The organism is Martinezella sp. CNPSo 3957 (genome assembly GCF_057784395.1).
On record NZ_JBXSOU010000005.1, the window covers coordinates 279,106 to 333,448 of the forward strand.

At 60.9% G+C, this 54,343-nt stretch carries 59 protein-coding genes (2 of these 59 running past the window's edge); 37 read left to right on the forward strand and 22 right to left on the reverse strand.

Annotation, left to right across the window (positions count from 1 at the left end; genetic code table 11):
* Positions 1 to 226 carry the 3' portion of an alpha,alpha-trehalose-phosphate synthase (UDP-forming) gene (gene otsA, locus AC13QE_RS15140; protein WP_488484263.1) on the forward strand. The gene continues 1,151 nt to the left of window position 1, outside the view, so 226 of the gene's 1,377 nt are visible here — the last part of the coding sequence; its start codon lies off the left edge, out of view; its stop codon occupies positions 224 to 226.
* Between the two features lie 10 nt (positions 227 to 236).
* On the opposite strand, the gene AC13QE_RS15145 is transcribed toward otsA, so the two are convergent.
* Positions 237 to 1,139 (reverse strand): choline sulfate utilization transcriptional regulator, encoded by a 903-nt coding sequence (locus AC13QE_RS15145; protein ID WP_488484264.1) that lies wholly within the window; start codon positions 1,137 to 1,139, stop codon positions 237 to 239.
* 99 nt (positions 1,140 to 1,238) lie between these two features.
* Between AC13QE_RS15145 and AC13QE_RS15150 the strand changes: the two genes are divergently transcribed.
* The gene (locus tag AC13QE_RS15150; protein ID WP_488484265.1) at positions 1,239 to 2,186 is read left to right on the forward strand and encodes a choline ABC transporter substrate-binding protein; all 948 of its coding nucleotides are present in this window, start codon (positions 1,239 to 1,241) and stop codon (positions 2,184 to 2,186) included.
* Positions 2,187 to 2,206: 20 nt separating this feature from the next.
* Positions 2,207 to 3,721 carry a choline-sulfatase gene (gene betC, locus AC13QE_RS15155; protein ID WP_488484266.1) on the forward strand — a complete coding sequence of 505 codons (1,515 nt, stop codon included), beginning with the start codon at positions 2,207 to 2,209 and terminating at the stop codon, positions 3,719 to 3,721.
* Between the two features lie 52 nt (positions 3,722 to 3,773).
* Here betC and tsaA read toward each other — a convergent pair whose 3' ends face one another.
* Together tsaA and AC13QE_RS15165 are read right to left on the reverse strand one after the other, a co-directional pair.
* Positions 3,774 to 4,304, reverse strand: a complete 531-nt coding sequence (gene tsaA, locus AC13QE_RS15160) for a tRNA (N6-threonylcarbamoyladenosine(37)-N6)-methyltransferase TrmO (protein ID WP_488484267.1) — start codon at positions 4,302 to 4,304, stop codon at positions 3,774 to 3,776.
* Between the two features lie 23 nt (positions 4,305 to 4,327).
* Positions 4,328 to 5,353 (reverse strand): iron ABC transporter substrate-binding protein, encoded by a 1,026-nt coding sequence (locus AC13QE_RS15165; RefSeq protein WP_488484268.1) that lies wholly within the window; start codon positions 5,351 to 5,353, stop codon positions 4,328 to 4,330.
* 305 nt (positions 5,354 to 5,658) lie between these two features.
* On the opposite strand from AC13QE_RS15165, the gene AC13QE_RS15170 reads away from it, so the two are divergent.
* Positions 5,659 to 6,051, forward strand: coding sequence for a nuclear transport factor 2 family protein (locus AC13QE_RS15170; protein ID WP_488484269.1), 393 nt, complete (start codon positions 5,659 to 5,661; stop codon positions 6,049 to 6,051).
* Between the two features lie 69 nt (positions 6,052 to 6,120).
* On the forward strand, positions 6,121 to 6,951 hold the full coding sequence (locus tag AC13QE_RS15175; protein ID WP_488484270.1) for a helix-turn-helix domain-containing protein: 831 nt from the start codon (positions 6,121 to 6,123) through the stop codon (positions 6,949 to 6,951).
* 47 nt (positions 6,952 to 6,998) lie between these two features.
* Here the strand turns inward: AC13QE_RS15175 and AC13QE_RS15180 are convergent, their stop codons facing one another.
* Positions 6,999 to 8,582 carry a peptide chain release factor 3 gene (locus AC13QE_RS15180; protein ID WP_488484271.1) on the reverse strand — a complete coding sequence of 528 codons (1,584 nt, stop codon included), beginning with the start codon at positions 8,580 to 8,582 and terminating at the stop codon, positions 6,999 to 7,001.
* 91 nt (positions 8,583 to 8,673) lie between these two features.
* On the opposite strand from AC13QE_RS15180, the gene dut reads away from it, so the two are divergent.
* On the forward strand, positions 8,674 to 9,144 hold the full coding sequence (gene dut, locus AC13QE_RS15185) for a dUTP diphosphatase (RefSeq protein WP_488484272.1): 471 nt from the start codon (positions 8,674 to 8,676) through the stop codon (positions 9,142 to 9,144).
* The gene (locus tag AC13QE_RS15190) at positions 9,144 to 10,037 is read left to right on the forward strand and encodes a GNAT family N-acetyltransferase (protein ID WP_488484273.1); all 894 of its coding nucleotides are present in this window, start codon (positions 9,144 to 9,146) and stop codon (positions 10,035 to 10,037) included. Before dut ends, AC13QE_RS15190 begins: the two co-directional genes overlap by 1 nt.
* On the opposite strand, the gene AC13QE_RS15195 is transcribed toward AC13QE_RS15190, so the two are convergent.
* Positions 10,009 to 10,500, reverse strand: a complete 492-nt coding sequence (locus AC13QE_RS15195; protein WP_132716654.1) for an Lrp/AsnC family transcriptional regulator — start codon at positions 10,498 to 10,500, stop codon at positions 10,009 to 10,011. The two genes, AC13QE_RS15190 and AC13QE_RS15195, sit on opposite strands and share 29 nt — an antisense overlap.
* 108 nt (positions 10,501 to 10,608) lie before the next feature.
* Between AC13QE_RS15195 and AC13QE_RS15200 the strand changes: the two genes are divergently transcribed.
* Complete coding sequence (locus tag AC13QE_RS15200; RefSeq protein ID WP_488484274.1) at positions 10,609 to 11,523, forward strand: DMT family transporter; 915 nt, start codon at positions 10,609 to 10,611, stop codon at positions 11,521 to 11,523.
* Positions 11,520 to 11,822: an NIPSNAP family protein gene (locus AC13QE_RS15205; RefSeq protein ID WP_015338553.1), complete on the forward strand. Its 303-nt coding sequence runs from the start codon at positions 11,520 to 11,522 to the stop codon at positions 11,820 to 11,822. The genes AC13QE_RS15200 and AC13QE_RS15205 overlap by 4 nt, the downstream gene beginning before the upstream one ends.
* 2 nt (positions 11,823 to 11,824) lie before the next feature.
* Here the strand turns inward: AC13QE_RS15205 and AC13QE_RS15210 are convergent, their stop codons facing one another.
* The 3 genes from AC13QE_RS15210 to AC13QE_RS15220 are packed head-to-tail and all read right to left on the reverse strand — an operon-like array spanning position 11,825 to position 13,665.
* The gene (locus tag AC13QE_RS15210) at positions 11,825 to 12,451 is read right to left on the reverse strand and encodes a hypothetical protein (RefSeq protein WP_488484275.1); all 627 of its coding nucleotides are present in this window, start codon (positions 12,449 to 12,451) and stop codon (positions 11,825 to 11,827) included.
* The gene (locus AC13QE_RS15215) at positions 12,451 to 13,083 is read right to left on the reverse strand and encodes a LysE family translocator (protein WP_488484276.1); all 633 of its coding nucleotides are present in this window, start codon (positions 13,081 to 13,083) and stop codon (positions 12,451 to 12,453) included. The genes AC13QE_RS15210 and AC13QE_RS15215 overlap by 1 nt, the downstream gene beginning before the upstream one ends.
* Positions 13,084 to 13,107: 24 nt before the next feature.
* Entirely contained in the window at positions 13,108 to 13,665 is a 558-nt protein-coding gene (locus AC13QE_RS15220) for a cysteine hydrolase family protein (protein WP_488484277.1), read from the reverse strand.
* 129 nt (positions 13,666 to 13,794) lie between these two features.
* On the opposite strand from AC13QE_RS15220, the gene AC13QE_RS15225 reads away from it, so the two are divergent.
* Both AC13QE_RS15225 and cysK read left to right on the forward strand, forming a co-directional pair.
* Complete coding sequence (locus tag AC13QE_RS15225; RefSeq protein ID WP_488484278.1) at positions 13,795 to 14,016, forward strand: hypothetical protein; 222 nt, start codon at positions 13,795 to 13,797, stop codon at positions 14,014 to 14,016.
* A gap of 23 nt (positions 14,017 to 14,039) precedes the next feature.
* Positions 14,040 to 15,008, forward strand: a complete 969-nt coding sequence (gene cysK / locus AC13QE_RS15230; protein WP_488484279.1) for a cysteine synthase A — start codon at positions 14,040 to 14,042, stop codon at positions 15,006 to 15,008.
* A gap of 96 nt (positions 15,009 to 15,104) precedes the next feature.
* Here cysK and AC13QE_RS15235 read toward each other — a convergent pair whose 3' ends face one another.
* The 6 genes from AC13QE_RS15235 to rsmI form a co-directional block, all read right to left on the reverse strand.
* A complete protein-coding gene (locus AC13QE_RS15235) occupies positions 15,105 to 16,637 on the reverse strand; it encodes a YifB family Mg chelatase-like AAA ATPase (protein WP_488484280.1) in 1,533 nt (510 codons plus the stop codon).
* A gap of 191 nt (positions 16,638 to 16,828) precedes the next feature.
* Positions 16,829 to 17,776 (reverse strand): glutathione synthase, encoded by a 948-nt coding sequence (gene gshB, locus AC13QE_RS15240; protein ID WP_488484281.1) that lies wholly within the window; start codon positions 17,774 to 17,776, stop codon positions 16,829 to 16,831.
* A 91-nt stretch (positions 17,777 to 17,867) separates the two neighbouring features.
* Positions 17,868 to 18,371: a cupin domain-containing protein gene (locus AC13QE_RS15245; RefSeq protein WP_132715617.1), complete on the reverse strand. Its 504-nt coding sequence runs from the start codon at positions 18,369 to 18,371 to the stop codon at positions 17,868 to 17,870.
* Positions 18,372 to 18,470: 99 nt separating this feature from the next.
* A complete protein-coding gene (locus tag AC13QE_RS15250; protein ID WP_488484282.1) occupies positions 18,471 to 19,466 on the reverse strand; it encodes an endonuclease/exonuclease/phosphatase family protein in 996 nt (331 codons plus the stop codon).
* A gap of 100 nt (positions 19,467 to 19,566) precedes the next feature.
* Positions 19,567 to 19,947 carry a YraN family protein gene (locus AC13QE_RS15255; RefSeq protein WP_488484283.1) on the reverse strand — a complete coding sequence of 127 codons (381 nt, stop codon included), beginning with the start codon at positions 19,945 to 19,947 and terminating at the stop codon, positions 19,567 to 19,569.
* Entirely contained in the window at positions 19,940 to 20,848 is a 909-nt protein-coding gene (rsmI, locus tag AC13QE_RS15260; RefSeq protein ID WP_488484284.1) for a 16S rRNA (cytidine(1402)-2'-O)-methyltransferase, read from the reverse strand. Before rsmI ends, AC13QE_RS15255 begins: the two co-directional genes overlap by 8 nt.
* A gap of 252 nt (positions 20,849 to 21,100) precedes the next feature.
* On the opposite strand from rsmI, the gene dnaN reads away from it, so the two are divergent.
* The 7 genes from dnaN to AC13QE_RS15295 all read left to right on the forward strand — a co-directional run bounded on the left by dnaN (position 21,101) and on the right by AC13QE_RS15295 (position 26,225).
* Positions 21,101 to 22,219: a DNA polymerase III subunit beta gene (gene dnaN / locus AC13QE_RS15265; RefSeq protein WP_488484285.1), complete on the forward strand. Its 1,119-nt coding sequence runs from the start codon at positions 21,101 to 21,103 to the stop codon at positions 22,217 to 22,219.
* A gap of 249 nt (positions 22,220 to 22,468) precedes the next feature.
* A complete protein-coding gene (gene pmtA, locus AC13QE_RS15270) occupies positions 22,469 to 23,062 on the forward strand; it encodes a phospholipid N-methyltransferase PmtA (protein ID WP_015338541.1) in 594 nt (197 codons plus the stop codon).
* A gap of 19 nt (positions 23,063 to 23,081) precedes the next feature.
* A complete protein-coding gene (locus AC13QE_RS15275) occupies positions 23,082 to 23,669 on the forward strand; it encodes a histidine phosphatase family protein (RefSeq protein ID WP_488484286.1) in 588 nt (195 codons plus the stop codon).
* A 1-nt stretch (position 23,670) separates the two neighbouring features.
* Positions 23,671 to 24,363: an orotidine-5'-phosphate decarboxylase gene (gene pyrF / locus AC13QE_RS15280; protein WP_488484287.1), complete on the forward strand. Its 693-nt coding sequence runs from the start codon at positions 23,671 to 23,673 to the stop codon at positions 24,361 to 24,363.
* A gap of 27 nt (positions 24,364 to 24,390) precedes the next feature.
* Positions 24,391 to 24,678 carry a DUF1330 domain-containing protein gene (locus AC13QE_RS15285; RefSeq protein WP_488484288.1) on the forward strand — a complete coding sequence of 96 codons (288 nt, stop codon included), beginning with the start codon at positions 24,391 to 24,393 and terminating at the stop codon, positions 24,676 to 24,678.
* Positions 24,679 to 24,791: 113 nt separating this feature from the next.
* Complete coding sequence (locus AC13QE_RS15290; protein ID WP_488484289.1) at positions 24,792 to 25,772, forward strand: complex I NDUFA9 subunit family protein; 981 nt, start codon at positions 24,792 to 24,794, stop codon at positions 25,770 to 25,772.
* Between the two features lie 288 nt (positions 25,773 to 26,060).
* Positions 26,061 to 26,225, forward strand: coding sequence for a hypothetical protein (locus AC13QE_RS15295; RefSeq protein WP_165915182.1), 165 nt, complete (start codon positions 26,061 to 26,063; stop codon positions 26,223 to 26,225).
* A 68-nt stretch (positions 26,226 to 26,293) separates the two neighbouring features.
* Here the strand turns inward: AC13QE_RS15295 and AC13QE_RS15300 are convergent, their stop codons facing one another.
* Positions 26,294 to 27,091 carry an undecaprenyl-diphosphate phosphatase gene (locus tag AC13QE_RS15300; RefSeq protein ID WP_015338535.1) on the reverse strand — a complete coding sequence of 266 codons (798 nt, stop codon included), beginning with the start codon at positions 27,089 to 27,091 and terminating at the stop codon, positions 26,294 to 26,296.
* A gap of 151 nt (positions 27,092 to 27,242) precedes the next feature.
* On the opposite strand from AC13QE_RS15300, the gene AC13QE_RS15305 reads away from it, so the two are divergent.
* From AC13QE_RS15305 to AC13QE_RS15345, 9 genes are all read left to right on the forward strand, one after another.
* The gene (locus tag AC13QE_RS15305) at positions 27,243 to 27,935 is read left to right on the forward strand and encodes a glutathione S-transferase family protein (RefSeq protein WP_015338534.1); all 693 of its coding nucleotides are present in this window, start codon (positions 27,243 to 27,245) and stop codon (positions 27,933 to 27,935) included.
* A gap of 12 nt (positions 27,936 to 27,947) precedes the next feature.
* Positions 27,948 to 29,105 carry a tRNA epoxyqueuosine(34) reductase QueG gene (queG, locus tag AC13QE_RS15310; protein ID WP_488484290.1) on the forward strand — a complete coding sequence of 386 codons (1,158 nt, stop codon included), beginning with the start codon at positions 27,948 to 27,950 and terminating at the stop codon, positions 29,103 to 29,105.
* Positions 29,105 to 29,977, forward strand: coding sequence for an SDR family oxidoreductase (locus tag AC13QE_RS15315; protein WP_488484291.1), 873 nt, complete (start codon positions 29,105 to 29,107; stop codon positions 29,975 to 29,977). The genes queG and AC13QE_RS15315 overlap by 1 nt, the downstream gene beginning before the upstream one ends.
* Before the next feature lie 397 nt (positions 29,978 to 30,374).
* Positions 30,375 to 30,743, forward strand: a complete 369-nt coding sequence (locus AC13QE_RS15320; RefSeq protein ID WP_488484292.1) for a septal ring lytic transglycosylase RlpA family protein — start codon at positions 30,375 to 30,377, stop codon at positions 30,741 to 30,743.
* Between the two features lie 205 nt (positions 30,744 to 30,948).
* Entirely contained in the window at positions 30,949 to 32,238 is a 1,290-nt protein-coding gene (locus AC13QE_RS15325) for an RsmB/NOP family class I SAM-dependent RNA methyltransferase (protein ID WP_488484293.1), read from the forward strand.
* Between the two features lie 249 nt (positions 32,239 to 32,487).
* Positions 32,488 to 33,777, forward strand: coding sequence for an imelysin family protein (locus tag AC13QE_RS15330; RefSeq protein WP_488484294.1), 1,290 nt, complete (start codon positions 32,488 to 32,490; stop codon positions 33,775 to 33,777).
* A gap of 44 nt (positions 33,778 to 33,821) precedes the next feature.
* Positions 33,822 to 35,381 (forward strand): di-heme oxidoreductase family protein, encoded by a 1,560-nt coding sequence (locus AC13QE_RS15335; protein ID WP_488484295.1) that lies wholly within the window; start codon positions 33,822 to 33,824, stop codon positions 35,379 to 35,381.
* Positions 35,381 to 36,490: an imelysin family protein gene (locus AC13QE_RS15340; protein WP_488484296.1), complete on the forward strand. Its 1,110-nt coding sequence runs from the start codon at positions 35,381 to 35,383 to the stop codon at positions 36,488 to 36,490. Before AC13QE_RS15335 ends, AC13QE_RS15340 begins: the two co-directional genes overlap by 1 nt.
* 3 nt (positions 36,491 to 36,493) lie before the next feature.
* Positions 36,494 to 37,582, forward strand: coding sequence for a DUF1513 domain-containing protein (locus AC13QE_RS15345; protein WP_488484297.1), 1,089 nt, complete (start codon positions 36,494 to 36,496; stop codon positions 37,580 to 37,582).
* 21 nt (positions 37,583 to 37,603) lie between these two features.
* Here the strand turns inward: AC13QE_RS15345 and AC13QE_RS15350 are convergent, their stop codons facing one another.
* A complete protein-coding gene (locus AC13QE_RS15350) occupies positions 37,604 to 38,281 on the reverse strand; it encodes a GntR family transcriptional regulator (RefSeq protein ID WP_183713480.1) in 678 nt (225 codons plus the stop codon).
* Between the two features lie 328 nt (positions 38,282 to 38,609).
* On the opposite strand from AC13QE_RS15350, the gene AC13QE_RS15355 reads away from it, so the two are divergent.
* From AC13QE_RS15355 to guaA, 4 genes are all read left to right on the forward strand, one after another.
* Complete coding sequence (locus AC13QE_RS15355; RefSeq protein ID WP_488484298.1) at positions 38,610 to 39,407, forward strand: alpha/beta fold hydrolase; 798 nt, start codon at positions 38,610 to 38,612, stop codon at positions 39,405 to 39,407.
* A 239-nt stretch (positions 39,408 to 39,646) separates the two neighbouring features.
* Positions 39,647 to 40,108: a PaaI family thioesterase gene (locus AC13QE_RS15360; RefSeq protein WP_112336852.1), complete on the forward strand. Its 462-nt coding sequence runs from the start codon at positions 39,647 to 39,649 to the stop codon at positions 40,106 to 40,108.
* Positions 40,105 to 40,746, forward strand: a complete 642-nt coding sequence (locus AC13QE_RS15365; RefSeq protein ID WP_132715603.1) for a 5'-methylthioadenosine/S-adenosylhomocysteine nucleosidase — start codon at positions 40,105 to 40,107, stop codon at positions 40,744 to 40,746. Before AC13QE_RS15360 ends, AC13QE_RS15365 begins: the two co-directional genes overlap by 4 nt.
* Positions 40,747 to 40,908: 162 nt before the next feature.
* Complete coding sequence (gene guaA, locus AC13QE_RS15370; protein WP_488484299.1) at positions 40,909 to 42,471, forward strand: glutamine-hydrolyzing GMP synthase; 1,563 nt, start codon at positions 40,909 to 40,911, stop codon at positions 42,469 to 42,471.
* A gap of 248 nt (positions 42,472 to 42,719) precedes the next feature.
* Here the strand turns inward: guaA and AC13QE_RS15375 are convergent, their stop codons facing one another.
* Positions 42,720 to 43,367, reverse strand: coding sequence for a TetR/AcrR family transcriptional regulator (locus tag AC13QE_RS15375; RefSeq protein WP_488484360.1), 648 nt, complete (start codon positions 43,365 to 43,367; stop codon positions 42,720 to 42,722).
* A gap of 280 nt (positions 43,368 to 43,647) precedes the next feature.
* Between AC13QE_RS15375 and AC13QE_RS15380 the strand changes: the two genes are divergently transcribed.
* A complete protein-coding gene (locus AC13QE_RS15380; RefSeq protein WP_488484300.1) occupies positions 43,648 to 44,541 on the forward strand; it encodes an NAD(P)/FAD-dependent oxidoreductase in 894 nt (297 codons plus the stop codon).
* Between the two features lie 262 nt (positions 44,542 to 44,803).
* Here AC13QE_RS15380 and AC13QE_RS15385 read toward each other — a convergent pair whose 3' ends face one another.
* Positions 44,804 to 45,244 (reverse strand): lipid-binding SYLF domain-containing protein, encoded by a 441-nt coding sequence (locus tag AC13QE_RS15385; protein WP_132715596.1) that lies wholly within the window; start codon positions 45,242 to 45,244, stop codon positions 44,804 to 44,806.
* A gap of 316 nt (positions 45,245 to 45,560) precedes the next feature.
* On the opposite strand from AC13QE_RS15385, the gene AC13QE_RS15390 reads away from it, so the two are divergent.
* Positions 45,561 to 47,072 carry an FAD-dependent monooxygenase gene (locus AC13QE_RS15390; RefSeq protein WP_488484301.1) on the forward strand — a complete coding sequence of 504 codons (1,512 nt, stop codon included), beginning with the start codon at positions 45,561 to 45,563 and terminating at the stop codon, positions 47,070 to 47,072.
* Between the two features lie 122 nt (positions 47,073 to 47,194).
* Complete coding sequence (mug, locus tag AC13QE_RS15395; RefSeq protein WP_488484302.1) at positions 47,195 to 47,776, forward strand: G/U mismatch-specific DNA glycosylase; 582 nt, start codon at positions 47,195 to 47,197, stop codon at positions 47,774 to 47,776.
* A 297-nt stretch (positions 47,777 to 48,073) separates the two neighbouring features.
* On the opposite strand, the gene AC13QE_RS15400 is transcribed toward mug, so the two are convergent.
* A complete protein-coding gene (locus AC13QE_RS15400) occupies positions 48,074 to 48,637 on the reverse strand; it encodes a methylated-DNA--[protein]-cysteine S-methyltransferase (RefSeq protein ID WP_488484303.1) in 564 nt (187 codons plus the stop codon).
* A 140-nt stretch (positions 48,638 to 48,777) separates the two neighbouring features.
* Entirely contained in the window at positions 48,778 to 48,915 is a 138-nt protein-coding gene (locus AC13QE_RS15405; RefSeq protein ID WP_162738229.1) for a hypothetical protein, read from the reverse strand.
* A gap of 211 nt (positions 48,916 to 49,126) precedes the next feature.
* On the opposite strand from AC13QE_RS15405, the gene AC13QE_RS15410 reads away from it, so the two are divergent.
* Positions 49,127 to 49,738 carry a 2'-5' RNA ligase family protein gene (locus tag AC13QE_RS15410; RefSeq protein ID WP_488484304.1) on the forward strand — a complete coding sequence of 204 codons (612 nt, stop codon included), beginning with the start codon at positions 49,127 to 49,129 and terminating at the stop codon, positions 49,736 to 49,738.
* Positions 49,739 to 49,760: 22 nt separating this feature from the next.
* Here AC13QE_RS15410 and AC13QE_RS15415 read toward each other — a convergent pair whose 3' ends face one another.
* Positions 49,761 to 51,404, reverse strand: a complete 1,644-nt coding sequence (locus AC13QE_RS15415) for a SulP family inorganic anion transporter (protein ID WP_488484305.1) — start codon at positions 51,402 to 51,404, stop codon at positions 49,761 to 49,763.
* Between the two features lie 89 nt (positions 51,405 to 51,493).
* Complete coding sequence (locus tag AC13QE_RS15420) at positions 51,494 to 52,375, reverse strand: LysR family transcriptional regulator (protein ID WP_488484306.1); 882 nt, start codon at positions 52,373 to 52,375, stop codon at positions 51,494 to 51,496.
* 91 nt (positions 52,376 to 52,466) lie between these two features.
* Between AC13QE_RS15420 and AC13QE_RS15425 the strand changes: the two genes are divergently transcribed.
* Complete coding sequence (locus AC13QE_RS15425) at positions 52,467 to 53,441, forward strand: quinone oxidoreductase family protein (protein ID WP_488484307.1); 975 nt, start codon at positions 52,467 to 52,469, stop codon at positions 53,439 to 53,441.
* A gap of 269 nt (positions 53,442 to 53,710) precedes the next feature.
* Positions 53,711 to 54,343, forward strand: partial view of an MFS transporter gene (locus AC13QE_RS15430; protein WP_488484308.1) — the 5' portion only. Its footprint extends 549 nt past the window's final position; the window shows 633 of its 1,182 coding nt (coding positions 1-633); it begins with the start codon at positions 53,711 to 53,713; its stop codon lies off the right edge, out of view.

Genomic DNA, 54,343 nt, shown 5'->3' on the forward strand with positions numbered 1-54,343 from the left:
AGGCGTGCTGGTGCTCTCGCGCTTTGCCGGCGCGGCGCGCAAGCTGAAGGGCGCTCTGCTGGTCAATCCCTATGATGTCGACGGCACCGCCAATGCGCTGGCGCGGGCCATCAACATGCCGCTGCAGGAGCGGCAGGAGCGCTGGCGCGGCATGATGGATTATCTCCTCGAAAACGACGTATCGCGCTGGTGCGAGACGTTTCTTGCCGATCTTACGGCGGAATAGAGCATGAGGACTATCCGGTGGCGGCTTCGGCAAGCAGCCATTGCGTCAGCCGCTCCGCCTCTGGATTTGCGGCCGCTGGCGGCAGCAGCCAATAGCCGCGCTCCGGCGCCTCCAGCATGGGACCCACCGTCACCAGCGTCCGCGCTTTGAGCAGGGAATCGACAAGACCCATCCAGCCGATGGCGACGCCCTGTTCGCTGAGGGCCGCCTGCACGACGAGCGAGTAGGTGTTGAAGCGCAGGTCGCCGCGGCCGGCATAGGCATCCCGGGCAATGCCGAAGGCGGCAAGATAGCTCTGCCAGTCGAACCATGGCGACGGCATTTCCGAATCGAGGTGAACAAGCGTGGTGCCGGCAAGCTGCGAGGGATCGGTGAATGGGCCGTGCCGCTCTGCAAAACCTCTGGTGCAGATCGGCACGACCTTCTCCGGCAGAAGCAGCGTTGCGCCCGAACCGAACTCGTTGCGTGTCCCGAAGAAGACGGCGATATCGCCACTTTCCGGAGCGCCGCGATCCAGCCGCTGCGTGGCGACGATCTGGATATCGACTTCCGGATAGAGGAGCCGGAACGCGTGCATGCGGGGAATGAGCCAGAGAGCGGAAAAGGCATAGTCGGTGCGCAAACGAACGGACGGGCGCTCCGCCTCGACGCGGAAGCTGCGCACCAGATTATCGACACCGCCGACCGCCTTTTCTACGATTTCGAAGAGGCGCTGCCCCTCGGGCGAGAGCACGACACCGCGATGCTGGCGATGAAACAGGGACACGCCCACCTGCTCTTCGATGCGGCGAATCTGATAGCTGACGGCGGGTTGCGTCAGGCCAAGCGCTGCAGCGGCGGCAGAAAGGCTGCCGGAACGACCCACTTCCAAGAATATCCGCAGCCAACCAAGATCGACGAGACGTTCAGCCATAAAATTTCCTTTTGGCATCCATCGAAAAATGCCTGCTTCACAGCAGGAACTCTACTGATGTTCAATAAAATAATCCAATAACAGGAGGGAACTATGGTCATGCGCATGTCTGCAATGGGCCGGCTCGCTGCCGGCGCTATCTTTTCCGTCCTTTCCTTTGCCGGCATCGCCCGGGCTGATGGCGACAGCTGCAAGACGATCCACCTGTCGGATCCCGGCTGGACCGATATCACCTCGACCAATGGCGTGACCGGCATACTGCTGACCGCCCTTGGCTATGAGCCCGACATCAAGACTCTTTCCGTGCCGATCGGCTATCAGGCGATGAAGACGGGCGAGATCGATGTTTTCCTCGGCAACTGGATGCCAGCGCAGAAGGCTTTCGTCGACGATCTCAACAAGGCGAAGGCGGCCGAGGTGCTGAACCGCAATCTTGAGGGCGCCAAGTTCACGCTGGCCGTTCCGACCTATGTTGCCGACAAGGGCATCAAGGACTTTTCCGACCTGCAGAAGCATGCCGACGATTTCGGCCGCAAGATCTACGGCATCGAGCCGGGTGCACCGGCCAATGCCAATATCCAGAAAATGATCGACACCAACGATTTCGGTCTGAAAGGCTGGGAACTGGTGGAATCGAGCGAGCAGGCGATGCTGTCGCAAGTAGAGCGCGCCTCCAAAGACAAGCAGGCGATCGTCTTCCTCGCCTGGGCGCCGCATCCGATGAACGAGCGCTTCAAGATCGCCTATCTTTCCGGCGGCGATGCCTATTTCGGCGCGAATTACGGCGGCGCCGAAGTCTATACGCTGGCGCGCACCGGCTGGGCCGCCCAATGCCCGAATGCCGCCAAGCTCTTCCATAATCTCACCTTCGACATCGGCATGGAGAATTCACTGATGGGCTCGATCCTCGGCGGTGACAGCGCCAAGGATGCGGCAACCGCCTGGTTGAAGGCGCATCCGGATGCCTTGACGCCTTGGCTTGCCGGCGTCACCACTATCGACGGCAAGCCCGGCCTGGACGCCGTCAAAGCCGCCATCGGCCTCTAATTTCCGAGAAAGACGCTCAGATGTCCCGCCCGAATATCCTCATCCTCATGGTCGATCAGTTCAACGGGACGCTCTTCCCCGACGGCCCGGCCGAATTCCTGCATGCTCCAGTCCTAAAGGCTCTGGCGAAGCGTTCCGTGCGCTTTGCCAACAGCTATACGGCAAGCCCGCTCTGCGCGCCGGCGCGCGCCTCCTTCATGTCCGGGCAGCTGCCGAGCCGCACGCGTGTCTACGACAATGCCGCCGAATTCTGCTCGGATATACCGACTTTCGCCCATCATCTGCGCGCCGCCGGCTACCAGACGGCGCTCTCGGGCAAGATGCATTTCGTCGGCCCCGACCAGATGCACGGTTTCGAGGAGCGGCTGACGACCGACATCTACCCTGCCGATTTCGGCTGGACGCCTGATTATACGAAGCCGGGCGAGCGCATCGACTGGTGGTATCACAATCTCGGTTCGGTCACCGGCGCGGGCACTGCCGAGATCACCAACCAGATGGAATATGACGACGAGGTCGCTTATCACGCGACCCGCAAACTCTACGATCTCTCGCGCCGCCAAGACGAAAGACCCTGGTGCCTGACCGTCAGCTTCACCCATCCGCATGACCCTTACGTCGCGCGTCGCCGCTTCTGGGATCTGTATGAGGATTGCCCGGCGCTCGACCCGGAAGTCGGCGAAATCCCCTTCGAGCGGCAGGACCCGCATTCGCAGCGGCTGATGAAGGCCTGCGATCACACCGCCTTCGACATCACGCCAGAGCAAATCCGCCGGGCGCGGCGCGGCTACTTCGCCAATATCTCCTATGTCGACGAGAAGATCGGGGAGATCCTCAAAACGCTCGAGCGCGGCCGCATGGCCGACAACACGATCATCCTCTTCGTTTCGGATCATGGCGACATGCTCGGCGAGCGTGGCCTCTGGTTCAAGATGAACTTCTTCGAAGGCTCGGCCCGCGTGCCGCTGATGATCGCAGCTCCCGGCTGGCAGCCGAAGCTTATCGACCAGCCGGTGTCGACGCTCGACGTGACGCCAACGCTGGCAGCCCTCGCCGGGATCGACATCGCATCGCTGCGCCGTTGGACCGACGGCGAAGATCTGACGCCGCTCGCACTCGGAACCGGAGGCCGCAGCCCCGTGCCGATGGAATATGCGGCAGAAGGTTCCGAGGCACCGCTCGTAGGTTTACGCGACGGCAATTACAAGCTGACGCTCTGCGAGAAGGACCCGCCGATGCTTTTCGACATCGTCGCGGACCCGAAGGAGCTCACCAATCTGGCCGGTGACCCGGCTTATGCGAAAACGCTGGAAAGACTGACGGCGCAGGCCATAGCGCGCTGGGATCTTTCAAGCTTCGACGCTGCCGTGCGCGAGAGCCAGGCGCGGCGATGGGTGGTCTATACGGCCCTTCGCAACGGCGCCTATTATCCCTGGGACTATCAGCCGCTGCAGAAGGCTTCGGAGCGTTACATGCGCAACCATATGGACCTCAACGTGCTGGAGGAAAACCAGCGCTATCCGCGCGGCGAATAGGGTTTCGATGGTGGACTGATGGCAATAGCTTGGAGCGGTTTCACGAAGCGCTTTAAGCATCTCGCTTCTGGCAATAACGCGCCGTCTCGCCGTCGCCGGTCTGGAAGTCTCCGGGCGGCGGCGGCGCGATCGGTTTGAACAGCGTGCGATCCGGCTTCAGATCGAGCAAGGGCGTGCCGTCAAGGCAATCGAGACCGCGCACCAGCAGTACGGCCCCTTCGACCGCTTCCAGCTTGACAATGGATGTGCCGATGGGATTGGGCCGCACCGGCGAGCGCAGCGAAAAGGTGCCGTGTACCTTGCCGCTGTTGGCCGGGCTCTGCAGCACAAGATCTCGGCGGGACCGATCCAGCCAATAGAGAACCTCCAGCCGCTCGAAGGCTTCCACGCCCTGCAGCGCCGCTACCCAGGGCTCGAAGATTTCGATCCGGCAGATCGGGCCATCATGCCGGCCCTGGCGCGGCGTTTCCATGCGCGATGTCCAGGGCGTGGAAATTCGGCCTATGAAGACGAGCCCCGCATCCAACGCCACCGGTGGCTCCACGGCCACTTCGTTTTCGCGAATTTCGTTTTCCCGGACCATGAATGCCTTCCTTACCAGAGCGGTTATTTCATGCCCTTCAGCAACGCCGCCAGCTGATCGTCAGTCAGATCGACCTGATAAAACAGCTTGTAGAATTGCTTCACATCGTCGGAAAAATCGCTGCGGAAGAGCTTCGGATAAATGAGCTTCTCCATCCAGCGCACGCCGAGCAGCCTGTTGATGCCAGGCGGGGAATCGAACCAGCCGAAAGGTAGAGACGGCGGCACGAAGACCTTGCCGTCCTTGACCGCCTTGATCCCAGCCCATTGCGGATCGCTTTTCACCGAGGCTGCAAAGTCAGGGTTCTCGGCAATGATGATATCCGGATTCCATCCGGCGACCTGCGGCGGTGTCACCTTGGTTAAGCCACCCTTGCCGGCAGCGGCAGCGACATTCATCGTGCCGACGGCATCGAGGATTTCCAGATTGATCGAGCCGGAAAGCCCGGTTTCCAAGCCATCGGCACCACGGCCATAATAGACGCGCGGGCGCGGGTCGGTCGGCAATGTCGCGAGCTTTTCGTTCAGGTCCTTGATCGCCGAATCGGCATAATCGGCCAGCTTGTTGGCGCGGTCCTCGACGCCGATCAGGGCGCCGACATCGCGCAGCGTATCGGCGGTGCGGGCGAAGCTGCCGTCGATAAGGACATAGGGAATATGCGTGTCGGACTGCACCTTGTCGGCCAGCGCCTTGTAGGTGGGATCGACCGTTCCGGCATCGAGGATGATATCAGGCTTGGCGTCGGTGACCGCCTGCGAACTGATCGCGCCATCCTTGCCCGTCAGGCGCCCGATTGTCGGCAATGATCGCACCGACGGCATCAAGTAGACCTTGGCGGCATCATCAGGCGCATGCACCCAGCCCACCAGCTTCTCCGGCGCCAGCACATAGACCAGGACGGCGGCTGGCGGCCCGGCCACCAGAATGCGGTTGATCTTATCAGGCACGGACACCGTGCGTCCGGCCGCATCGGTGATGATTCGCGCCTCGGCTGCGACCGGCATCAGGCCGACGAAGGCCAGAGCAAGAACCGCAAGAAATCTCATCATGAAAGCTGCTCATTCTGATCGAGGGGACCTCGGGGCGGCACTATGGCATAGCGCTATATCGGATGGAACATCGCGACGGCAGTATTCCAAAACGAAACGCATCCGAACCGATCGGATCAGCATGAGACGCAATCGGCCGGTCTTCATTACATCCGATGTAATTGAGAGCGGCATTCGTCCCGGCGTATTTAAAGACCGTCTTCTTGCAGGAAGAGCTTATTCAGCCCTTCAACCAAAAGGAGCCTTCACCCGGCTTGACGTCGATGGCCACGGCGTCATTCCAACGGCAGGCCCAGGAGAAATCCATGACAACGATGTCATTCACCAAGACAGAAGCCCCGCGATGGCTGCTCGCCTTCTGGCGAGAAATCGACGACAAGACCTTTGGCGAAGGCTTTGATTGCCTTGCGGAAGACGCCACATGCAATCTCGGCATTGCCGACTGGAAGGGGCGCGACACCATTCGCCGGAACCTGCGTGCCTTCATCGACACCGGCTTTACCGCATTGCATGATGTCACCGAATATTGGGACGGCGGATCGCTGAAGGTGTTCCGGGGGACCGTAACCATGACACCCAACGATTGCACGCAGAGGGTGGTCAAACCGGTCATGACGCACTTTTTCTACATGGACGAGGCGGACCCAACGAAAGTAAGCCATTGGTACGGTTCGGTCGGGCCTGTTGCCTTCTCATAAGAACCGAGGCTGGCGGGGCTGCCGAACGCAGCCCCGCCATACCAAACGAACGAAGCGAGGCTTTACAGGATGAGTTCCCTTCGCGCCGAACTGAGATTGCCGAACGAGCTGGGACCGCAGCTGCGCGCATGGCGCGACACGCGCGGGAAGAGCCAGCTCGAGCTTTCGCTCGACACCGGCATCTCGCAACGCCAGATCAGCTTTATCGAAAGCGGCAGGAGCACGCCCGGGCGCCAGAATGTCCTGCGTCTCGCCGATGCCCTCGATGTGCCATTCCGCGAGCGCAACACGCTGCTGCTCGCCGCCGGCTATGCACCGATCTATTCCGATGGAAGCTTTGACGATCAGGAGATGCAGGGCGTCACCAATGCGCTGAAACGGATGCTGCGTCAGCATGAGCCATTCCCGGCCGTCGTGATGGATCGCTACTGGAATGTACTGATGACCAACGATGCAACGCTGCGCCTCTTCGGCCAGTTCACCGATATGGCCGCACGTCCGAAGCCGCGCAATCTCCTGCATCTGATGTTCGACCCCTCGGGCATGCGGCCCTTTATTGCTGATTGGGAGAAGACGGCCGAAAGCTTATTGGGACGAGTCTTCCGCGAGTCGGTCGGCCGCGTCATCGACGCGAGGACGAAGGAGCTGATCGACAGTCTGCTCGCTTACCCCGACGTGAATGCTGAATGGCAGACATCGCCGGCGATCGAGAATGCGCCGATCATTCCCCTCTCCTTCGTGAAGAACGGGCATGTTCTGAAATTTTTCTCACTGGTTACGACGGTGGGAACGCCGCGGATGATCTCAACCCAGGAGCTACGGGTCGAATGCATGTTTCCGCTGGATGACGCCACGGAGTCTCGGTACGCGGAACTGATGAATGCCACCGCAGGGCAGTAACCCTGTGAGCCACAGGCGGAGCGCCCGTGGTTGCAAGGTCTCCCGGATCACGCCGCCTTGACGGCGTGATATTCCTTGATCGCGACCATCTTGATAGCCGGATAACGTTCCGCCTCGTAGCGCAGCGAGAAGCCGTCCTGGGCGAGGAAGACCGGATCGCCATCGAGATCGCGGGCGATATCGCCGCGGCGCTGGGTGACGAATTTTTCGAGATCGGCGGGTTGGTCGGCCGAGATCCAGCGGCACACCGAGAAGCGCGACATTTCGAAGGAAACCGGCAGGCCGTATTCGGCCATCAGCCGCTCCTTCAAGACGTCGAGCTGCAGGGCGCCGACGACGCCGACGATGGCGGGAGAGCCATCTTCCGGCGAGAAGAGCTGCACGACGCCTTCTTCGGCCATCTGCTGCAGCGCTTCCTTGAGCTTCTTCGCCTTCATCGCGTCTTCAAGACGAACACGGCGCAGGATTTCCGGCGAGAAGTTGGGCACACCCTGGAAGACCAGCGATTCGCCTTCGGTCAGCGTATCGCCGATGCGCAGCGTTCCATGGTTCGGAATGCCGACGACATCGCCTGCATAGGCGGTGTCGGCGAGCTGGCGCTGCGAGGCGAAGAAGAATTGCGGCGCGGTGAGGCCAAGCTGCTTGCCGGTGCGCGACAGCCGCGCCTTCATGCCGCGCTCCAGCTTGCCGGAGCAGATGCGCGCAAAGGCGATGCGGTCGCGGTGGTTCGGGTCCATATTGGCCTGGATCTTGAAGACGAAGGCCGTCATCTTGTCGTCGGTCGCGTGCACCGTCCTGATATCGGCAACCTGATCGCGCGGCGGCGGCGCGAAGTCGCCGAGCGCGTTGATAAGATCGCGGACACCGAAATTGCGCAGGGCCGAGCCGAAAAAGACCGGCGTCATATGACCTTCCAGGAAGGATTCCCGATCAAACGGACGGCAGGCCTCGATCGCCAGTTCCGTCTCATCGATAAAGGCCTGGCGCTCGTTTTCCGGCAGCCGGTCGGCGACCGCCTGCGGGCCGTTCACCTTCGTCGCCTCGACCTCGGTATCGGAACCGCGAACTGTATTGTCGGCAATATGATAGGAGCCGCAAAAGGTCTTGGAGCGGCCGATCGGCCAGGTGATCGGCGCCGTATCGAGCGCCAGCTTCTCTTCGACTTCATCGAGAATTTCGAAAGGATCGCGGCTTTCGCGGTCCATCTTGTTGATGAAGGTGATGATCGGGATGTCGCGCATGCGGCAGACTTCGAACAGCTTCAGCGTCCGCGGCTCGATACCCTTGGCGGCGTCGATGACCATGACCGCGGCATCGACGGCCGTCAGCGTGCGATAGGTGTCGTCGGCAAAGTCTTCGTGGCCGGGCGTATCGAGGATGTTAAAGACGTTGCCTTCATACTCGAAGGTCATGACCGAAGTCACGACCGAGATGCCGCGTTCGCGCTCGATCTTCATCCAGTCGGAGCGCGTCTGCATGCGATCCTTCTTGGCCTTGACTTCGCCGGCAAGCTGAATGGCGCCGCCGAACAGCAGCAGCTTTTCGGTGAGCGTCGTCTTGCCCGCGTCCGGGTGAGCGATAATAGCGAATGTGCGGCGGCGGGAGACCGCCTCGGCGAGACTTTCGGCCATGCGTGTGAATCCTGTGAATTGGCGCCGTATCTAGCGACTCAAAGGCCTAAATGCAATTGACCTCCGGCCTTCGCGCGCAAACTAATGCCGCATGACCATTCACACCGATATCAATCCGACCCTGAAGCTCATCCGCCTGACGCATGGCGAAGGCCTGGAGCTGCCCGCCTATGAGACCAAGGGTGCAGCCGGCATGGACCTGCGCGCCGCCGTCCAAGAAGGCGCGACGCTGACGATTGCGCCCGGCAAGCGAGCACTCGTTCCCACCGGCTTCATCTTCGAAGTTCCGGATGGCTTCGAGGCGCAGATCCGCCCGCGCTCCGGCCTCGCCTTTAAGAACGGCATCACCTGCCTGAACTCCCCCGGCACAATCGACAGCGACTATCGTGGCGAAGTGAAGGTGATTTTGGCCAACCTCGGTGATGAGCCATTCGAAATCACGCGCGGCATGCGCATCGCCCAGATGGTGATCGCGCCGGTGACGCAAGTGCGTGTCGCCGAGATTTCCGAGATCAGCGAAACCGCACGCGGCGCCGGTGGCTTCGGCTCGACCGGCGTTTGATGTCCGAACTAGCACGAGACCACGGACTGACGCTCCGGCAAGATTATTTCGACGATCCCGCCGCCTGGAATGCGCTTGTCGATCTGCTGCAGGACACGTTTTCGATCGATGTCAGCCTCCTGGGCCAATTTGGCGGCCCGGACCGGACAAGCATGCCGTTCGGCTATTTCGATAGCGAGGGCCGCTGTGTCGCCAATTTCACTGCCTTCTCCATGCCGATGATCATCAATGGCAGGGTCGTCAAGGCGGCGGGCTATCAATCCGGCGCGGTCCGACCGGAATGGCGCAAGCGCGGCCTCTATCGCGACCTCATGCAGCGCGCCTTTGCCCACACCGCGACTGAGGACTGCGAACTCGATCTGCTGCTCACCGACAAGCCGGCCCTCTATGAGCGGTATGGCTTTCGCATCATGCCGCAGCATATCTTCGTTGCGCAGACGCCGACGCTTCAGGAATCTGATTTGTCAGCCCGGCAGCTCTCCCTGGAAGCGCCTGACGATCTGCGCCTCATCAAGACGCTCCTGCAAAACCGTCAACCTGTCTCCGCCCAATTTGCCGTTGTCAGGCAGATGGAGATGTTTCTGCTGAATGCCTCCTTCAACTCCGCGATCCGTCTGACGGCGCTTGGGGATGACACGATCGTTGCATGGACGTTCGACGGCGCGACTTTCTGGCTTCTCGACATTGTAGGAGCTGCCATCCCCTCGCTGGCGACCATCGTCTCAGCGCTCCATATCGAACCCGAGCGCATCGAGATCTGCTTTTCTCCAGACCGCCTGGATTGCGAGATATCGCTTGAGCCTTATGAGGGCTACACCATGTTGATGGTGCGCGGCAAAGCGGCGGCCGATATTGTCGGGCCGCTCATGCTTTCGCCAATGGCGGAATTCTAGAGCCGTTAAGCGGTGGCAGGCGGCGCTTGACCGGCGTCGCCTTGATCATCGACGTGTTCGTCTCGGCCCGCTCGGTGATCTTATCCAATATGCCATCGAGTTCACCCATTGAGCGCACAACCAGCCGGCCGATAAAGCAATCGTCGCCGGTGACCTTGTCGCACTCTATGAATTCCGGCGTTTGCTGAATGATCCGCTCGACGACGTGCAACTGACCGGGCAGAGGCCGGATGCGGACGATCGCCTGCAGGGGATAGCCGATCGCCTCCGGCGCGATATCCACGGTAAAGGCCGAGATGATGCCGCGCTCCTCCAACCGGCGCAGACGTTCCGCCGCGCTCGGCGAGGACAGGCTGGCCGCTTCCGCCAGTTCCTTCAGCGATATGCGGGCATTGCGCGCCAGCGCCTCCAGCATCCGCTGATCGATCTCATCGAGACCAAGGCTCGCATTAGGAACACTCACCATTCATCCTCATTTATTTAGGTCTATTGGCCAATTTGCCTTAGTAAACCTATATCACCCGCGCCGATGCCGCAATATGATTGGGGTAGATAGACGGGAGCCAAGGCAATGAACGAGATTAAACGCGGCACGGTGGAAATGACGGCAGCAATGCTGATTTCAGGCACGATCGGCTGGTTCGTGTTGATGTCCGGGCAGGCCGTGACCGGTGTGGTCTTCTGGCGCTGCTTCTTCGGCGCGCTGACGCTGCTCGTTATTTGCGGCGCCATGGGCCTGCTGCGCCCAGGCATCCTCAATCTCAAGACATTTTCCATCGCCGTCGGTGGCGGAATCGCCATCGTCCTCAACTGGCTGCTGCTTTTCGCCGCCTATTCCCACGCCTCCATTTCCATCGCCACAACCGTCTACAATACGCAGCCTTTCATGCTGCTGGGTCTCGGCGCATTGTTCCTCGGCGAGCGGATCACCTTCACCAAGCTCTTCTGGTTAGGCCTCGCCTTCGCCGGCATGGTCGTGATCGTCGAAGGCAAGCCGGCCGAAGCCGCCGGTTCGGGAAGCTATGCGATCGGCATACTGCTTTCGCTGGGCGCAGCCTTCTTCTATGCGCTGGCAGCAATCGCTGCCAAATGGCTGAAGGGCACGCCGCCGCATCTGATTGCGCTGATCCAGGTCTCCACCGGCATCCTGATGCTGGCGCCCTTCACCGATTTCTCGGCCGCACCCCAGGATGTCGGGGGATGGTCGATCCTCGTCACCATGGGCATCGTGCATACCGGGTTGATGTATGTGCTGCTCTATGGCGCCATCCAGAAGCTGCCGACGCATCTGACCGGGGCGCTCTCCTTCGTCTATCCAATCGCCGCCATCGTGGTCGACCGCTTCGCCTTCGGCCATGTGCTTGGCCCGGCGCAGATCCTCGGCGCAGTCATCATTCTCGCGGCTGCTGCCGGCATGAATCTCGGCTGGACGCTCCCCCTGCCCTGGAATAGAAACGGTGGTCTTTCGAAGGGGGCCGCCGAATGATCACTTGCTACCTGCATTATGTCATCGATCCCTATAAGCTTGCCCAGTTCGAGCATTACGCCAAGCTCTGGATCCCGCTGGTCAACCGGCTGGGCGGTACGCATCACGGCTATTTCATGCCGCACGAGGGTGCCAATAACATCGCCTTGGCGCTTTTCAGCTTCCCGAGCCTTGCCGCCTATGAGGAATATCGGCTGAAAATACCTGAAGATGCGGAATGCCAGGCCGCCCTTGCCTATGGTGAGGAAACACGCTGCATCATCAGCTATGAGCGCAGCTTCATGCGGCCGGTGTTCTAAAATTATTTAGCCGGATTCTGACAGACATCGGAGCGACCGTCGAGACCCTCGACCATCTTCTCGAAGGTCGCGCCTGATCCGGCCTTGCCCCCGCTGATGCGCAGCACATAGAGGCTGTCGAAATCCTTGCCATGCCATTTCGGCACGGTTTTTTCATCACCGCCATTCTCGCTCATCAGCTGGCGGGCGAGATCGACGATCTGCTTGTGCTCCCAGGCGACGAAGATCAGCTTGCCGGCATAGGCAGGCTTCTTCAGCTCGCCTTTCAGATCATCGATATCCTCATAGCCGAAGCTGGTATCGACAGGCATTCCAAGGGCGATCGCCGTCGGCTCTATGGTCGCGAGCGGCCGGATATAATCGTAGGAAGTGCCGGAATCGTCCTTTCGCTTCGATGGATCAGGCGCAAAGATCGCAGCCGGCTTACCGAAGAGCTTTGTCAGCACCGGCGGCAAAGCCAGCGCCCGGTTGAGACCCTGGCAGCTCAATTGGCCAAGACCCGCCTCGGGCTTTTCGCCATGACGCATGAAGACGATCGTCTGCGTTCCCGTCCCCGCCGCCGAAGCAGCGCTCCAGAACGATGCGAGCACCAGAAGGCTGGCGGCGAGCGGCAGCAAAACGCTCCGCATCAACGCTGTGCCTCGAAAGCCATGCGCACGGCGAGCCCGGCGAGCACCGTACCCATCAGCCAGCGCTGCACCAGGGCAAAGGATGGGCGCTGGGTGAGAAACATCGCGATCCAGCCGGCACTCAGCGCGAAAATGGCATTGAATGTTACGCTGATAATGATCTGCGCGAAGCCGAGAACAATGGATTGCGTGAAAACGCTGCCGGCGGCGGGATCGATGAACTGCGGCAGCAGCGACAAATAGAGGATCGCGACCTTCGGGTTCAGCAGGCTCGTCACCAGCCCCATCGTGAAAAGCCGGCGGGTGCTGTCCTTTGGCAACTCGCGTACATGAAAGACCGAGCGGCCGCCGGGCTTCAGCGCATTCCATGCAAGCCATCCAAGATAGGCCGCACCCGCCAGCCGCAGCGCATCGTAGGCGAAAGGAACGGCAAAGACGAAGGCGGTAATGCCGAGCGCAGCCGAGAACATGTAGAAGAGGAAGCCGCAGGCGACACCGCCAAGGGAGATCAACCCCGCCGCTGGTCCCTGCGAGATCGAGCGCGACACCAGATAGATCATGTTCGGCCCGGGCGTCAGTACCATGCCGAGAGCGATCAGGGCAAAGGTGATCATGCTGGTCAGATGCGGCATGGAGGCTCCGGCGGAGAAAGCGCTTCAGAAGGAGATTTCGGTCGATGCGACCAGCTTGATTTCATGCGGCCCGGCATCGAAACCGTCAAGCAGCATATTGTGATGGGTGACAATGTCTTCGAAACTCAGTTTGCCCATATCCGCCGTGGTGTGTCCGTCTGATATCAGTGAGACGTCGAAGCCCAGCGAAACGGCGCGCCGCACAGTCGTATCCACGCAGAACTGCGTCATGCAGCCGCCAACGATGAGGTGAGTGACCCCACGGCCCTTGAGCCGTGCCTCCAGATCCGTCTCGAAGAAGGAATCGCAGCTCGTCTTGTGCACGACGACATCTCCGGCTTCCGGCGCGATCTCCCGGCGCAGCTGCCAGCCTTCGCTGCGCTTGGCCAAACGATGGGTCGGGCCGCCGTCATGCTGAACGATGAAGGTGGGAATACCGGTAGCACGGGCGCTGTGTTTCAACGCTGCGAGCTTCGCAACGACCGTCTCCAGAGCGGCATCGATAGCCGGCTGGCGATCCGGCGTGCCGAGGCCCGTCAGGATGGAGTTCTGAAGATCGATCAGGAGCAATGCGGAAGACATGATATCCTTGGGCAAAGCAGTTGCGATGGGCCGTTAACACCTTGGTAATATGTTCGCTCCATCGGCGCAATCGCTTGAAAACGCAAAGGTAGTGCAATAGAGCCGATACCATCTCAGGAGGAAAGCCTCATGACGCTTGCGGCCCTACCTGCCTATTGCGGCGCGCTCTTTGTCGCTGCAGCCATTCCCGGCGCGGGCCTCGTCGCCACCGCTGCCTTCATCGCCGCGCGCCGCCTGAAAAAAACATCCTCAAAAAAGGCCATCGGGAGATTCTTTTCTCACGTGCTTCACGCGAGGAGCGGGTGCGCACTCTGGTTTCCGCACGCGTTTGATCCTATTGTCGTTGCATAAATCCAATTTAGGGAGAGCTACCCATGTCCGACACCCGCAAACCCGGCCGCGGCCGCGTCTACGCCTCGATCACCGATACTATCGGCGATACGCCGATCGTGCGCCTCGACAAGCTGGCGAAGGAGAAGGGCGTCAAGGCCAACATCTTGGCAAAGCTCGAGTTCTTCAATCCGATTGCCTCCGTTAAGGATCGTATCGGCGTCGCCATGATCGAGAGCCTCGAAGCCCAGGGCAAGATCGCTCCCGGCCGGTCCGTGCTGATTGAGCCGACTTCGGGCAATACGGGTATTGCGCTCGCCTTTGCCGCCGCCGCCAAGGGTTATCGCCTTATCCTCACCATGCCGGAAACCATGTCGATCGAGCGCCGCAAGATGCTCGCGCTGCTCGGCGCCGAGCTGGTGCTGACCGAGGGACCGAAGGGCATGAAGGGCGCGATCGCCAAGGCCGAAGAGCTGGCCGCGTCGCTGCCGGATGCTATCATTCCGCAGCAGTTCGAAAATCCCGCCAACCCGGAAATCCACCGTAAGACGACGGCCGAGGAAATCTGGAACGACACGGAAGGCAAGGTCGATATCTTCGTTTCCGGTATCGGCACCGGCGGCACGATCACCGGTGTCGGCCAGGTGCTGAAAGCCCGTAAGCCTGACATCAAGGTCATCGCCGTCGAGCCGGCGGATTCGCCCGTTCTTTCCGGCGGCAATCCCGGCCCGCACAAAATCCAGGGCATCGGCGCCGGCTTCGCACCGAAAGTTCTCGATACGCATGTCTACGATGAGGTGGTCACCGTCAGCAATGACGAGGCTTTCCAGCTTGCCCGGCTCGTGGCGAAGCTCGAAGGGGTGCCGGTCGGCATTTCCTCAGGCGCCGCTCTGACGGCGGCCATTAAGATCGGCCAGCGTCCCGAAAATGAAGGCAAGACCATCGTCGTCATCATCCCGTCCTTCGCCGAGCGCTATCTCTCGACGGCGCTATTCGAAGGGTTGGGCGGCTGAACTAACTGCAGCAACTAATTGGGAAAGGGGTGCTGCGGCACCCCTTTTTGTTTGTGCGGATTAGAGACGATCAGGCGCTGCGAAGGGCTCGAATTTTCAGGCGTGCGCGGCCAGCCGCTCTCCGGCGATGCGATAGGAGATGGCTTCGGCAAGATGGATGCGCCCGACGGTCGGTTTATCGTCCAGATCGGCAAGCGTTCGCGCGACCTTGAGGATGCGATGATAGCCACGGGCGGAGAATTTCATCTTCTCGGCAGCATCGCGCAGCAATTGCAGGCCGACGGCGTCCGGCTCGGCGATGGTTTCGATCATCGCAGTCGAGCAGCGGGCGTTGGTGCTGACATCCTTCATGCCGGCTCGTTCGAAGCGTTCCCGCTGCCGTTCGCGAGCGCGGGCGACACGGAGCGCGACATCGGCACTGCTTTCCGCTGATGTCGGCCGGATGAGGTCAGCGGCGGAGACTGCCGGCACGTCGATGCGAATGTCGATACGATCGAGCAGCGGACCGGAAATACGCCCCTGATAATCGGATGCGCAACGCGGCCCACGGGCGCAGGTGTGGCCCGGTTCGCCGGCCATGCCGCAGCGGCACGGGTTCATTGCCGCCACGAGCTGGATGCCGGCCGGATAGGAAACCCGGTGGTTTGCTCTCGCAATGACGCATTCTCCGGTTTCCAGTGGCTGGCGCAACGCATCGAGCGCCTGCGGCGAAAACTCCGGTAGCTCGTCGAGGAAAAGGATACCGTGATGGGCCAGCGACACCTCGCCGGGCCTCGCACGCAGACCGCCGCCGACGAGCGCAGCCATGGTGGCGGAGTGATGCGGCGCGCGATAGGGCCGCCGATCGGAGAGCTTGCCGCCGGAAAGCTGGCCGGCGATCGAATGGATCATCGACACCTCCAGCAGCTCGTTCGTCGACAGGGGCGGCAGGATCGACGGCAGGCGCGAGGCGAGCATCGACTTGCCCGAACCCGGCGGTCCAACGAAAAGTAGATTGTGCCCGCCGGCGGCGGCCACTTCCAGGGCGCGCTTGGCACTTTCCTGCCCCTTGATATCGGCAAGATCGGGCAGATTGGCAGCGCTGGCACGAATGGAGGGCTCCGGCCGCGAGAGGACCTGCGTGCCGCGAAAATGATTGGCGAGCGCGATCAGGCTGCGTGGCGCCAGAATATCGATCTCCTTGCCCGCCCAGGCAGCTTCCGGCCCGCTTTCTGCAGGGCAGATCAGCCCCTTGCCCATGGCATTGGCGGCGATCGCTGCGGGAAGAGCGCCGGCAACGGGCGCGATCGTGCCGTCGAGATTGAGTTCGCCGATGACAGTGTAGGAGGACAGGGCATCGGCAGGGATCGCGCCGAGCGCCGCCATCAAACCAAGCGCGATCGCAAGGTCGAAGTGACTGCCCTCCTTGGGCAGATCCGCCGGCGCGAGATTGACCGTGACTTTCTTCGGCGGCAGCGCAAGGCCGGAGGCGTGCAATGCCGCCTGCACCCGCTCCCGACTCTCGGCCACCGCCTTGTCCGGAAGGCCGACGATGTGCATCAGCACCTTGCCCGGCGCGATCATCACCTGCACCTCGACGGGTACGCCCTCAATGCCCTGAAACGCAACCGTACTGACGCGCGCTACCATGCTTATCCCCTGTCGCCGAACCCGTTTGCCGTTACGTGCCCCGACCAGCAAACTTCGGGTTGCAATCTGGCACAAGACAAGGAATGAAACAAGAACAATAAACGAACAAAAACTTCACCCAGGCATGTCGAAATTATCGACATGCCTGGGTGAATATGATCGTTCAGCCGAAAGCGTGGGGAAACTGCCGATCAGGCCCGCTTGGCTTCGATCGCATCCCAGAGCAGGCTGGCGATATCGGCGCCGCCGAAACGCTTGACTTCGCGGATGCCGGTCGGCGACGTCACGTTGATCTCGGTCATATAGTCGCCGATGATATCGATGCCGACGAGCAGGAAGCCGCGCTCCTTCAGGGCCGGTCCGATGCGCTTGCAGATTTCCTGTTCGCGCGCCGTCAGCTCGGTCGCTTCGGCGCGGCCGCCGACATGCATGTTGGAGCGGGCATCATGCTCGGCTGGCACGCGGTTGATCGCGCCGACCGCCTCGCCATCGACAAGGATGATGCGCTTGTCGCCCTTGCGGACATCGGGCAGGTATTGCTGGGCGATGAAGGGCTCACGGAAGAGCTGGCCGAACATTTCGAGAAGAGACGAGAGATTGCGGTCGTCACGCGTCGAGTGGAAAACGCCGGCGCCGCCATTGCCGTAGAGCGGCTTCAGGATGATATCGCCCATCTCATCGCGGAAGCGGCGGATTTCAGCCGGATCGCGGGTGATCAGCGTCTTCGGCATGAGATCGGCGAATTCGGTGACGAAGATCTTTTCCGGCGAATTGCGCACCCAGGCCGGGTCATTGACGACGAGCGTTTTTGGGTGGATGCGTTCGAGCAGATGCGTCGAGGTGATATAGGCCATGTCGAAGGGCGGGTCCTGGCGCAGCAGCACCACGTCCATCGTCGAGAGATCGACGCGCTCCGGCTCGCCGAGCTCGAAGTGATCGCCCTTGACGTCGCGCAGGATCATCGGCTCGACGGAGGCATAGACCTTGCCATCGCGCATGCTCAGCCGCTCCGGCGTATAGTGGAAGAGCTTGTAGCCGCGGTTCTGCGCCTCAAGGCTCATGGCGAAGGTCGAGTCGCCCGCAATGTTGATGCTTCGGACATGGTCCATCTGGACCGCAACATTCTTGATACCAGCCATAGTCAGCCCTCGCTCGAATTTGCGGACAGATGTAGGTCGGCCCGCATGCAAACGCAACGGCTATTCAATGGCTTCCCTCAAGTGGCCTCGCTTAGGCAGCGAGGCCTTGTGTGCCGCCCTGCCGGACGAAGTTGCGCAGGCGGTAAGCCATGGTCAAAGGCTTCGGGAACGGCTTGCGCAGAAAGGCGACCTTGCGCAGATAGCGGTCGATGCGCCATGTCGCCCAGGTGCCGCCGGCAAAATAAGCGACATCGCCGGCCCTGAGCGTCCGCTCAACGCCATCTTCCGTGGTGATATGCACCTCCCCTTCGAGGATCATCACGGTTTCGTCCCAGCCGAAATACCAGCGGAACTCGCCCGCCGTACAATCCCACAGCGCCGTCATGGCCGCATCGTCCTGCCCGCGCGAGTGCTCGGCGATGCGGGCGACCGGATTGCCCGACAAAACCCAGGACGGCTCGATCGGCGCCGGCTTCATTTCCATGTCGCCACTGGCGCCAGCCACGAAGCTTTTCGACCGCGGCAGCGCGACCACGGCCGGGACGGCACGCGCGGCAAAGGCCGCCATGCTCGCCAACATCAGTTTCAAGACCATGCAATCCCCCAAAATTCCATGTGCGTCTGCGATCTCATTCGCATGGAAGGGGTAACGGCAGGGTTCATGAAACCGCGCGCATTTTAACGATTGCAGCGATCAGGCGGAAAAACCCTCGATTGTGCAGACGACCATATCGTGGTCGGAGAGCGGCTTGCCTTCTCCGTTGAGGGAGGAAACAAGATGGCTTTCGCCGATCTTCAAGCCGCGGGTAATGAACCAGTCGAGCTTCATGGTACGATCGGGGAAACGTGTGATCAGGCTCGGGCGCGTGCTTGTCTGATCGAGCGGCCCGCCATGGCATTCGAAACCACGGCCTTCGGCCATGGCGAACAGCGTATCCGTCGAATAATCGCCGCCGGTGTGGTTGCCGGTGTTGAGATCGCCGCCGATCAGGATAGGCAGGCCGGGCGCGAAGGCCTCGACCTCATCAATCAATGCCGCCAACTGCCGCTCGCGATAGGCAGCGGTTGCGACGCTTTCGAGGTGAACCGAAACCGCGACCATGGGACCCGCCTCCGTCTCGACGATGGCGCCGACGGCGCAGCGATCGCCGATGCGGGGCTGCTCGTTGCTGTTGTTGAACCAGACGGCCTCACCGGGCAGACGGATCATGAAAGCATACTTCAGAGCGACGGAGGCCATCAGGGCGTTGCCGTGAAAGCCCTTCTCATTAAAATCGTCGCGGCAGTAGGAGCGCTCGATTTCCGAGCCAAGACTGAGTTCGAGAAACTCGACACCATAGGCATGATTCATGCCGAGTTCGCCGGCGATGATGGCCGTCGGGTCGCGCTGCTCAGTACGGGCCATGCCCAGATCCATCTCCGATAGCAGGATCAGCGGCGCGCCGGTTTCGCGCAGTTTGCCCGCACTTTCCTCGGGAAAGAGGCAGCGCTCGAGATTCCAGGCAGCGACGGTAAGGGGGAAGGACAGAGCCTCGATCCTGGCACCCGTCCCGGCGATGCGCACCGTATTCAGGCAGGCGAGCGATGCAAGCTTTTCGGCGTGAACGGCCGGAATCTTCTCGAGAGAGACAAAGCTCTTTCGCTCCTCCTGCGAGGGGACGGTGAAGGCGGAAACGGTGTTGCGGATCATGGTGGGGCCTGTCGAAATAGCATTGTGTGCGCGGCGGAAGTCGCGAGCGCTTATCGGTCCGGCAATAGGCTGACTTTGTGACGATCCTGTAACGCCGTGCTCAAAATGCATCCGGAAAATGTTGCGGCCAACGGCCGGGGAGCATGGCGACGATGTCGTAGCGTTGCGAGAGACGGGCGAAATCCGGTTGCCGCGCGAGCCAGAGATCGCTCGCGGCACGGATGCGGTTTTGCGAAGAGAAGGAAACGGCGTCGATCGCCTCCTGCGCGCCGCGTCTGGATTTGACCTCGACGAAGACGGCGAGATCGCCTTTGCGGGCGACGATATCGATTTCGCCGAGCTTGGTGCGATGCCGGATCGCCAGGATGCGATAGCCCTTGAGCATCAGGAAGGCGGCGGCGAGATATTCGGCAACATGGCCGCGGCGCCAGGCCTTTTGCCGCTTCAGCCTCTCGCCGGACCCGGGCTTCGTATCAGCCATGGCGCCCCTTCATGTCGAGCAGGCGCTGGTAAAGCTCCTTGCGCGGCAAGCCGGTCAAGCGCGCAGCCTCCGTTGCTGCCTTGGCGGTCGGCATAGTCCCTGATAGATCGGCGAGGATGGCATCGACATCGGCCTCCGCCGCGACGTTTTCCGCTGGTGGGCCCACGAGCCAGACGATCTCGCCCTTCACATTATCGACGGCATCATAGAATGCGGCGAGTTCGGATAGCGTACCGCGGCGAAATTCCTCGAAGGTCTTCGTCAGTTCGCGGCAAACGGCGCCGGCACGCTCGCCCCCCAGCACATCGGCAGCGGCGGCAAGGGTCGCGGCGATGCGATGCGGCGATTCAAAGAAGATGAGAGTTGCGGGGATGCCTGCCAACTCGGCCAGCCGATCGCGCCGACCCTTGTCCTTGGTGGGCAGGAAACCGGCAAAGAAGAAGGCGTCGTTGGGCAGGCCGGAGCCGACGAGGGCCGCAAGCGGTGCGGAGGCGCCGGGAATGGGAACGACCTTGTATCCCGCTTCGATCGCCTGCACTGCAAGACGGTAACCGGGATCGGAGACGAGCGGCGTGCCGGCATCCGATACCAGCGCCACCGATCGGCCAGCTTCCAGAGCTTGCAGCAGCCGGGGGCCTGCTTCGTCGGCATTGTATTCGTGATAGGCATAAGGCTTGTTTTGGATGCCATAGCGGTCGAGCAGGACACGGGTCACGCGCGTATCCTCGCAGGCCAGCACGTCGGCACCGGCCAGCGTCTCCAGCGCCCGCAAAGTGATATCGCCGAGATTGCCGATCGGCGTCGCGACGAGATAGAGCGCCGGTTCAAGGGGGCGGGCCGGGATCTGATTGTTATGCAGGCGGAAACTGCGTGTCCCGCCGCCTGATTGCTCTTCGTTCATGCCGGTCCTGAATTCACTTGGGATAAGCAGCCTTTATGGGCGAGGCACGCACGGACGGCAAGAGCGGTGCAATTCCTGTGGAGCATTGCCGACGAAATGGCGAATTGGCGCCCGACAAATCGCCTATGCCTCTTGCATTCGGATGGAGAAGTCTGCCAAGTTGCCTGTCCAATCTTTCGGGCCTTGTCCGAAAACATGTCGCTCGGGCGCCTCGGGCCGCCCGGCAAGTCACGGTCGAAAGCGGTAGCATCCATGCGTATTACAATAGAGCGGTCGAACCTCCTGAAGTCGCTGAACCACGTGCATCGCGTGGTCGAGCGTCGCAACACGATTCCGATCCTGTCCAACGTGCTGCTCAAAGCCGACGGCACGAACCTCGACATGAAGGCGACCGACCTCGATCTCGAAATCACTGAGGCGACGCCCGCCAATGTCGAACAGGCCGGCGCCACCACTGTTCCCGCGCATTTGCTCTACGATATCGTGCGCAAGCTGTCCGACGGTTCGGAAGTGCTTCTCGCCACCAACACCGACGGCAGCTCGATGACGGTCGCTTCCGGCCGCTCGAAATTTTCGCTGCAGTGCCTGCCGGAATCCGATTTCCCCGATCTCACTGCCGGTAGCTTCAGCCATTCCTTCAAGCTGAAGGCGTCCGATCTGAAGATGCTGATCGACCGCACGCAGTTTGCGATCTCCACCGAGGAGACGCGTTACTACCTCAATGGCATCTTCTTCCACACGATCGAAAGCGGCGGCGACCTGAAGCTCCGGGCTGTCGCCACGGATGGCCATCGCCTGGCGCGCGCCGATGTCAGTGCGCCTTCCGGCTCCGAGGGCATGCCTGGGATCATCATCCCGCGCAAGACTGTGGGAGAACTGCAGAAGCTCGTGGACACGCCGGACGCGATGGTCACGGTTGAAGTCTCCGACGCCAAGATCCGTCTGACGATCGGCTCGATCGTCATGACCTCGAAGCTGATCGACGGTACCTTCCCGGACTATCAACGCGTCATTCCGGCCAACAACGACAAGGAAATGCGGGTCGATTGCGAGACCTTCGCCCAGGCCGTCGACCGCGTATCGACGATCTCGTCGGAGCGCGGCCGCGCCGTGAAGCTGGCACTATCTGACGGCCAGCTGCTCCTCACGGTCAACAACCCGGATTCGGGAAGCGCGACGGAAGAAGTTGCCGTCGGCTATGAGATGGACCCGATGGAAATCGGCTTCAACGCCAAGTACCTGCTCGACATTACCGCACAGCTTTCCGGCGATGCAGCCATATTCCTGCTGGCCGACGCCGGCTCGCCGACGCTCATTCGCGACACGGCTGGGGACGATGCGCTTTATGTGCTGATGCCGATGCGCGTGTAGAGCATGATGCCGAAAAGTGTGAGCGGTTTTCGGACGACATCGTGCTCCACTTTTTTGCTTCAAGAGCCGGATGTCTCATCCGGCTCTAGCGAAACCAAAGCGCCCTTTCTGCGTTTATCCAATGCAAGGGCGCTTTTATTTGGTCTTTTGTCGATTGCGACATTTTCTCTTGTTATTGCGTCATTCGGTTGCAAGATCCTAGAGAAGCAATATGTAAGTCGCGACGGTAACATCTGATGGGGGGAGAGCATGGCGCTGCGTCTCAAGGAACGGCTTGGCAAGAAATTCGACGAGGAGATCCGTTTCTTCAAGGGCATGATGCAGGGACCCAAGACCGTGGGGTCGATCGTTCCTACTTCGTCGATCACAGCTCGCAAGATGGCTGGTGTCATCAACACGCAATCCGGCCTGCCCGTACTGGAGCTTGGGCCGGGAACCGGGGCGATCACCAAGGCCATTCTCGGGCGCGGGGTCGAGCCGCAAAATCTCGTCGCCATCGAGTATTCCACCGATTTCTACAATCATCTCGTCCGCCGTTACCCTGGCGTCAACTTCATCAATGGCGACGCCTTCGATCTCGATAAGACGCTGGGCGTGCTGCGCGGACAGACCTTCGATTCTGTCGTCTCGGGCATTCCCCTCCTCAACTTCCCGATGAAGGCGCGCGTCGCGCTTCTCGAGAGCCTGCTGGATCGCATCCCGCCCGGCCGACCGGTGGTTCAGATCTCCTACGGCCCGGTCTCGCCGATCATCGCCAAGCCGGATCGATACCATATCCGACATTACGACTTCATCGTCCGCAACATTCCGCCGGCCCAGCTCTGGGTCTATAGCCGCGGCTGAGACAATCGCTGAGAAATCCATGTACGCTCTTTATGTTACGCACCCACAGGTGCGGATCGACCCGAATGTGCCGGTGCCGGAGTGGGGCTTGTCCGACATTGGCGCCGAGCGGGCGCGACTGGCGGCGAGCCGGTCCTGGGCTGGCAATCTCGGCCTGATCGTCTCCAGCGGCGAGCGCAAGGCAATCGAAACGGCGGAGGCCTTGGCAGCGGCAAGCGGTGCGCCGATTGAGGTCATCGAAGCCATGCATGAAAACGATCGCAGCGCCACAGGTTTTCTGCCGCCGCCGGAGTTCGAAAAAGCTGCGGACTGGTTCTTTGCCAATCCGCATGAGAGCTTCAAGGGCTGGGAGCGCGCCATCGATGCGCAGGCGAGGATCGTCTCCAATGTCGAGGCCGTTCTTGCGCGTCACGATCCGAACGTGCCGCTCGCCTTTGTCGGCCATGGTGGCGTCGGCACGCTGCTGAAATGCCATCTGGAGGGGAAACCGATAGCGCGCCAAGGCGATCAGCCGCCGGGTGGCGGCAATCTTTTCTGTTTCGATCTTGCGAAGCGCGCCGTCTCATGCGACTGGACACCCATGGAAGACTGGATGGGATGGGCTTGATATGACCGCACGCGACCGCTTGATCGTTGGACTAGATGTTCCAAACCTTCAGGAGGCCGAAAAAGTGGTCGGCGCCCTCGGCGACGATATTCTCTGCTATAAGATAGGCTATCAGCTCGCCTTTGCCGGCGGCCTGGAATTCGCCCGCGATCTGGCCGCCAGCGGCAAGAAGATCTTCCTCGACATGAAGCTGCTCGACATCGACAATACGGTGGCCTCCGGCGTGGAGAACATCGTCAAGATGGGCATGTCGATGCTGACATTGCACGCCTATCCGAAAGCTATGAAGGCGGCCGTCGCGGCGGCCAAGGGCTCGGACCTCTGCTTGCTCGGCGTCACCGTACTGACCTCGATGGACGAAGGCGATCTCATCGCCGCCGGTTATGAATATGATCCGCATACGCTGGTGCTGCGCCGGGCCGAACAGGCGCATCTCGCCGGCATGGGCGGTATCGTCTGTTCGGCGGAAGAGTCCGCCGCGGTCCGCAAGATCATCGGGCCGGATATGGCGCTGGTGACCCCCGGCATCCGTCCGGCAGGCAGCGACAAGGGCGACCAGAAGCGTGTGATGACGCCTGCCGCAGCCATCAAAGCCGGCTCCAGCCATCTCGTCGTCGCAAGGCCGATCGTCAAGGCGGCCGATCCAAAGGAGGCCGCCCGCGCCATCCTCGCCGAGATGAGCGCTGCACTTTAAACCACCACAAAAATCAGGGAGGTCGATATGGCAAAGGGATATTGGATCGCGCGCGTGGATGTCCGCGACCCCGAGCGCTACAAGGATTACATCGCCGCCGCGAAGCCCGCCTTCGAAAAATACGGCGCGAATTTCCTTGCCCGCGGCGGTGCGTTCATGCCGCTTGAGGGACAGGCACGCGGCCGCAACGTCGTCATCGAATTCCCCTCGCTGCAGCATGCCGTCGATTGCTACAACTCGCCGGAATACCAGATCGCGGCCAAAATCCGCCAGCAGGTGGCGGATGCCGAAATGGTCGTCGTCGAAGGGGTTTAAACCCCTTGAAAAGCCGACGCTGCAATGCAGCGCGATAGCACTTCACCTCGGCGCGCGGATCGGCTAAGACGAAACCAGATAAGCCCAATTCAAAGCCTTTCGAGGAGCCTGCCATGACCCTGTCCAACCTCCCGCCGCTCGTCACCGTGTTCGGAGGATCAGGTTTCATCGGACGGCACGTCGTGCGCGCGCTTGCCAAGCGCGGCTATCGCATTCGTGTCGCCGTTCGCCGTCCCGATCTTGCCGGTTTCCTGCAACCGCTTGGCAATCTCGGCCAGATTTCGATCGTTCAGGCCAATGTGCGCTACCGCAACTCGATCGACCGCGCCGTCGAAGGCGCGCAGCATGTCGTCAACTGCGTCGGCATCCTTGCCGAAAGCGGCCGCAACACTTTTGACGCCGTGCAGGAATTCGGCGCCAAGGCGATTGCGGAAGCCGCCCGCGGCGCCGGCGCCTCGCTGACGCATATTTCCGCACTCAGCGCCGATGCCAACTCGCCTTCGGCCTATGCGCGCACCAAGGCTCGCGCCGAAGCGGCTATCCTGTCGATCAAGCCGGACGCGATTATCCTGCGCCCTTCGATCGTGTTCGGACCGGAGGACGAATTCTTCAACAAGTTCGCAGACATGTCCCGCACCGCGCCCTTCCTGCCGCTGATCGGCGGTGGCAAAACGAAGTTCCAGCCGGTCTACGTTCAGGACATCGCCGAGACCGTCGCGCGCAGCGTCGACGGCAAACTGAAGGCCGGCACGACCTATGAGCTCGGCGGCCCGGAAGTGCTGTCCTTCCGCGAATGTCTCGAGACGACGCTTGCCGTCATCAATCGCAAGAAGTCCTTCGTCTCCATCCCCTTCGGCCTGGCTTCGCTGATCGGTTCGGTCGCGTCGCTGGTGCCGCTCATCAAGCCGCCGATCACCGCTGACCAGGTAACGCTGCTGAAGAGCGACAACGTCGTTTCCAAGCAGGCGGAAGCGGAAGGACGCACCCTGAAGGGCATCGGCCTGCTGCCGACGCTGCTCGTCTCCGTATTGCCGTCCTACCTGGTGCGTTACCGTCCGCAGGGCCAGTTCACGGGCTCGGGCAAAGCCGCCTGACGATTCGGCCGTTCCACGAAATTCACGCGCCGCCCGGCTTTGCCGAGCGGCGTTTTTTATTGCCTCGCGAAGACAGAATCGTACTTTAAAACGCTGGCAGAGCCCCGCCATTCACAGCTCAGCGTTGCTCAAAAGACGCAGTGCGGAAATAGTAGCATTAACGTCAAATTTAATATGAACATTTATTGCTATTGCTCATCTCACTGACTAACACAGCCGCGCGTCTCAGGCTTGAACAATAAACCGGTCCGCGGCGCGCTTCACACTTCTGCGGAAAGGCATTCTTCGATGGGCAAGTCTATCGCGCTTTTGTTTGCGTGCGCGGCACTGGTAATTCTCGCAGGCTCCTTCGTGGCCCGCGGCAGCATCTCCTCGATCAAGGGCGAATGTGCGCCGACCTACGGCGTCGATCCCTGCACGACGGGTTCCATCGACACGTCCTCCCGAAACTGATCGGGTATGAAAAAGGCCGGTTTTGACCGGCCTTCACTTTTTCAGGATATCAGCGCGGATGATGGGTCTCAGCCGAAATAGAGGCCGATAAGACCGATCGTGCCGACGGCAATGCGCCACCATGCGAAGGGGGCGTAACCCCGGCGGGATACGAAGTCGAGCAGCGCGCGCACGACGAGCAACGCCGAGATGAAGGCCATGAAGAAGCCGATGACGATCAGCTGACCATCGGCGAAGCTGAGATCATGGCGACTCTTCCACAAATCCAGCGTGAAGGCGCCGACCATCGTCGGCATGGCTAGGAAGAAGGAAAATTCAGCGGCAGAACGCTTGTCGGCGCCGAGCAGCAGGGCACCGACGATGGTGGAACCGGAGCGTGACGTTCCCGGAATCATTGCCAGGCACTGGAAGAAGCCGATCTTGACCGCCATCGGCCAGGAAAATTCATAGGCGCTGGTATATTTCGGCTTGAACTCGATCCTGTCGATGACGAGCAGGACGATGCCGCCGAGGATCAGCGAGATACAGATGACCTTCGGCGAATCGAACAGCACCGTCTTGATGAAATCATGCGCCAGCGCGCCGATGACGGCAGCGGGCAGAAAGCCGAAGAGGACGGCCAGAACGAAGTGACGAGCCTTGACGCTGACGGGCAGCGCCTTGGCGATCTGGACGAGACGATTGAAATAGACAAGCAGAATGGCGAGAATCGCGCCGAGCTGGATCAAAACTTCAAAAGTACCGGCCGATTTGAAGCCGAGAAAATGTCCAAGCAATATCAGATGGCCCGTGGAGGAGACCGGAATGAACTCCGTAAGCCCCTCCACAAGGCCTAAAACCAACGCGATAATAATTTGTTCAGCCATATCGTGTCCTTTGTCTAACGGCAGGGCGGCCCGATTCGCTTGTGCAAACTAGGCCAAGATCCTATAGCTTCAACCGATGACAAATGACTAGGGCCGCAGAATCGCGACCCAAAAGACTTCCGTAGCATCAATCAGAAACACCCGAGTGCCAATGCCGACGCTGTATCATCACCCAATGTCATCTTCCTCCCGGTTCGTTCGTCTGATCCTGACGGAATATGGCTATCAGACGGAGCTGATCGAGGAACAGACTTGGGAAAAGCGACGCGATTTCCTGGCGCTGAACCCCGCCGGCACCCTGCCTGTCTACGTCGATGACAGCATGCGGGCGCTCTGTGGCGCCTCTGTCATTTCCGAATATCTTGACGAGACGCATGGCGTTCTGAAACGCGACCGCCGGCTTCTGGCCGAAGATCCGTTCCAGCGCGCCGAAATCCGCCGGCTGACGGAATGGTTCATGCAGAAGATGGAGCAGGATGTGACGCGGCCGCTGACGCGCGAGCGCGTCTTCAAGCTGCAGATGACCGCCGAACAGGGTGGCGGCGCGCCCGATTCCAAGGTCATGCGCATGGCGCGCGGCAATATCCGCCAGCATATGAAGTATCTGTCCTGGCTTGCTGGTTCGCGGCAGTGGCTGGCCGGTGAGCGCCTGAGCTACGCCGATCTCGCCGCCGCAGCCTCGGTTTCCGTGCTAGACTATCTAGGTGAGATCGACTGGACGGAATCGCCTGTTGCCAAAGAATGGTATCAGCGGCTGAAGTCGCGCCCATCCTTCCGGCCGATCCTGGCGGAGCGCGTGCGTGGAGTCACACCAGTTTCGCACTATGCCGATCTGGATTTCTGACGAGGGCTCGATATGCCCGATGATCGCGAAGCGGAAAAAGCTGACAAGCGAAGAAACACGCTGACCGCTTTCTTGCGAGAGGAAGCGCGTGCCCATGGTTTCGATCTCTGTCGCATCACTAGGCCGGACGCCATTCCCGAAGCGGCCGTGCGGCTTGGCCAGTTTCTCGACAAGGGCTATCACGGCACCATGGGCTGGATGGAAGAGACCCGCGACCGCCGGGGCGATCCGCGCGTGCTTTGGAGCGAGACTTGCTCCATCGTGGTCTTCGGCCTGAATTATGGTCCCGGCGAAGATCCGCGCGGCATTCTGGAAAAGCAGGACAAGGCGGCGATCTCCGTCTATGCCCGAAACCGCGACTATCACGACATCATCAAGGGTAGGCTGAAGGAGATCGCTACTCGCTTCGCGGCGCGCTCGAAGGAGGATGTCAAGGTCTTCGTCGATACGGCGCCTGTCATGGAGAAGCCACTCGCAGAGGCTGCCGGTCTCGGCTGGCAGGGCAAGCACACCAATCTCGTCAGCCGCAGCTTCGGCTCCTGGCTCTTTCTCGGTTCGATGTTCACCACGGCCGATCTCGAGCCGGATGAGCCGGAGATCGACCATTGCGGCTCCTGCCGAGCCTGTCTCGACGCCTGCCCGACCGCTGCCTTCCCAGCCCCCTATCAGCTCGATGCCCGGCGCTGCGTTTCCTATCTGACCATCGAACACAAAGGTCCGATCGATCCCGAGCTTCGGCCGTTGATCGGCAACCGCATCTACGGCTGCGACGACTGCCTTGCCGCCTGCCCGTGGAACAAGTTCGCGAGCGCCGCCTCGGAGATGAAGCTGGTGGCGCGGGAGGATCTCAAGGAACCGTCTATCGCCTTTCTGCTTGATCTGGATGATGCAAGCTTCCGCACCTTCTTCAGCGGCTCGCCGGTCAAGCGCATCGGCCGGGACCGCTTCATCCGCAATGTGCTGATCGCTGCCGGCAATTCGGGTGAGCGTTCCTTTATCGAGAAATGTCGCGAACTGGCCGGAGATCCCTCGCCCACCGTGCGCGGCATGGCGATCTGGACTCTATCGCGGCTGATGACGGCTGGCGAATTCCATGCGTTTGCGGCACAAAGACATGGCGAGGCGGACGAAGACGTCCGCGCCGAATGGAAACTGGCAGGGGTATCGTGATGCATGTGATGATTTTCGGCTGCGGCTATTCCGGAACGGCCATCGCCAAGGCCTTCGCCGGCTCTGGTATCCGCATCACCGGCACGACCCGCTCCGCCGACAAGGCCGAACAGCTGACGAAGGAAGGCATCGAAGCCTTCGTCTTCGACGGTGAAACGATCGATCCGGCTCTGGCTGAGGCGATGCAAACGGCAACGCATCTGGTGCAATCGATCGCGCCCGGCAAATCGGGCGATCCGTTGCTGCGGCTGGCGCAGCTCAATCTCAAGGCATTGATGCCGAAGCTGGAATGGATCTGCTATCTCTCGACCGTCGGCGTCTATGGCGATCACAAGGGCGCTTGGGTCAGCGAACAGACTTCGCTGCATCCGGTCGCGGACCGCTCGGTCGAGCGAGTAGAAGCGGAAGATGGCTGGCTGCGCGTCGGCATCCGGCTCGGCCTTCCCGTCGCTGTGCTCCGCCTTTCCGGCATTTACGGCCCCGGCCGCAATGCCTTCTGCAATCTGGAAAAGGGAACCGCCCGGAGGCTCATCAAGGCGAACCAGGTGTTCAACCGCATCCGCGTCGAGGATATCGGCGCCTGCGCCCGCTTCCTGTCCGATCGCAAGCTCGGCGGCATATATAATGTCACCGACGACGAGCCCGCGCCGCCACAGGATGTCATTGCCGAGGCCGCCCGCCTGATGGGCGTCGAACCGCCACCGGAACAGGCTTTCGAAACGGCTGAACTGACGCCGATGGCCCGCTCTTTCTACGGCGAAAACAAGCGCGTTTCGAACGCGAAATTGCGCGCGCTCGGCTTCCAGTTCCGCTACCCAGAGTATCGAATGTCACTTTCCGAATTATGGTCCTCAGGAGCATGGCGCGGCTGAGAAAGCGCTCCCCATGCCAGACGATATCGCATGAAAATTCCTACTTAGCTGGCCGCCCTAGTTCAATTTGCTCCGCATTTATGGTTAACGACCTCTAAAATTGCACAAATGCGGCAGCGATTATGGCAAAGTCGGAAAATTATTTTTCCGATTTTTGTGATGACTGACATCACCCGATGCTTTCGAGAAAATTCATTCCATTTTTAACTGATTTTATTAGGTTTTTTCCACGATCAAGCAAATCCACTGAATAGCCACAGTATTCCCTTAACATCACAAATGTTACAGTCCGTAACATTCCGTGATCGATAGTGGCACTTTTTCGCCATTTTTGGCCTGATTTAAGCCCCGCCGCCTACCCAGGGCGCAAGTTCAATAGCTTGAGGGAAAAATCGGTTTGAAGAAAATCGCACGTTCTTTGGCATTCGCCGCAACTATATCCGCCTCCATTGCTGTCGTTTCGACTCCGGCATTTGCATCCGCTGGCTGCGGAGGCGCTTCATGGTACGGAGGAAGCTCCAAGACTGCTTCCGGGGAACGCATGAGTTCCAGAAATCTTACTGCAGCCCATCGTTCGCTTGCCTTCGGCACGCGCCTCCGGGTCACCAACAAGCACAATGGCCGCAGCGTCGTCGTTCGCATCAACGACCGTGGGCCCTTCATTCGCGGACGTGTTCTCGATCTCTCCCGCGCTGCCGCACAGAACATCGGCATGGTCGCTTCGGGCACCGCCAAGGTCTGTTACGAGGTCGTCGCCTCCAAGTAATCGCCGAAGCCGGAACCACCGGCAAATCGGCATGACGCTTGCTCTCTCGGCCAATCGCGGCTACCACGCGATTGAGACGTCTCAAAATCCGCCGCCATGGGCATTGTCTGCGCGGATCGGCGAGGCGTCAGCGGTTTTGGTAGGGCGCAGATTCCCAAGATGAGCTCCAACGGGTTCCGGGTCATGCGCAAGCAGGAGAGTGTGAATGCGTCTGGGCGGCCGATTGCAGGGGGCCATCGAAGTTCTTGCCGATATCGAAGCGCGCAAGCGACCGGTGGCCGATGCCCTGAAGGATTGGGGCCTTGCCCATCGCTTCGCCGGCTCCGGCGACAGAGCCGCGATCGGCAACATCGTCTACGACGCCTTGCGCATGCGGCTTTCGCATGCCTGGCTGATGGAAGACGACAGTGCGTCCGCGCTTGCCCATGCAGTCCTCTTCCGCCAATGGGGCCTGACGCCGGAGGCGCTGGCTGCCGAGTTGGACGGCGATAAATTTGCCCCTGGGGCGCCGAGCGCCGAAACATTGGCCGCCTTTGCGGCCCGCAATCTCGAAGATGCGCCTCTTCACATTCAGGGCGATATTCCCGAATGGGTCGAGCCCTCCTTCAGCCAAGCCTTCGGCGATGGCTGGCTTTCGGAAGCGCAAGCTCTCGCCGAACGTCCGACGCTCGACCTCCGCGCCAATGCGCTGAAGGCCGACCGCGCCAAGGTCGTGAAGGTGCTGGAACGCGCTGGCGGCCAGGCATCGAAAATCGCCCGGTTCGGCATCCGCATTCCTGCCGGCGAAGGCGCGTCCCGCCTGCCGAACGTCACGGCCGAGCTCTCCTTCCAGAAGGGCTGGTTCGAGGTGCAGGACGAAGGTTCGCAGATCGTCGCGGATCTGGTTCTGCCTGAAGAAGGCGATCAGGTGCTCGACTATTGCGCCGGCGGTGGCGGCAAGACGCTCGCCATGTCGGCCGCGATGCATAACAAGGGCCAGGTCCATGCCTATGACAGCGACCGGCGACGGCTGGCGCCGATCATCGAGCGCCTGAAACGAGCCGGCACCCGGAATGTTCAGGTCCATGACGACCGCAACGGCCTGCTCCAACTGCGCGGCAAGTTCGACAAGGTGCTGGTCGATGCTCCCTGCACCGGGACCGGCACCTGGCGGCGCCGTCCCGATACCAAATGGCGGCTGACGCAGAAGAACCTCGACGAGCGCACCAGCCAGCAGCAGGAAGCCCTGGCGCAAGCCGGAGAATTCGTCCGTCCTGGCGGGGCGCTGCTCTATGTCACCTGCTCGGTGCTGCCGGAAGAGAATGAAGCGCAGGTAAACCGTTTCGCCGCCCAGAATCCGGACTTCGAGGTGGTGGAAACTCTGGGCTCCTGGGGGAAGCTGTTCGGCAAGGATGCCCCAAAGCCCCGCTCCTCGGATGGCAAGACCATTACGCTGACGCCGGCCTCCACCGATACTGACGGCTTCTTCTTCAGCCGTCTGCAACGGAAGATGTGAGCTGGCGGCGATCGACTAGCGGATTAGAGCCGTTCTGTCGTTACCCCGGTTCCACTACCCTGCCAACCCCATGCCAAGCCGCCTATATCCGCGCACTCACAGGCGAATCCATTTCGCCTGTGCCGTTGAATCCTTGGTCCATCGCCTTAAAATCGTTCTAAACTAGAGCGTTTGACACAAGTTTGTTTTTCATACATGACACAAATTGCCAAGTTTTGACGGTGCCCCCCGCTGTCACAGGAGAGGAACATGAAACTGAAAAACAGAATTGGCGCCGCGCTCGCGGTGGCCGTTGTCACGACCGCTGCATTCAGCCTGCCGGCTCGCGCAGCCGCTCCCGAGCCGGCTGCCGTTCTCAAGCACTATGCGGAACTGGCACATGCCAAATATCAGGATGCGCTGACGACGGCGAAAGCACTCGACAAGGCCATCGACGCTCTGCTCGCCAACCCCAGCGACAAGACGCTTAAGGCGGCACGTGCGGCCTGGATCAAGGCTCGCGTTCCCTATGCGCAGACGGAAGTCTATCGCTTCGGCAATCCGGTCGTCGACGACTGGGAAGGCAAGGTGAACTCCTGGCCGCTGGACGAAGGCCTGATCGACTATGTCGATGCCTCCTACGGCACCGAAAGCGACGAGAATTCGCTTTATGTCGCCAACGTCATCGCCAACAAGACGATCAAGATCAACGGCAAGGACGTCGACGCATCGCATCTGACGCCGGAATTCCTGTCGGGCACACTGCATCAGGCCGGCGGTATCGAAGCCAACGTCGCGACCGGCTACCACGCCATCGAATTCCTTCTGTGGGGCCAGGATCTGCACGGCACGGGTGCCGGCGCCGGCGAGCGTCCGGCAACCGATTACGATCTAAAGAATTGCACACACGGCAATTGCGACCGCCGCGCCGAATATCTGAAATCCGCCTCGACACTGCTCGTTGCCGACCTGCAGGACATAACGGACAAGTGGGCGCCGGACGGCGAAGCCACCAAGCATGTCGAAGCTGATCCGAAGGCCGGCCTCACCACCATCCTGACCGGCATGGGCTCGCTTTCCTATGGCGAACTTGCCGGCGAGCGCATGAAGCTCGGCCTGCTGCTGCACGATCCGGAAGAAGAACAGGATTGCTTCTCCGACAATACCTATAACGAACACAATGGCGATGCCGTTGGCATCGCGTCTGCCTATAACGGCAACTATACCCGCGCCGACGGCACCAAGCTGAAGGGTCCGTCGCTGCACGATCTGGTTAAGGCCAAGGATCCCGCGCTCGACAAGGAGATGGAAGGCAAGCTCGACACGACGCTTGCAGCCATGAAGGCGCTGGTGCATCGCGGCGAGACGGTCGAGAAATACGACCAGATGATCGGCGAGGGCAACAAGGAAGGCAACGCGACGGTTCAGAAGGCCATCGACGGCCTGCTCGACCAGACGAAGAGCATCCAACGCGTCATCGCCGCTCTCGATCTCGGCACGATCAAGCTCGAAGGTTCGGACAGCCTGGACAATCCGAACTCCGTCTTCAAGAAGAAGTAATAAGGGAGGGTGGCAGCGCGACAAGGCGTTGCCGCCCCGACACCATGACACGCATCCCGGCCAATCGCGCCCTTTTGCCCGCCCTCGCTGCGGGTTTTTTGGTTTTTTCCATCACGCTGGCCGTTGCCGACATCCTCGATTTTCCGAGCAATCGCAGCGATCTCTCTACCGAAGAGCTGAAGCGCGTGCGCGATGCGACCCGCGCGACCAGCAACTTTCTCAAGGCCGAACCCTATGAAACGATGCAGGGTGGCGGCCTGACTGCGATCGATAAGGTCACGCGCGATATTTTCTCCCAGCCCTCGGCTAAGCTAGATCAGGAGCAGGGGCAGGATTTTCATCTCGGCAACGCGCTCTTTCGCAAGCTTTGGGTCTCCGCCCCCTCCTCCACCCAGGCTTCCGACGGGCTAGGACCGCTGTTCAACGCCCGCTCCTGCCAGAGTTGCCATATCCGCGATGGACGCGGCCATCCGCCCGAAGAAGCGGGAGCTGTCGCGACCTCGATGGTCTTGCGCCTTGCACGACCCGCCGTGACGCCGGAGGAGCAGCAGGCCGTCAAGGATTTTCACGCGCTCAATTTCCCGGATTCGACCTATGGAGCACAGCTGCAGGATCTTGCCGTTCCCGGCCTCGCCGCCGAAGGCAAGGTAACCCTCAGCTATAGTGACGAGACGGTGACGCTTACCGGCGGCGAGACCGTGACCTTGCGCAAGCCGACATACGGGGTGAGCGATCTCGCCTATGGGCCGATGGATGCAAGCACCACGCTTTCAGCGCGCATTGCGCCGCCGATGATCGGCCTCGGCCTGATCGAGGCCATTCCGGATGCCGATATTCTCGCCAATGCCGATCCGGACGATAAGAAGGGCACCGGCATTCGCGGCCGCTCCGCCATCGTCCGCGATCATCGCACGGGTCAACTCGCGCTCGGGCGCTTCGGCTGGAAGGCCCAGAATGCAACCGTGCGCGACCAGGTGGCCGATGCTTTTTCCGCCGATATCGGCATTTCGACGCCGGACCGACCGAACCCGTACGGCGACTGCACCGCCAAGGAACCGCAATGTCTGACCATGCCGACCGGCGTGCAGAAGCGCCTGGGCGACACGGAAGCGCCGGACCCGGTGCTCCCTCTCGTCACCTTCTACTCCGAAAATCTTGCCGTCCCGGCCCGCCGCATGACGAGCCAGCCCGCCGTGCTGCATGGCAAGGACATGTTCTATCGATCCGGCTGTGCCGCCTGCCACACGCCGAAATTCGTGACGCGCGATGGCTTGAAGGGCAGCGACGGCAAGGATTCGCCGCAGGCGTTCCAGCTGATCTGGCCCTATTCCGATTTCCTGTTGCACGACATGGGCGAAGGCCTGTCGGATGGACAGCAGGTGGGCGCGGCATCCGGCCGCGATTGGCGCACGCCGCCGCTCTGGGGTATAGGCCTGACACAGACGGTGAGCGGCCGGCAGGCCTATCTGCATGACGGCCGCGCCCGCACATTGACCGAAGCCATCCTCTGGCATGGAGGAGAGGCCGAAAAAGCCCGCAATGCATTCGCCGGTCTTTCGAAGGACGATCGGCAAGCCCTCATCAACTTTCTGGAGTCCCTTTGATGCGCCACTGGACACGTTTTGCAGCAAGTCTTCTCTTGACCGCTGCGGCCTTGCCTGCCCACGCCGAGGATGCGGGCACCAATGGCGCCGGCCTGAACGAGGCGGCTGTGCCGGCCATGCTGCAGAAGGCCGTCGATGACGTGATCCGTCCCGGCTACCGCGCCATGCACGACTCCACCTCGAAACTGACTGTCGCGATGAAGGCGCTTTGCGCCGATGCCACAGATGCCACCCTTTCCGGCGCCAAGTCTGCTTTCGGCGACACCGTGAAGAGCTGGTCGCGCATCGAGATCGTCGATACCGGCCCGATCATCGAAAAGAACCGCTTCGAGCACATCCTGTTCTATCCCGACCGCAAGGGCGTGGGTCTCAAGCAAGTGCAGGCGCTGATCGCCAAGGCCGACGAGCAGGACACGACCGTCGAAGCCGTCGCCGGCAAGAGCGTGGCGCTCATGAGCATGACGGCGCTCGAATATGTGCTCTTCGGCAACGGCTCCGATGTCCTCGGGAAGGATAAGCAAAGCTTCCGCTGCCGCTATGGCGCCGCTGTCGCCGGCAATATCGAGAACACCGCCAAGGAAATCGCCGACGAATGGGATGCGCCAGATGGCGTGCAGAAATCCTGGAAATTCCCGGGCAAGACCAGCGACGATTTCATGGATAACAAGGAGGCCGTAACCGCACTGCTCGGCATCCTCGTGCATGGCGCGGCCAATGTTCGCGACCAGCGGCTGGAAACCTTCTACAAGGGCGATCCGGCAACGGCGCGGCCGAAGATGGCGATCTACTGGCGCTCGGCCAATACGTGGACCTCGTTCACGGGCAATATTGGGGGCCTGAAGACGCTCTGGGAGAAAGCCGACATGGCAAACCTGCTACCAGCTGACAAGCGCGCAGTTGCCACCAAGATCGATGGCTTGTTGAACGAGCTTGCAGCGACAGCGTCATCAATCAATCCGGATATCGAGGCAGCAATCGGCAATGATGCGGAGCGCGCCAAGATCGACAAGCTGCTCGCCGTCAGCCGCGACCTCGCCACCAGCTTCAGCGACGAGTATGGCGGCGCCATCGGCCTTTCGGCCGGTTTCTCCTTCGCAGACGGAGACTAGAACATGATGCGCAGCGGCCTCATCGATCGGAGAGCTTTCGTCAAGGCAGCGGGACTGACCTTCCTCGCAGCGCTCAAGCCCGGTGCCTTGATGGCGCTGGAGCGGGCCGATGCGGTCTATGCCTCCGGCATCCGCGCCGCCGACGGCTCCTTTGCGGTGGCGACGGTGACCGAACAGGGGCGCATCATCGATCAGGTGGCGCTACCCGCACGCGCCCACGGCATGGCCTTTTCGAAGGCGACCGGCAAGACTGTCGCCTTCGCGCGCCGGCCCGGCACCTACGCGATGATTTTCGATCCCTGGAACAAGGCCGAGCCGATCGTCATTTCCGCCAGAGAAGGCCGGCATTTCTACGGACACGGCACGTTTTCGCGTGATGGCAGGCTTCTCTATGCCAGCGAGAACGATTTCGACAATAATCGCGGTATCGTCGGGCTCTATGATGCGGGCAACCGCTTTGCCCGCGTCGGCGAATACGAGACCTATGGTGTCGGCCCGCATGACATGACGGTTTCGGATGACGGCCGGTTCCTGATCGTCGCCAATGGCGGCATTGAGACGCATCCGGATTTCGGCCGTACCAAGCTCAATCTCGACCATATGGAACCGTCGCTGACGCTGATCGACGCGGCAAACGGCGAGCTGATCGAGAAGCATACGCTGCCGTCGCAATATGCTCAGGTTTCGACACGCCATGTCGATATCGATGCCAGCGGCCGCGTCTGGTTCGCCTGCCAGTACGAAGGCCACCGCAACGACCTGCCGCCGCTTGTCGGCCATTTCGCGAGGGGCGAGGACCTGAGTTTCGTCACCCTGCCCGACGACACGACACGGGCGCTTGGCAATTATGTCGGCGCCATCGCAGTCAACCGTGCCGAGAATCTCGTCGGGGTCACATCGCCGGTTGAAGGGACTTCGGTGACACTGGACGCCAAGACGGGCGCGGTGCTGAAGGTGGAAAGCATCGCCGATGCGGCGGGCATCGCACCGGCGCGGCATGGCTTTGCCGTCTCGTCCTATGACGGCAACTTTCTGGGCGAACACAACGATGTCGCCTGGGACCAGCACATCGTCCGCATCGCCCGCGGCTGATCCGGACTTTGGCTGGACTGCCTAAATAAGCTTACTGGCTTCGATGAAGCGCCGCAACGCCGTCGCTGCGTTGAGCATATGTGCCCGCATGCGCCGCGACGCCATTTCCCCGTCTCCCTCGGCTATCGCCTGCATAATGGCTTCATGCTCCGCCCGCGATCGCTCGAGCCGCTGCTCCTGCTGCAATTGAGCCCGGCGGAAGGCCGCCAGGCGATTGCGGATCATGATCGCCTGCTCGGCAAGAAAGCTGTTGTGGGTGGCGTGATAGATCGCCTCATGGAAGGCGCGATTGAACACATCGTAAGCATCGAAATCGCCTGTTTTCACAAGCGTTTCAGATGCGTCGTGCAGTTCGATCAGGTGACTGCGCTCGAGCGGCGTCATGCGATAGGTGGCGAGCCTTACACACATCGATTCGATTTCGGCAACCGTCTCGAACATATCCATGATACGTTCAGGCGTCATGCGGGCAACGACCACCCCGCGCCGCGCCCGCATTTCGACGAGACCGCTTACCGACAGCTGTCTCAGTGCCTCGCGAACCGGCGTGCGCGAGGCACCGAAACGATCGGCCAGTTGCTGTTCGTCCAGTGCTGCGCCCGCCTCAAGCTTGCCGGTCGCGATCTCATCCTCCAGCGCGTTGCGAATGCGGTCGGACAACAACTCGCGATCGTCGGCCGCACCATCTAGTCCATCCATCGTTCCCAATTCTCCGACATCCGTTGCAACTTGTATGCAGAATATCACTTCAATTTGAGTTTTGCATACAATTCATCTATCACACAACTGTTACACATACAATTATTGACGGAAGTCGATATGAAGAATACAAAGACAGGCATTGAGCTTGCTTTTGCATGCACAAAATGAGCTTGACGCTGAATCGGAATGCAGATGGGGCTTTTGATCCTTAGGATCCGGGCAGATGCCGTCCCCGAGACATACAAAATTTTAGAAGCTTTACCGTTCCGGCATCCGGCACGACGGCTTTCTGGTGCTAATTTATCTCTAAACGATAGGTATCACGATGATGATGACCAGACGAAATTTCGCGACCGCCATTGTTGCCGGTGCCGCCGCCACCCTCATGTCCACGCGTGGCATGGCCGCCGGCAGCTCGACCACGAGTGCGGCTACCTCTGCGCCGTTAAAGGCCCGCAACGTCGTTCTTGCGCATGGACTTTTCGCAGACGGCTCCTGCTGGACGGAGGTCATCGCCCGGCTGCAGGCCAAGGGGCTGAACTGCACGGCCGTGCAGAACCCATTGACGACTCTCCCCGAAGCCGTCGCGGCGGTACAGCGCGTGCTCGACCGCCAGGACGGCCCGGCCGTCCTTGTCGGCCATTCCTTCTCCGGAATGTTAGTGACGGAAGCCGGCGTTCATCCGAAGGTTTCGGCGCTCGTCTATGTCGCAGCCCGCGCACCGGATGCCGGCGAAGATTATACGGCGCTCGCCAAGACATATCCGACACCCCCTGCCTCGGCCGGTATCGTCTTCGACGGCGACGAAGGACGGCTCACCGAGGAAGCCTTCCTGCGCGACTTCGCCGGCGACCTACCCAAGGCCAAAGCCGAAGTGCTTTATGCCGTGCAGCAGCCCTTCCAGAAGGCTTTGCTGACCGGAAAGACCACTCAGGCCGCCTGGCGCAGCAAGCCAAGCTGGTATGCCGTTTCCACCGAAGACAGAACGATCAATCCGGATCTGGAACGCTTCATGGCCAAGCGTATGGGCGCGAAGACCATCGAAGTGAAGGCCAGTCACCTTTCGCTGATCTCGCATCCCGATACGATTGCCCATCTGATCTTGGAGGCCGCCGGGCACTGATCGACCAAATCGGCAGCGAGCTGCGTCCGCATCCAGCTCTCATCGGCGGCTGCGGATTGCCAAATCGTGGTCATCTGTGTCCTCACGACAAGCTTCATTGCGTCGGGTAGCACGGCGAGTTGATCGTGGAAATTCGATGTCGGCGCAGCAGCTTGGGGCGCTTTCCTTTTTCCACCGGATAACCCTTGTCCAAATGGCTGCTCCATGCCAATTTCGCACCCGCGAAAGAAGGGGACGGCATGACAGGGGCAGATGACACGGGGACCGGCGGCGATTTTCGGACCCGCATCAGAACGAGCTTCGCGCGCCAGGCGGCGATGGCGACAATCGGTGCGGAACTGACGCGCGTCGAACACGGTACGGTCGAAATCGAGCTGCCGTTCGACGTCAAGCTGACACAGCAGCACGGCATCCTGCATGCCGGGATCATTGCCGCCGCGCTGGATTCCGCCTGCGGCTTTGCCGCCTACAGCGTCATCGATCCCTCCGCGTCGATCCTCACGATCGAATTCAAGGTCAACCTGATGTCGCCCGGGCGCGGCGAGCGCTTCCTGTTTCGGGGCGATGTCACCAAGCCCGGCACGACGATCATCGTCGCCGATGGCCGCGGCTATGCCATCGGCGACGGGCCGGCCAAGCTGATTGCCTCGATGACGGGAACGATGATGGTCATCCGGGGCAGAGAGGGAATTAGCGGATGAAATTCGAACTGAAACGGGTATCGGGCAAATCGATCCTGTTCGTCATGGCGGCCGAGGCCGAGTATGGACCCTTCCTGCGCTCGCGCATCGATCCGCTGATGACAGGCGTCGGCCCCGTGGAGGCCGCGATCGCGCTCACCCGCGCCTTCGCGCAGCTCGAAGCCCAGGGCGACCTTCCCGATCTCGTGGTGTCGCTCGGCTCGGCCGGCTCCGCCAAGCTGGAGCAGACGGAGGTCTACCAGGTCACCTCTGTTTCCTACCGCGACATGGATGCCTCGCCGCTCGGCTTCGAGAAGGGCCGCACGCCCTTCCTGGAACTACCGGCAACGATCGAGCTGCCATTGCGCATCCCCACCATTGCTGAGGGCAGCCTTTCAACCGGCGCCAACATCGTCTCCGGCTCCGAAGCCTATGAACGCATCGGCACCGACATGGTCGACATGGAAACCTTCGCGGTGCTGCGCGCCTGCCAGACCTATGGCCTGCCGCTGATCGGCCTGCGTGGCATTTCCGATGGCAAGGTTGAGCTTCAGCACATTTCCGACTGGACGGAATATCTGCATGTGATCGACCGCAAACTCTCCTACGCGGTCGATGGGCTGTTTACGGCGCTCGAGGACGGCGTATTCTGGTTTTAAGGGACTGGAAACCACCGAAGCAATTCCAGGAAAAGTGCATGGCGGTTTTCCGTCCGGAATTACGAGAAAAGACAGAGAATGTAGGACAATCGGGACAATAAAATCGCCGTTTGCGTGATTTGCCCGATTGCCAGGGAAAGCGCTTTTCATTAAAGGCTCGCCATGACCCAGACAGCACATCCAGATACCGTTCTCATCGTCGATTTTGGCAGCCAGGTGACGCAGCTCATCGCACGGCGCGTGCGCGAAGCGGGCGTCTACTGCGAAATCGTCCCCTTCCAATCCGCCGAAGCCGGCTTCAAGCGGCTGCAGCCGAAGGCCGTGATCCTCTCCGGCAGTCCGGCCTCGACCGTGGACGAAGGCTCGCCGCGGGCGCCGCAGATCATCTTCGACAGCGGCATCCCGGTCTTCGGTATCTGCTATGGCCAGCAGACCATGTGTATGCAGCTCGGCGGCAAGGTCGAGAGCGGCCACCACCGTGAATTCGGCCGCGCCTTCCTAGAAGTCGACAGGGATTGTGCTCTCTTCGAAGGTCTGTGGTCGAACGGTTCACGCCATCAGGTTTGGATGAGCCACGGCGACCGCGTCACAATGCTGCCCGAAGGCTTCGAAGTGGTCGCCACGTCTTCGAACGCGCCTTATGCCTTCATCGCCGACGAGAAGCGCAAATATTACGGCGTGCAGTTCCATCCGGAAGTCGTGCACACGCCCGATGGCGCTAAGCTGATCGGCAACTTCATCCACAACATCGCCGGCATCAAGGGCGACTGGTCGATGTCGGCCTATCGTGCCAAGGCGGTTCAGGCGATCCGCGATCAGGTCGGCGACAAGCGCGTCATCTGTGCTCTGTCAGGCGGCGTCGATTCCTCAGTCGCCGCGCTTTTGATCCACGAGGCTGTCGGCGATCAGCTGACCTGCATCCTCGTCGACCACGGCCTGATGCGCAAGGACGAGGCGGCAAACGTCGTTGCCATGTTCCGCGAGCACTACAATCTGCATCTGATCCATGTCGATGCTTCCGACCGTTTCATAGGCGAGCTCGAGGGTGTTTCCGATCCCGAGACGAAGCGCAAGATCATCGGCCGGCTCTTCATCGAAACCTTCGAGGATGAAGCCAAGAAGCTCGGCGGCGCCGATTTCCTCGGCCAGGGCACGCTCTATCCCGATGTCATCGAGAGTGTTTCCTTCACCGGCGGCCCGTCGGTCACCATCAAGTCGCACCACAATGTCGGCGGCCTGCCGGAACGCATGAAGATGCAGCTCGTCGAGCCGCTGCGCGAACTCTTCAAGGATGAAGTGCGCGCACTCGGCAAGGAACTCGGCCTGCCCGACAGCTTCATCGGCCGCCATCCCTTCCCCGGCCCTGGCCTCGCCATCCGCTGCCCGGGCGGCATCACCCGCGAGAAGCTGGAAATCCTGCGCGAAGCCGATGCGATCTATCTCGACGAGATCCGCAAGGCCGGCCTCTATGACGCGATCTGGCAGGCCTTTGCCGTGCTGCTGCCGGTCCAGACCGTCGGTGTCATGGGCGACGGACGCACCTATGAATTCGTCTGCGCGCTGCGCGCCGTCACCTCCGTCGACGGCATGACCGCGGATTTCTATCACTACGACATGGAATTCCTCGGCCGCGCCGCGACCCGCATCATCAACGAAGTCCGCGGCATCAACCGCGTGGTCTACGACGTCACCTCGAAGCCGCCCGGCACGATCGAGTGGGAGTGAGGGGGGAACGGTGGTGATGGCGCAGTCTAAGCGCCAATTTTCGCTGCCGTGCCTGTTTCATCCATTTGGGCTGTGCTTGAATGGCGCCTATCAAAAAAGCGGGCGTTATTCGTTGCTCGCCGCCCTCCTTCGCGGCGTCGTCTAGCGCAATTCCAGGAAAAGTGCGCAGCGGTTTTCCGTCCGGGATTGCGTGAAAACAAAGAGATAGAGCGGCTCAGAGATTCCGTGAAAAACTGAACCGCTCTAGGCTATCCCCCCGCGTGGTCGTTGCCCCCGTGCGCCGCGATGAACATGGCGACGGCCGACCGGCAATAGGATTCGATTTCGCTGTCGTCTTCCGCTCCCGCCTCATCGAAGCGTGCGATAATCAGGAGATCGGATCCTTTGAAAAGCGCGGCAAACAAGCGGGCGGACCGGAGAGGATCGGGCACATTCAGAACCGCCTTCGCGTGCAATTGACGTAACAGGGCCTCGATTTGGGCGATGATATGGGCGGGGCCGGCTTCGTAATGGAGCTTGCTCAACGACTTTTGACTTGTCATATCGGCCGTGACCATGGCTTCGACATTGCGGACGTCCGGGCGCAACAGCGTGCGAAGCAGCGATGATCCGACCGCCATGAGCTGATCTTCGGCCGAACCGTCGACGCCTTCAAAAAGGGCCTGTGGTATTAACTGCTGGCAGCGCGCCGCAAACGCCGCGCCAAACAGCGCCTCCTTGCTCTCGAAATGCCTGTAAATGCTGAGCTTGGATATCTTCGCTCGCTGGGCGACCTTGTCCAATGTCGTCGCTTGAAAACCCAATTCCGCAAAGAGTTCGCCCGCGGCGTCGACTATGGTTTGACCAAGCGCCTCGTTGGCGGGCCGGCCGCGCCGGCCCTGGCTATTTTCGGTCACGACAATTCCAGTCCTTGACAGTATCTTAATTCGTGAATTACGATACCATATAGTATCTAAAATCTGCAAGCCATTGGGTAGGTTTTAACCATGTCCTCGAAATCCAGGCCCCTCGGCGATATCGAATGCGGCATCATCCGGTCGGTCAACACAGTGAGGGGCGGCTTTCTAGTAGATGCCGAAGCCCTGCTCGCTGCCCCTTTCAAGCGCGCATCCGTGGACGCCATTGTGTGCCAAGCCCAGCCCCACCCCTGCCATTCACAACTCGGAGCCCATCACCATGGATGACGTCATCATCATCGGCGGCAGCTTTGCCGGCCTCGCAGCCGCTCTGCAGCTCGGCCGCGCCCGTCGCAAGGTCACTGTTCTCGATACCGGCCTGCCGCGCAATCGCTTCGCCGGCCACTCGCATGGCTTACTCGGCCACGATCACAAGCCGCCGCTGGACATCCTGGCCGAAGCGCGGCGGCAACTGGCGCGGTATCCCACGGTCAGGCTGGTCAATGCTGGGGCTGACAGCATCTCCGGCGCCATCGACGATTTCTCCGTCCTCACTGCCGATGGCGAAGGCCTTGAGGCGCGCCGCCTGATCCTGAGCTACGGCATCACCGACCAAATGCCTGCTTTGCCGGGCTTTGCCGAAGGCTGGGGCACGTCCATCGTGCCCTGTCCCTATTGCGACGGCTTTGAAGTCGCCGGCCAGCATTGGGGCCTCGTCTGGTCCGGCCCGCAGTCACATAATCAGGTCAGACTGTTCCACGATTGGACCGACAGGTTGACGGTCTTCGCCGATGGTCACGACATCCTGCCCGATATCCGGGCCGATGTGGCGCACCGCAACATACCTGTCGTCGACGGCCGGATCACTGAAATCGCCCGTCATGGGGGCCATAATGCCACCGTAAAGTTCGATACCGGCCCCGATGTCACTGTCGACATCCTGTTCGCGCATCCGCGCAACAAGCCGTCCGCAAGCCTGCATGAATCACTGGGCTTGGCCACGGTCGATACACCCCTTGGCACTGCTCTCAAGGTCGACGAGCGCCGCGAGACCAGCATGCCCGGCATCTACGCTGCCGGCGACCTTGCCAACCCCGGAATGCCCTCGGTCACCACGGCATCATGGCAAGGCGCGATGGCGGGCATCTTCGCCCAACAGTCGATGCTGGTTTGAGAGCGCTGATTCCCTGAGACCCGCGAGCTTTCCGTAGGTAATGCGACTTTCGGGGCCTCTTTGGGAAGAAGTTCAGCAAGTGAGGGCTGACGTTAGTGGCGGTACTTTCTTCGTTCGCTATGAAACCCACCTGAGTTACCAAAGTGGGTCCGGAAATGCGATCGACTTCGCCCTCATGGGTAGCTTGCTTCACAACGAAGGCCTGATCGCTATTCCTGCGGATCAGGCCTCCGGGCAATAATTATCAGAGCTGAACGCGCTCTTATTTCATTGTGACGCTCAGGCCGCTGATATCGGCATTGACCTGCAGGCCGACCTGCCTGCCCGTAAGCTCGAGCTTGGCGCCCTTGTCATTGGTCATGACGATCACCTGGGCACCTTTGCCCACCGCCCCACCGCCACCGGCGGCGCCATAGACGCCGGCCACATCCCGGGCGCGGCGGATATTGCGCACAGTGCCCTGGAAATAGGTCTTGGAGGCACCGAACGCGAGACCGCCCGAAATGCCGCCGATCGAGATCGGATAGCGTTTGCCATGGAAGGTCACCGTGCCCTCGCCTCCGGAGCCGCCGACGAAGAAAGCCGCCTTGTAGACGGAGAAGCGGATGGTGCCGCTATCGGCATGTGCCGCGCTGGCGAAGCCAATTCCTGCAGCGGCGATGGCGGCAACCGCGACTGAACGAAATCCAGATGAAATATTCATGATGAGCTGCTCCTCAAATGCGCCGCTTACCCAGCCGGCCGGGCACGACGTCAGCGTCGTATAAAGTCAAAGACAAACGATCTCACAGGACCTTTGGTTCCAAAGCGCGCAATAACAACGCGTTAGGGCGCGGATCAAATATTTTATTGGATGGGGAGGCAGACGTTTCGTGAAGGATTTCGCAGGTCGATATTCGATCGCGAGAGCAGATATTCGCTCTCTCTAGTCTACATATGTGGCGCATAAGGGACTTGCGTCAAGACCCGGCTCCTCCCGTACAAATGCCGATGCGAACCGAAAAAGCGGGAGCATGGACATGACTATGCCTGTTACGAAACATGCGGTGGTTATTGCCGGCGCCGGTCCGACAGGGCTGATGCTGGCGGGCGAATTGGCCTTGGCGGGCATAGACGTCGCGATCATCGAGCGGCGTGCCAATCAGGAGCTTGTTGGCTGGCGCGCCGGCGGTCTGCATGCGCGCACCATAGAAATTCTCGACCAGCGCGGCATTGCCGGCCGGTTCCTCTCACAGGGGCAGACAGCCCAGGTCGCAAGCTTCGCCTCGGTGCGCCTCGATATCAGCGACTTCCCCACCAGGCATAATTACGGCCTGGGCCTGCGTCAGAAACATATAGAGCGCATCCTTGCCGACTGGATCGGCGAATTCAACGTGCCGGTCCACTACGGCATGGAGGTTACCGGCTTCGCGCAGGACGCCAGCTGCGTCGATGTCCATTTGTCCGATGGGACGACGCTGCGAGCGGATTACCTCGTAGGATGCGACGGCGGTCGCAGCCTGATCCGCAAGGCAGCAGGCATCGATTTTCCCGGATGGGATGCGACCGTCAGCAATCTGATCGCCGAGGTGGACATGACCGAGGAGCCGGAGTTGGGCATTCGTCATGATGCGCTCGGCATGCATTCCCTCGGGAGGTTCGAATATGAAATCCGCGATGGAAAGGTCGTTTACCCAGACGAGGGGCCGATAGGCGTGATGCTGACCGAGCGGCAGTTGAGAACCTCAAGCGAACCGAGCTTCAGCGATCTCCGCGATGCTCTTATTGCCGTCTATGGCACCGATTATGGTGCCCATAACCCCCACTGGATTTCGAGATTTACGGATGCAGTGCGACAGGCAGCATCCTATCGCAAGGGCCGTGTGCTGCTCGCCGGGGACGCCGCGCATATCCATCCCCCGGATGGCGGACAGGGTCTCAATATCGGTGTGCAGGATGCCATGAACCTCGGATGGAAACTGGCCCAGGTGATCAAGGGCATATCGCCGCAAAGCCTGCTCGAGACCTATCACGCCGAGCGTCATCCGATTGCCGCCCGCGTGCTGCGCCATATCCTGGTCTCGGTCGCGCTCCGCCGCCCCGACGACCGCACGCAAATCTTCCGTGAAACGATGGCCGAATGCCTCGCCATGGACGAGCCGCGCCGGCGCTACGCCGCGATGATGTCCGGTTTGGATATTCACTACGATCTCGGCGAGGGGCATCCGCTGCTCGGCCGCCGCATGCCCGATCTTGACCTCACCATTGCCCATGGCCCGCTGCGGCTCTTCGAGCTGCTGCACGGAGGCCAGCCTGTGCTGCTCAATCTCGGCGAGCCTGAGAGCTTCGATATCGCCCCTTGGGCGGATCGGGTGCAATCGATCGACGCCCAATATGCCGGACCATGGGTACTTCCTGCGATAGGCACGGTTGATGCACCCACTGCGGTATTGATACGGCCGGACGGATATGTGGCCTGGGTTGGAGAGGAAACCCGGTTGGGGCTTCCGGAGGCCCTGACTACGTGGTTCGGCCCGCCCACTGTTGTGTGATGCGTAAAGGCCGACAGGATTCAGGCAGGCAGATGGGCCTCTTATCCCTTGGCCGATCAGGCGCTTATCGGCTAGCGTGACGAAGGCGGCGCGCTTGCCGCCGCTTTCGCAGGAAATCCGAGATGCAGGATGATGCCCCAACGAAGACCCTGAATGAGCCGATAGACATACCGGAGCAGGCGAGCGGGCTTGCCGAAATTCTGGCACCGGACCTCTCGGTAGTCTTCTGCGGATTGAACCCTGCGCTTACCGCACATCGCGACGGGCATAATTTCTCGAACCGTAGCAACCGCTTCTGGCGGGTCCTGTACCTTGCCGGCTTCACCCCTCGCCTGCTGCGGGCGGAGGAAGAGCGCGAGATGCTGCAATATGGCCTCGGCCTGACATCGGCGGTCTCCCGCCCGACGAAAAGCGCCAGCGAGCTGAAAAGGAGCGATTACATTGCCGCCGCTCCAGTGCTCGAAGAAAAGATCAGCAAGTTCGCGCCGGCTAATCTGGCGTTTCTCGGCAAAGCGGCCTATGCCGCCATCAGCCTCCGGGCCGATGTCGAATGGGGGCGGCAAGCAGAAAAATTTGGGGGCGCTTCGATTTGGGTACTGCCGAACCCGAGCGGCCTCAACCGGGCGTTCGATCTGACGAAACTGACAGAGCACTATCGCGAGGTAAAGCTGGCGGTTGAACATGTGAAGGGTCGCGCCAAATAGCCGACCCCTCCCGGTCGGTCGGCAATCACCCAAGGCGGACTGCCATCGCGATTATCCTTTTGCGGATCGAGCATGCCCATCGTCTGCAGCCATTGTTCCGCCAATGCCGACCGGACATATCTTCGGCAATACGTCTTCACTTCCAGAAACTCATGGATAGAGCCAGCGACCAAAGCCTCTCGCCGTCTTCCTCGTCTAGAGTAATTCCGCTTTTCTTCGAATCGCGAACGCGCTCTATCTTCTTGTTTTTACGCAGTTCCGGAAGCAAAACCGCTGCGCACTTTTGCTGGAACTGCTCTAGAACCCCAGCGACTGCTGCACCGGTTTTGGCGGCGCCAGCTGAACGCCTTCCAGCTCCAGCATGCGAGCCTTGGAGTTGGAACCGCCCGGCGCGGAAAAACCGCCGATCTTGCCGCCTGCCGCCAGAACGCGATGGCAGGGAATGATCAGCGCCACCGGGTTCTTCGCCATAGCCTGCCCGACATCGCGCGCAGCTTCCGGTCCTGCGCCGAGCTGCTTAGCCAATGTGCCGTAGGTCGTCGTGTGGCCCCAGCCGACCTGTCGGGCGGCATCGTAGATCTGCCTGAAAAAGGCATCCTGCTCGCCGAGATCGAGCGTGACATCGGAAAAGTCGATCTCCTCACCTGCGAAATAGCGCTTCACCTTGGCAACCACTGCCGCGATGTCCGCGCTTGGGGTCCCGGGCCGCGCATTCGGCAAACGGCGCCGAAGCAGGCGCTCGGTCGCGCCCGCATCCTTCGTCGGCAATTGAAAGCGCAGCACGCCGACATCATTCCAGGCAATGCCGCAGAAGCCGCCGGCGGTTTCGAAGATCAGGTAATTCTGCCTTGTCTCGTTCATGACGAAACCTCCCGTGTTTCCACTTGTCATGAAAATCGTCCTCGGGAGCGCCGAATTCAACCCGTTTCTTGCGCGCAATGAGAATTGCCACCGTTTTGATGCCGGCCTAACGGGCCTTCAGGGGTTCGCGAGCACGGATATCAATATCCGCCGCCGGTGGGAGGCGCGTTCAGCGTCATGCCGCCACCAGAATTGTGATCTCCCGAGGTGGAGCAAGAAGCAATACCAAGGCCGATGAGAGCGAAAGCAACGGCCGCAAAGACTGATCTGGTGAACATGATCGTGATTCCTTTGGGTGAGATTGGGCACGCAGGCCCGAACTTGGAATGAACAGATCAGGCCGTCCTTTTATTCGATCGCTTTTTGAAACAAGGGATGTCGCCATTCCGAATGTTCTTGTTTTGTTCTTGAAATCGTCGCCATTGAGGCATATGCTTTGGAGATCGGAAAACAAAAGGAGGCAGAGCCAAACCGGCTTTGAATGAAGCCATGCAGCATGTCGATCAGTTGTTATTTAATCTCGGCAAACCGCCAATTAGTCGCAAGGGCAAAAGCCCTCCGAAGCGCCGGCAAGCACTCTATTTTGCGGCATTGCCGGACCCAGAAATCGCTAAATTGGCTGCTGAAATGACCGTCGACCAAAGTCGACGAAACGGGTTGATGCGCACAGCGAGAAAGCATGATCTTTACCATGCCACCATTTATCCCATCGACATTGTCTCCCGCTCACAGGAGGAAGCCACCTTCGCTGCGTTGGAGGCTGGGTCAACCATCTGCTTAAAGTCGTTTCCCTTGATATTCGATCGTGCAGGCACATTCGGCAACGGGAACAACCGTCAATATGTACTCTGGTGTAGGGACGGAAACGAGGGGCTAGCGACACTCCGTCGGGAATTGGATGCTGCAATGCAAAGCTTGGGCTTCGAAAGCGGCATATCCAAGTCGTTCCAACCTCACATGACGCTGTTTTATTGCAACCACATTCTTCCCGAAGTGATTTTGGAAGCGCCGATCGCTTGGACAGTCAAAACGTTCACGCTGGTCAACAGCTTTCAAGGCGACGGCGAACATGGCCACGTCTGGCATTGGCCATTATTCTAAATCTGGGTTCTAAATCTGGCGCTTACGGTTGCGGAACAGGCTGAACTGTAGCCATCACAGCCGCCACAGCATCATCGACGCTGAAGCTGCAACGCTTGTCGACGTCGGCGACGCCCGCGACCGTCATGAGATCGCGAACCCGGTCATGGACCCGGGCAAACTGTAGACGGAGACCGGCGCGCTGCATGGCGCCATCGAACTCCATCAAGGCGTCCATCGCCGTGCTGTCGATATCGGAGCTTTCCTCCAGGCTGAGGATGACGGCCCGCAATCCGGCTTGGCTGCGGCTGCCGGACAATATCTCGACGAAGATCGTATCGGCATTGCCGAAAAACAGGGTTTCGCCGGGGCGCCAGATGGCGATGCCCGGTATCTCCACGGCATCGCCATGCCTGATGATATCGACGAAGTCATGGCTGTTGTTGAGCCGTCCCAAACGGGCGATATACGGGGATGCCAGGCGATGCATCATGGCAGCGAGCGAAAGGGCGATTGCCAGCAGCATGCCGTTGAGCACGCCGAAAGCGAGCACGCCGACGGCGGCGCCCAGTGCCACGTAGAAATCGCGATGCAGACGGCGCAGCCGCAGGATGGGGCTGGGGTCGAGCGCATGCGTCAGAGCCGCGATCACGACCGCGGCCAGCACCGGCTCCGGCAGAAGCGCCACCAGCGGTCCGGCACAGGCAATCAGGATCGCGAGGCCGATGGCGGCAAAGACGGTCGTCGCCCGCGTCTTTGCCCCTGCCGCCTCACTGGCGAAGCCGGCGGAAAAACCCGCACCGACCGGCATGCCCTGAACGACGGCACTGGCGATATTGGCAGCGCCCAGCGCACCAAGCTCGCGATTGATCTCCAGCGTCTCGCCATAACGCAGGGCGAGTGCACGCATGGTGCCCCAGGATTCAGCAAAGAGGATGAGGACAAGAGGCACGGTGAATTGCACCAGCCGCGAATAGGCGGCCCAGCCGGCGTCCGGCAGCGAGGGCCATTGCGGCAGGATCTCGATCGGGCCGACCAGCTTGACGCCATGGCCTTCCAGACCGAACAGATAGGAGGCGAAGATGCCGGCGGCCAGCACAAAGAAGGCGGCGGGAATGCCGGGCAATCGCTTCAGCAGCAACAATGCCGCCAGCGCGACCACGCCGACGGCGACGCTGATCGGATTCCACTGGAGGATCGCGCCGAAGAGTGCGGCCGCGTAAGCCAGGATATTCGAGGCTTGCAGGGGCACACCGACAAGGATCGGCAGCTGATGCAGGATGATGGTGATCGCCAGCCCGAGCGCGAAGCCGCGCAAGACCGGCCGCGAGATGAAACCGGTGATGCCGCCAAGGCGCAAGGTACCGGCGATGACGAAAAGAATGCCGGCGAGCGCCACGGCAACCGTGGCAAGTCCCGCCTTGATCGTCGCATCACCCGGCACAACCGCCAATGTTGCGGCGAGAATGGCAGCGGATGAGGATGTGGGGGAGACGATGGCAAAGCGGCTGCGGCCGAATATGGCATAGACGAGACAGCCGACGATGCCGGCGAGGATCGCACGATGCGGCGGCAGGCCGGCGATGCCGGCGTAAGCGACCGCTTCCGGCAGCATCAGTCCGGCAACCGATATGCCCGCGACCAGATCGGCCCTATCCGCCACGAACCAACTGCCCAGCTTCGTCATCGATCACCGACCGTAAGTGTGGTCCATCCTTTTATGGATAGAGATTCGCCACGAGGCCGCAACAGAAAAATACGGGTTGGAATCGGTACTTATACGGCGCTGTCCGAGGCGTCCCGCAAGGGACAACTTTGACCGACAACATCCGCAACGAAGTCCATAACCGCCCGGATGGCAGGCGAGCGACGGAGATCGGGATAGGTGACGAGCCAGAGGTCGCGCGTCGGTGACGGGATCTCCGCCGGCAGGCGCACCAATCCTGCCTCACGATCGCCCAGAAATCTCGGAAGCGCCACAACCCCCAATCCGGCGCGAGCAGCCTCGAGCTGACCGAATACATCGGTAGCACGGAAGACGATCGGACGACCATCCAGCAGACTGCGAAGCCACGTCTGCTGGGTCAGATGCTCCATCGCCGCATCATAGCCGATGAACACCCAGTCCTTCTCTGGCGTTTGCGCCACGGACGGGATTGCATAGAGACCGAAGCGCATGGCGCCGATACGCCGGACCAAGAGATCGCTTTCCTCCGGCCTGATCATGCGCACGGCGATATCCGCCTCGCCGTAATTGAGTGCGACGCTCCGAGCAATGCCGGCAATGGTCAGCGTGATGTTCGGATGATGGGTATGAAACAGCGCGGCTTTCGGCGCCAGCAGATGGGCAGCGATCGACGGCGGCGCGCTGACCTTGACGGCAGCGGAAAGCCCGGAAACGGCGCTTTTCGAATAACGTCTGATCGCCTCGACATTTTCCTCCATACCCGCCACCAGTTCGGCGATGGCGCGGCCATCGGCCGTCAACGGCGAGGTGCGTGGCCGCCGGTCGATGAGGCGCAGGTCGAGCGCACGTTCCAGCGCCGCAATGCGCCTGCCGACCGTTGCGTGGTCGACACTCAACTCGCGCGCCGCCGCAGAGAGGGAGCCGGTTCGAGCGAGAGCGGCGAAATGGTGAAGGTCCTGCCAGTCGATCATCGGTGCATTATTGCACAGATATGGTGAGTTCATACCGAATTTATTCGCACAGCGATTCATGGTCAAAAATCGTCCGAAAGGAGATTTTCCCATGCCCCTAGCGATTGCTATTACCAACCCCGGCGGCCCCGAAGTCCTGAAAGCCGTCGATCTCCCAGCTACCGAACCCGGCCCCGGCGAGGCGCTGATCCGCCAAAGTATCTCCGGCGTCAATTTCGTCGACATTTATGTCCGTTCCGGGCTTTACCCGCTGCAACCCGGCAACAATGTGCTGGGCTTTGAGGGTGCAGGCGTTATCGAAGCGCTCGGCGCCGATGTCGGCGATCTGAAGGTCGGCGACCGTGTCGCCTATATCGGTCATCCGATCGGCAGCTATGCCGAGATGCGCACGCTACCTGCAAGCCGGCTGGTGAAATTACCCGATGGTGTCAGCGATCGCATTGCCGGCAGCACGATGCTGCGCGGACTGACGGCGCAGATGGTGCTGCAAAAGACCTATCCCGTGAAGGCGGGCGAGTGGGTGCTGGTGCATGCGGGCGCCGGCGGCCTCGGCCAACTCGTTACACGCCTTGCCAAGCGGATCGGCGCGAACGTCATCGCGACGGTGGGATCCGAAGCCAAGGTCGGCATCGCCCAGGAAGCAGGCGCGGACGCGGTTCTCCTGCATACATCCGCGGATTGGGCCGAGGAAACGCGCCGCATCGCCGATGGCCGTGGCGTACATCTTGCCGTCGACGGGATCGGCGGGACCATGTTGTCGAAAACGCTTGCCACGGTGCGCGCCTTCGGCATGGTCGCCAGTCTCGGACAGGTCGCCGGCCCCATTCCGCCGATCAAGATAGAGGAGCTAACCGCGCCCCGCGTGATCGGCCTGTCGCGTCCGAGCGTGTTGGCTTATGCCAACGATCCCGAACTCTACCGCGAAGGCGCCATGTCGCTGATGGCAGCGCTGCAGGCCGGGCTAGTCAACCCGATCGGCGCGGAATACGAGCTGAAGGATGCCGCCCGAGCCCATGCCGACCTCGAAGCAGGAAGAACGACGGCCAGCGTCATACTGACGATGTGATGCCTTTTGCCTATTCTCCCTTCGGGGAGAATGGGTTTACGCCACTGGCACGCCCCATGGACAATCGCCCACGCACAATCAATTCATCCCGTCAATGGCTTTTGCTGCAAGGCAGCAATTCGTTGACCTCGGCTGCTGTTGCCTGATAGCCATCACCCATGGCGACGCACGGCCCTCGGGCCTTCGCCGTCACTGCTATCCGATACGAATCCGCTTCCTTCGTGGCAAACAGCATGGACACCGCTGCCGGTGCCCGCAGGCGATATCCCGTGAACACTGCTTCCCAGACCATCCGGTCCGCTTCGACCCTGTCTCTCATCTCGATCGTCGCGCTGACATTCTTCGGCTACCTTGCCATCGGATTGCCGCTTGCGGTTCTGCCGACCTATGTCGACAGCAGCCTCGGCTTCGGCGTTGTTTGGGCCGGCATCGCCGTCAGCACGCAATATGTGGCGACCATCGTCAGCCGCGCCCATGTCGGCCGGCTCTGCGATCAATATGGGCCGCGCCGTTCGGTCTTCCTGGGCTTCCTTGCCTATGGTCTGTCGGGCGCACTCACCATCGCTTCCACTTTTACGATCCAAGTCCCGGCGGCAAGCCTTGCTCTTCTGCTTGCGGGCCGGCTGGCGCTCGGTATCGGCGAGAGCTGGGTGAGCACGGCGGCAATCACCTGGGCGATCGGTCTGATGGGATCGCGCGAAACAGTCCGCATCATCTCCTGGAACGGCATTGCCACCTACGGCGGCATTGCGCTCGCCGCCCCGTTCGGCGCCTGGCTGCAGGGGCAATACGGTTTCTTCGCCATCGGCGTCGTCACCATCATCCTTGCGGTTGCCGGCTTCATGCTGGCGCAAACGCGGCCGCCGGTTCCCGGCGTCAAGGAAAAAGGTATCGGCACGGGC

Bases quoted from the DNA above. Each gene is read 5' to 3' on its own strand.
- AC13QE_RS15145 (WP_488484264.1), bottom strand. From the start codon at position 1,139: ATGGCTGAACGTCTCGTCGATCTTGGTTGGCTGCGGATATTCTTGGAA.
- AC13QE_RS15150 (WP_488484265.1), top strand. From the start codon at position 1,239: ATGCGCATGTCTGCAATGGGCCGGCTCGCTGCCGGCGCTATCTTTTCC.
- betC (WP_488484266.1), top strand. From the start codon at position 2,207: ATGTCCCGCCCGAATATCCTCATCCTCATGGTCGATCAGTTCAACGGG.
- tsaA (WP_488484267.1), bottom strand. From the start codon at position 4,304: ATGGTCCGGGAAAACGAAATTCGCGAAAACGAAGTGGCCGTGGAGCCA.
- AC13QE_RS15165 (WP_488484268.1), bottom strand. From the start codon at position 5,353: ATGATGAGATTTCTTGCGGTTCTTGCTCTGGCCTTCGTCGGCCTGATG.
- AC13QE_RS15170 (WP_488484269.1), top strand. From the start codon at position 5,659: ATGACAACGATGTCATTCACCAAGACAGAAGCCCCGCGATGGCTGCTC.
- AC13QE_RS15175 (WP_488484270.1), top strand. From the start codon at position 6,121: ATGAGTTCCCTTCGCGCCGAACTGAGATTGCCGAACGAGCTGGGACCG.
- AC13QE_RS15180 (WP_488484271.1), bottom strand. From the start codon at position 8,582: ATGGCCGAAAGTCTCGCCGAGGCGGTCTCCCGCCGCCGCACATTCGCT.
- dut (WP_488484272.1), top strand. From the start codon at position 8,674: ATGACCATTCACACCGATATCAATCCGACCCTGAAGCTCATCCGCCTG.
- AC13QE_RS15190 (WP_488484273.1), top strand. From the start codon at position 9,144: ATGTCCGAACTAGCACGAGACCACGGACTGACGCTCCGGCAAGATTAT.
- AC13QE_RS15200 (WP_488484274.1), top strand. From the start codon at position 10,609: ATGAACGAGATTAAACGCGGCACGGTGGAAATGACGGCAGCAATGCTG.
- AC13QE_RS15205 (WP_015338553.1), top strand. From the start codon at position 11,520: ATGATCACTTGCTACCTGCATTATGTCATCGATCCCTATAAGCTTGCC.
- AC13QE_RS15210 (WP_488484275.1), bottom strand. From the start codon at position 12,451: ATGCGGAGCGTTTTGCTGCCGCTCGCCGCCAGCCTTCTGGTGCTCGCA.
- AC13QE_RS15215 (WP_488484276.1), bottom strand. From the start codon at position 13,083: ATGCCGCATCTGACCAGCATGATCACCTTTGCCCTGATCGCTCTCGGC.
- AC13QE_RS15220 (WP_488484277.1), bottom strand. From the start codon at position 13,665: ATGTCTTCCGCATTGCTCCTGATCGATCTTCAGAACTCCATCCTGACG.
- AC13QE_RS15225 (WP_488484278.1), top strand. From the start codon at position 13,795: ATGACGCTTGCGGCCCTACCTGCCTATTGCGGCGCGCTCTTTGTCGCT.
- cysK (WP_488484279.1), top strand. From the start codon at position 14,040: ATGTCCGACACCCGCAAACCCGGCCGCGGCCGCGTCTACGCCTCGATC.
- AC13QE_RS15235 (WP_488484280.1), bottom strand. From the start codon at position 16,637: ATGGTAGCGCGCGTCAGTACGGTTGCGTTTCAGGGCATTGAGGGCGTA.
- gshB (WP_488484281.1), bottom strand. From the start codon at position 17,776: ATGGCTGGTATCAAGAATGTTGCGGTCCAGATGGACCATGTCCGAAGC.
- AC13QE_RS15245 (WP_132715617.1), bottom strand. From the start codon at position 18,371: ATGGTCTTGAAACTGATGTTGGCGAGCATGGCGGCCTTTGCCGCGCGT.
- AC13QE_RS15250 (WP_488484282.1), bottom strand. From the start codon at position 19,466: ATGATCCGCAACACCGTTTCCGCCTTCACCGTCCCCTCGCAGGAGGAG.
- AC13QE_RS15255 (WP_488484283.1), bottom strand. From the start codon at position 19,947: ATGGCTGATACGAAGCCCGGGTCCGGCGAGAGGCTGAAGCGGCAAAAG.
- rsmI (WP_488484284.1), bottom strand. From the start codon at position 20,848: ATGAACGAAGAGCAATCAGGCGGCGGGACACGCAGTTTCCGCCTGCAT.
- dnaN (WP_488484285.1), top strand. From the start codon at position 21,101: ATGCGTATTACAATAGAGCGGTCGAACCTCCTGAAGTCGCTGAACCAC.
- pmtA (WP_015338541.1), top strand. From the start codon at position 22,469: ATGGCGCTGCGTCTCAAGGAACGGCTTGGCAAGAAATTCGACGAGGAG.
- AC13QE_RS15275 (WP_488484286.1), top strand. From the start codon at position 23,082: ATGTACGCTCTTTATGTTACGCACCCACAGGTGCGGATCGACCCGAAT.
- pyrF (WP_488484287.1), top strand. From the start codon at position 23,671: ATGACCGCACGCGACCGCTTGATCGTTGGACTAGATGTTCCAAACCTT.
- AC13QE_RS15285 (WP_488484288.1), top strand. From the start codon at position 24,391: ATGGCAAAGGGATATTGGATCGCGCGCGTGGATGTCCGCGACCCCGAG.
- AC13QE_RS15290 (WP_488484289.1), top strand. From the start codon at position 24,792: ATGACCCTGTCCAACCTCCCGCCGCTCGTCACCGTGTTCGGAGGATCA.
- AC13QE_RS15295 (WP_165915182.1), top strand. From the start codon at position 26,061: ATGGGCAAGTCTATCGCGCTTTTGTTTGCGTGCGCGGCACTGGTAATT.
- AC13QE_RS15300 (WP_015338535.1), bottom strand. From the start codon at position 27,091: ATGGCTGAACAAATTATTATCGCGTTGGTTTTAGGCCTTGTGGAGGGG.
- AC13QE_RS15305 (WP_015338534.1), top strand. From the start codon at position 27,243: ATGCCGACGCTGTATCATCACCCAATGTCATCTTCCTCCCGGTTCGTT.
- queG (WP_488484290.1), top strand. From the start codon at position 27,948: ATGCCCGATGATCGCGAAGCGGAAAAAGCTGACAAGCGAAGAAACACG.
- AC13QE_RS15315 (WP_488484291.1), top strand. From the start codon at position 29,105: ATGCATGTGATGATTTTCGGCTGCGGCTATTCCGGAACGGCCATCGCC.
- AC13QE_RS15325 (WP_488484293.1), top strand. From the start codon at position 30,949: ATGCGTCTGGGCGGCCGATTGCAGGGGGCCATCGAAGTTCTTGCCGAT.
- AC13QE_RS15330 (WP_488484294.1), top strand. From the start codon at position 32,488: ATGAAACTGAAAAACAGAATTGGCGCCGCGCTCGCGGTGGCCGTTGTC.
- AC13QE_RS15335 (WP_488484295.1), top strand. From the start codon at position 33,822: ATGACACGCATCCCGGCCAATCGCGCCCTTTTGCCCGCCCTCGCTGCG.
- AC13QE_RS15340 (WP_488484296.1), top strand. From the start codon at position 35,381: ATGCGCCACTGGACACGTTTTGCAGCAAGTCTTCTCTTGACCGCTGCG.
- AC13QE_RS15345 (WP_488484297.1), top strand. From the start codon at position 36,494: ATGATGCGCAGCGGCCTCATCGATCGGAGAGCTTTCGTCAAGGCAGCG.
- AC13QE_RS15350 (WP_183713480.1), bottom strand. From the start codon at position 38,281: ATGGATGGACTAGATGGTGCGGCCGACGATCGCGAGTTGTTGTCCGAC.
- AC13QE_RS15355 (WP_488484298.1), top strand. From the start codon at position 38,610: ATGATGATGACCAGACGAAATTTCGCGACCGCCATTGTTGCCGGTGCC.
- AC13QE_RS15360 (WP_112336852.1), top strand. From the start codon at position 39,647: ATGACAGGGGCAGATGACACGGGGACCGGCGGCGATTTTCGGACCCGC.
- AC13QE_RS15365 (WP_132715603.1), top strand. From the start codon at position 40,105: ATGAAATTCGAACTGAAACGGGTATCGGGCAAATCGATCCTGTTCGTC.
- guaA (WP_488484299.1), top strand. From the start codon at position 40,909: ATGACCCAGACAGCACATCCAGATACCGTTCTCATCGTCGATTTTGGC.
- AC13QE_RS15380 (WP_488484300.1), top strand. From the start codon at position 43,648: ATGGATGACGTCATCATCATCGGCGGCAGCTTTGCCGGCCTCGCAGCC.
- AC13QE_RS15385 (WP_132715596.1), bottom strand. From the start codon at position 45,244: ATGAATATTTCATCTGGATTTCGTTCAGTCGCGGTTGCCGCCATCGCC.
- AC13QE_RS15390 (WP_488484301.1), top strand. From the start codon at position 45,561: ATGACTATGCCTGTTACGAAACATGCGGTGGTTATTGCCGGCGCCGGT.
- mug (WP_488484302.1), top strand. From the start codon at position 47,195: ATGCAGGATGATGCCCCAACGAAGACCCTGAATGAGCCGATAGACATA.
- AC13QE_RS15400 (WP_488484303.1), bottom strand. From the start codon at position 48,637: ATGAACGAGACAAGGCAGAATTACCTGATCTTCGAAACCGCCGGCGGC.
- AC13QE_RS15405 (WP_162738229.1), bottom strand. From the start codon at position 48,915: ATGTTCACCAGATCAGTCTTTGCGGCCGTTGCTTTCGCTCTCATCGGC.
- AC13QE_RS15410 (WP_488484304.1), top strand. From the start codon at position 49,127: ATGCAGCATGTCGATCAGTTGTTATTTAATCTCGGCAAACCGCCAATT.
- AC13QE_RS15415 (WP_488484305.1), bottom strand. From the start codon at position 51,404: ATGACGAAGCTGGGCAGTTGGTTCGTGGCGGATAGGGCCGATCTGGTC.
- AC13QE_RS15420 (WP_488484306.1), bottom strand. From the start codon at position 52,375: ATGATCGACTGGCAGGACCTTCACCATTTCGCCGCTCTCGCTCGAACC.
- AC13QE_RS15425 (WP_488484307.1), top strand. From the start codon at position 52,467: ATGCCCCTAGCGATTGCTATTACCAACCCCGGCGGCCCCGAAGTCCTG.